Below are 57671 nucleotides of genomic sequence, written 5' to 3' on the forward strand. Positions count from 1 at the left end.
TCATCGATACCTTCTACAACGACATCACTTCCGACATTGCAGACAATGCCACCATCTCGGTCGAGCCGGATCATCCCGATACCAAAAACATCGTCGTCAAGGTAGGCAAGCGAGACAGCCTGATCTCGATCGCGAATCGCTACCAAGTCTCGATTGCGCAACTCAAGGACTGGAATAGCCTGAACCGCGACCAGCTGAAATTCGGGCAGCGTCTACGTCTGCAGGTGCCATTTGCCAGCAATACGGGTACGGGCCGCAGCAGCGCCCGCGCCAGCAGCCGCCGCGTCAAGGCCCCCAGCAAGAAACGCAACCGTTAATTCCGTCATTCCCCCGGCATCCCGGGCTACCGATGATTCCATCGGCGGCCTGATGCGCTGGATTACGATGCGTAAAATCCAATAGCCCGGTACGTCCGCGGCCGGATATTTCCACCAATCGATAATTTCCGGCAAACCATTCCAGGTTGGCCGGAAACTCCATGCTCGCGCATTCATTCATACATTTATATATCTATCATGTGGTTCAAAAATCTCCAGTTGTATCGCCTTGCCCTCCCCGTAAATCTGACTGCCGAAAGCCTCAATCTGGCTCTGGCAAAGCTGGCTTTCGGGCCGTCCACCAGCATGGACCTGCAAAATCAGGGCTGGGCCTCGCCGCGCGACAATGACTTGCTGGTGCACACAGTCAACGGCCAGTTGCTGATCATGCTCGGCACCGAGAAAAAGCTTTTGCCGGCCTCCGTCATTAACCAGGTATGCAAAGCCAAGGCCGCAGAACTCGAAGAACAGCAGGGATTCAAACCCGGCCGCAAGCAAATGCGCGATCTCAAGGAACAAGTTACCGACGAATTGCTGCCGCGCGCATTCAGCATCCGGCGCAACACCTGGGCCTGGATCGATCCGGTCAATGGCTGGCTGGTGGTGGATGCGGCCAGCCCGACAAAAGCCGATGAACTGCTCAAGCCGCTGCTGAAAGTGGTCAACGATGTACAGCTGCACAGCCTGCGAGTTGCGCAATCGCCGGTGGCGGCCATGACGTCCTGGCTGGTGGCCGACGAAGCGCCGGCGGGTTTTACCATCGATCAGGATACCGAATTGCGTTCAGCCGGCGAAGACAAGGCTGCAGTGCGCTACGTCAGCCACACCATCGATCCGGACGATGTACGGCGTCATATTGCCGCCGGCAAGCAATGCACGCGGCTGGCGCTGACCTGGGCCGACCGGATTTCATTCGTGCTGACCGAATCGCTGGCGATCAAACGCGTCACCGCGCTGGATGTTATCAAGGAAAACTCCGACAGCAAGATGCAAAACGATGAAGAACGTTTCGACTCCGACTTTGCGCTGATGACCGGCGAACTCAACCGTATGCTAGGCGACCTGGTGGCAGCAATGGGAGGGGAAACACCGCAGCAGCCGTAGCCGGGTCGCGCTCTAAATTGCCCGTAAAATCTTCATTTTGCGTCGAATATAGGCCAAGTACAGGCCTCGGCAACATAACAATATATGTCGGAGTATAGCCATTAATATGGCTATTTCCGCGTATATAGTGGGCGTATTAAAAAATACTGGCACATTTATTGATTTATGCCAATCTTTTAAAGATGCACCTGCCTCGCAAACGGATTGCGATCTGCACCATCATGCTGCTTTCCGGCTGCACGGCCACAGACTTTAGAGCCTGCCATCTACAGAAATAGGTTCCAATACCTGTCTTTCCATCTGTCGATGCGTTTGCAACCACTATGATCAATCCACACTACCCTCACCTGCTGGCACCGCTCGACCTTGGCTTCACCACTCTGCGCAATCGGGTGATGATGGGTTCGATGCATACCGGGCTGGAAGACCGTTTTTACAATTACGCCAAACTCGCCGCCTACTTCCGCGAACGGGCGCGCGGCGGGGTCGGCCTGATCGTCACCGGCGGAATTTCACCGGACCGGCGCGGCTGGTTGCTGCCGTTCGGCGGCACGCTCAATAGCGTATTCGATCTCTGGAATCATCGGCGCGTGACTACCGCCGTGCATCAGGAAGGCGGCAAAATCCTGATGCAAATCCTGCATGCGGGACGTTACGGCTATCAGCCGTTGGTGGTTTCTGCCTCGACAGTAAAATCGCCGATTTCAAAATTCCGCCCGCGTGCATTGAGCGAAAAAGGCATTGAAAGCACCATCCGCGATTACATCCGCTGTGCCCGACTGGCGCAGCGTGCCGGTTATGACGGCATCGAAATCATGGGTAGCGAAGGCTATCTGCTGAATCAATTTCTGTGCGCCCGCACCAATCTGCGCACCGATCGCTGGGGCGGCACCATCGAAAACCGAATGCGCCTGCCGGTCGACATCGTGCGCCGGGTGCGCGCTGCGGTCGGCGGCAATTTCATCATCATGTATCGCCATTCTCTGCTGGACTTGATCGATGGCGGCAACAGCTGGGATGAGGTGGTGACGGTTGCCAAAGCGCTAGAACAGGCCGGCGTGACCATCATGAATACCGGCTACGGCTGGCACGAAGCGCGGGTGCCGACCATCGTGACCTCGGTGCCGCGCGCTGCTTTTCGCAGCGTGGCAGCGCGTCTGCGACAGGAATTATCGATCCCGGTAGTGGCTTCCAACCGCATCAACATGCCGGCCGAAGCCGAAGACATCCTGCGAAACGGCGACGCCGACATGATTTCGATGGCGCGCCCATTTCTGGCCGATCCTGATTTCGTCAATAAGGCCGCCAACGGCCGCAGCGACCAGATCAATACCTGCATCGGCTGCAACCAGGCCTGCCTCGACCACACTTTCGCTAACAAGCGCGCCAGTTGCCTGGTCAATCCACGCGCCGGGCACGAGACCGAACTGGTGTATGCAAAAACTGCCAAGAAGCGCCGGGTGGCAGTAGTCGGCGCCGGTCCGGCCGGCTTGTCAGCCGCCACCGTGGCCGCCGAATGCGGCCACGATGTAACGCTGTTTGAAGCCAGCGCGGGCATCGGCGGCCAGTTCAACATGGCCATGCGGGTGCCCGGCAAGGAAGAATTCAGCGAAACGATCCGTTACTTCAGCCGCCAGATCGAACTGACTGGCGTCAAGCTGCAGCTAAACCAGCGCGCCACCCGCGAACAGTTGATGGCGCAAGGTTTCGACGACATCATCGTCGCCACCGGAATCAAGCCGCGCACGCCGCGCATCGATGGCGTCGGTCATCCGAAAGTATTGTCATACATCGATGTGTTGCGCGACCGGGCGCAAGTCGGCAAGCGGGTTGCGATCATCGGTGCCGGCGGCATCGGTTTCGATGTCGGCGAATACCTGCTGCATGATTCTGAAGTGGCGTTGCCGGTACCGCTGGCGCACTGGGCCGGCGAATGGGGTGTGAATTTGAACGCCGCATCCGATAGCGGCAATGGCGGCCTGGTTGCGCCGAAACTGGAAGCGCCGCTGCGGCAGATTTACCTGCTGCAGCGCAAAGCCAGCAAACTGGGCGCCAGCCTGGGCAAGACTTCCGGCTGGGTGCATCGCGCCACGCTTCAGCGCAGTAAGGTGGAAATGCTGGCCGGCGTCGGTTACGACAGGATCGATGATCAAGGTCTGCACATTACAGTCGATGGGAAACCCCGCTTACTGGAAGTCGACCACGTCATCCTGTGCGCCGGACAGGATGCGCTGGCCGAATTGATGCCGGCAGAAAAATCGACCGGCGGGCCAAGATTTCATCTGATCGGCGGCGCGGCACTGGCAACGGAACTGGATGCGAAACGAGCGATTCGCGAAGGTGCGGAACTGGCGGCACGGCTGTAAGCAGCAATATACAAGACGGGAGTACCACTAAAAATAGTGGCGCTCCCACATTTTTTCAGGGCGTTTTTAAAAATACTCACTAACATACAGGCAGCCCGGGCTGGCGCTCGCCCAGACTACGCAGGCTTAATCCGCCGTCGGCACCAGCAAGGCCAGCTGCGCTGCATCCAGATAACACCACTCGCCCTCCTCCAGCCCCAGCGCTTCCAGCGTCAAGCCGCCGATTGCCCCCCGGTGCAGCGCGGCGCAATGGTTGCCGGCAGCCGCCAGCATGCGCTTGACCTGATGATATTTGCCCTGCTCCAGCACGATTTCCAGCGTATGCGTATCGCGTTGGCGGCAAGTTACTGCCGCCAACGGTGCAGGTTCGTCAATCAGTTGAACGCCGGCCAGCAATTGCGCCACCAGTTCCTCGGTTACCGGCTCGGCGGTGGTGGCGACATACACCTTCGGGATATGCCGCTTCGGCGACGATTGCGCATGAATGAAAGGGCCGTCGTCCGACATCAGCAGCATGCCGGTGGTGTCGTGATCGAGCCGGCCAACCGGTTGCACGTCGCGCCAGGTGAACTGTTCCGGCAGAATGCTGAGTACGCCGGGATGATGGCTGGGCTTCCTCGAGCATTCAAAATCGGCCGGTTTGTTGAGTGCGATATACACGTGCTCGCGGTACGGCCAGACTTCGTCGAAGATGGTCAACTCCAGCCCATCGGTCTCGATCTGAGTCCGATGATCGGTCACCGCCACACCGTTAATGCTGACTTCGCTATCGGCAATCAATGTGCGGCACCATTTGCGGGTTCCGAAGCCTTGCGACTGCAGGATGCGGTCCAGGGTCAATTTGCTCATGACCTTATACAATCGCCGCCTGTTTGGCCAACTGCACCTTGTCGTAGGCCGCCAACAATTGCTGGTGCATCTCGCAACCATCCAGATTCATGCCCAGAGTTTGCAGACCGTAAAAGCGATCTTCCCTGCCCAGCAAAGCTTGGGCCTGCGCCAGCGTTTCAGCGCCATACAAACTCTGCAGTGCGGCCTCGAACGGCGCGCTGTCTTCCAGCCCGATCAGACTTTCGATGCAGCGATAGACGCGCTGCCGGCCTTCGTTCAATTGATTGAAATTGCGGATCCAGTCGCAGCCTTCGCGGATCGCTTCAGTGTCGCCAATCGCCAGCGCCAGCAAGGTTTTCAGCTCGCCGATACGCAATTCCTTCCACAGCGAAGCGGCATCGGCCGCCAAGCCGATTATGGCGGCTACCGGGCGCTGCTCGGCCAGGCCGAGGTCGTTGAGCGTACTGAGCAAGTCGGCGCATTCTTCATCGTCGAGTTCCTGCAGGTGCAGGATCGGTTCGCGGATCGCATTGCCGATGCTGCTGTTATCCCATTCCAGGTCTTCGACCGGATAGATGTCGGACATGCCGGGCACCAGGATGCGGCAGCCGTAGACGCCCAGATGGGTGAAGTCGGCAATGTAGATGTCGTGCTGCATGTCGTGGATTTTGGCAATCGACCAGGCGTAATCTTCGGCGGTGGTGGTGCCGAAATTCCAATCGTGGAAGGCGAAATCCGGCGTGTCTTTGAGGAAGTTCCAGCTGATGATGCCGCTCGAATCGACGAAGTGGATTTCCAGATTTTGTGAGTGGGCGATTTCTTCCAGATCGAAACCCGGCTCAGGAAAGCCATCCAGCGATGACAATGCGCGGCCTTGCAGCAGTTCGGTCAATGCGCGTTCGAGTGCGATCTCGAAGCGCGGATGGGCGCCGAAACTGGAGAAGCAGCCTTGATCGTTTGGATTGAGCAGGGTCACGTTCATGACCGGATATTGGCCGCCGAGCGAAGCGTCTTTGACCAGGATGCCAAAACCGACGGCGCGCAGATCGCGGATACCGGCCGCGATGCGCGGGTAGCGGTTGATCACTTCTTCCGGCACGTCCGGCAGGCAGATGCCTTCGCGGATGATGCGGAACTTGACGTCGCGTTCAAAGATCTCGGACAGCGCCTGGGTGCGCGCTTCGGCCTGGGTATTGCCGGCCGACATGCCGTTGCTGACATACAGATTGCCGATGATGTTGACCGGGAACCAGACCGTGACGCCGTCGCGCTGACGCACATACGGAATCGCGCAAATGCCGCGCTCGGCATTGCCGGAGTTGTAATCGACCAGCATCTCGGCGGCGATGCTGCCTTCCGGGTTGTAGAACTGCTGCAACTTGGGCGTCAACAGTTCCTGCGGCCAACTGTCCTCATCCTCCTCCAGCGCAAACCAGCGTTCTTGCGGGTAATGGGTAAACGCTGCGTTGGCATTTTTTTCGCCCAGATAATAATGGGTCCAGAAATAATTACAAGACAGGCGTTCGAAAAACTCACCCAGCGCGCTGGCGCGCGCAGCCTGCTCGGATGCGCCCTTGCCGTTGGTAAACATCAGCGGACAGTCGCGATCGCGGATATGCACCGACCAGACGCCTTCGATCGGGTTCAGCCAGGAGCGTTCTTCGATATGGAAACCGCGTGACAGCAGTTTTTCTTGCATGGACTGAATGGAAAATTCAAGCGAGGCATCTTTGCCTACGATAAAGTGTTCGGTTTGCATGATGGTTCTGCCTTTGGCAGCGTTAAGAAATAAGATAAAGCAGATTAAGAGCGTAAAGCGGGGCGCGAAGCACCCGGTGAATAAACGCTGCTCCTTCCGGCAGGCCCGCAGTGTAGCAGCCTGCGCAAAATCACATCGTTTAGCTCTGCTGCGACAGATTCACGCCTAGCGCCGCAAGGCCATCCAGCATTTTCGCAAATGCGGCGTCAACCTGTTGCGGCTGGCCTTTTACGCCAAGCTCGATATGGCGGCGGGTTTGGGCATCGCCCACGCTGGGCAGGCTAAATACCTTGATCAGCGTGAATTCAGCTTCGATTGCTTCCATCAGCGGCGTCAGGTTCGATTCCATTGCGTCAAATACCAGCACCGATTTCTCCAGCCGCGCTTCCCGATGGAATAAATGCGGGTACTCGGTATCGAGCACCAATTCGATCATCGGCCCGACCATCACCGGGAATCCGGGGACGAAATGATGATGTTCAAATGAAAACCCGGGAATTTTATTGAACGGATTTGGAATAATTCTGGCGCCTTGCGGAAATTCGCCCATTTTCAAGCGCTGCAAATGTTCCGGCGAAGTCAAGTCTGGCGCAGTTCCGGCTTCAACCGCCATCTCCGTAATGCGCTCCTGAATCTTCGCTTTCGCCTGCGGATGCAACACCAGCGGCAAACCCAGCGCAGCAGCGGCGCATTGACGGGTATGGTCGTCGGGCGTGGCGCCGATGCCGCCGCAACAAAAAACAATGTCGCCGCTGGCAAACGTGCGGCACAAAGTCGCTGTAATGCGCGCACGCTGGTCGCCGATATATTCGGCCCAGCCCAATTGCAATCCGCGCGCCGACAATAGCTCGACCACTTTGGGGAAATGCTTGTCAACCCGCTTGCCTGACAGAATTTCGTCACCGATGATAATGAGTCCGATAGCCATGGTTTTGAGTCTCTTAGAATGGAAGAAGCGATATCAGGTGATATCAATTGAGGTCAGTTGATGTCATTGCGCATTATTTGCGGCGACTGGCTGCCTGCAATATCGGCGGCCCTGTATTTTTGCAGCGCTGCAAGACAATAATACTGGAACCACAAACCGGTGAACACGAACACCAGCACATACAACCAGATCGAACCGGCAGCCAGCAGCGGGAAAAAAATTACGGACAATGCGCCGCCCAGCCACAGTAAGGTGGGAGCCGCACCCATCGCACCGCTCACCGCGCCGATCATTAGCAAAGGCCAGCGGTGGATGCGCAAAATCGCCTGGCGTTCCTCGGCATCGGCATAATCAGCCAGCGCATCGTAAGCCATCACGCGATAAGTCAGCCAGCCCCACAATAGCGTCAGAATAATGAAAGTCAGCGGCGGCACCAGCGACAGCGGCAAGGTAAGCAGCCACAAAAGCACGAAGATGATGAACGATGAGCCCGACATCCACAGGCTGCCCCAGAACGAGCCTCCCTTTCGTGCTTCCAGCGCAGGAAAATGGCGCTTGCCGACATGTTTGACGATCAGCGGCATGGAAACTAAGCCAATGCACAACAAGGCCGTCAAAATCATCAACGGCAGCAACAGCCACATGGCAATCAACGGCACCAGCACCGTCTTCAATGCCCCCAGGCCCAGCATCACCAGTACATTGCCGGAAATCCGGAAGCCGTCATTTTCAAGAAAATAACCTTGCAGCCAATCAATTAATGGCTGCAGTCCTTGCCACAGCACCAGGCCCCAAATTATCACTGACAGCAAAAACGGCAAGATAGTCAGCAACAACATCCGGTAGTGCATTTGCGACAGGAGCGCCCTGCCGAAAGCAATTAATACTGGGCGCATCAAAAAATCCTTTATGGGCAAATGCTGATACGAATAAGCGGTCAACTGCTTAATTTTAGATTAAACCAGCGAAAGCATATTTTACATTGGGCGACTAATGCAGCCGGACTTGCTTGCGAGTACGGCGCATAGTGCGCTGCGTACAGCAGAAGCCCAGCATTCTGATTATCGATATCGCGCAACGATAAGCGGCATCTTTCCTGCCACGACATCATGCGGTCACAAATAGCCTCTATCGTGCTGTACATAGTTGCATACCAGAATTTATTACAACTACGTCGCGCTAAAAATGATCATTTTGTCATTATCAAAACCATCAATTTCCGGAAAACCATCCAATGAATCAGATCAGTACTGAAAAATCCGTCACCGCTTTCAAGTCAGCGTGCGCGCATTCACATCGATCAACGGAAACCGAGCAAATTTTGCTGGAGCGACTACACGAGATCATCGATTCGCAACTGTTGAGCGCACTCTTTCAACCCATAATCCAGTTGCAAAACGGCGAAATCATTGGTTATGAAGGGCTCATTCGCGGACCGTCCGATAGTCCTTTGCACTCTCCCCTGAATTTATTCAAGGTGGCATGGGCCAACAATCTGACCGTCAAACTGGAACATCTGTGTCGTCAAGTTGTGCTGAAAAAATTTGCCGAACTGGATTTGCCTGGAAAATTATTCCTCAACGTCAGTCCGGAGTGTCTTTTGCAGCGCGACGCCAAATATGGCCAGACGCTGGATCTGATTCATCAAATCGGCATACATCCTGAGCGCGTCATCATCGAACTCACTGAAAACCAGCCGACCTATGACTATCAGTTACTGGGCCAGGCGGTCACGCATTATCGTCAGATGGGGTTTCAGATTGCCATTGATGATCTGGGCGAAGGTTTTTCCAGCTTGCGCCTGTGGTCCGAGTTGCGCCCCGAATATGTAAAAATCGACATGCATTTTATCCAGGGCATTGACAACGATCCGGTCAAGATGCAATTCGTCAAATCGATCCAGGAAATAGCTGAAAAATCCGGCACCAAGGTCATTGCAGAAGGCATTGAAACACAGGCGGAGATGCTGCTGGTGCGCAGTCTCGGGGTAGCGCACGGTCAGGGTTACCATATTGCGCGCCCACATGCGCAGCCAGCAATAGTGCTGTCGGCCGAAGTAGAAAATGTTCTGGGCCACAACGATGCGAATCTTTCCGCAAAAAATTGCAGCCAGCGGCAAAACAACATGAGCGCGATAAAGTTACTGCATCAATTGCCGACTGTAGCGCCAGATATGCTGAACAATCAGATTTATGAAATGTTCCTGGCTAACCCTGCATTGCAGATCATTCCGGTTGTCGACGATGGCAAACCGGTAGGCTTGATTACCCGTGAAAACCTGATTGAGCGCTTCTCCAAGTTGTATCAGCGCGAACTGTATGGCAAAAAACCCTGCAGTGGCTTCATGGATCGCAAACCGCTCATAGTTGACAGAGATACCAGCCTGCAAGAGTTGAGCAACATCATCGTCAAAGCAGATCGTCAACAGTTCACCAACGGCTTCATCATCACTGAGAAGGGGCGCTATCTGGGCATGGGTACCGGCCAGGATTTTGTACGCGAGATCACCCAGATGCAGATCAACGCGGCGCGCTATGCCAACCCGCTCACCTTGTTACCGGGCAATGTACCGATCAGCGAACGCATCGATCAACTGCTGAAAAGCGGAAGCCATTTTTACGCCTGTTACTGCGATCTGGATCACTTCAAGCCGTTCAACGATGCCTATGGATACCGGCGCGGAGACGACGTTATCCAGTCAACGAGCCAGATTCTGATCGACAAAGTCGATCCCGAGCTGGACTGGGTTGGTCATATTGGAGGAGACGATTTCATCGTCTTGCTGCAAAGCCGAGATTGGCAAGCGCGCTGCGACGCGATTCTGCAACAATTCGCCAGCATGATTCAAAGCTATTACAGCATTGAAGATCGCGAACGGGGCGGTTATCTGAGCGAAGATAGGCAAGGCGTCAAGGTGTTTTGCCCATTGATCAGCCTGTCAATCGGTATCGTCAAGGTTGAACCAGGCAAGTTTTACTCGCATCACCAGATTTCCACTGCGATAGCCGAAGCAAAAAAACAAGCCAAGAAAATATCCGGCAACAGCATTTTCGTTGACAGGCGACTCGGCCCTGCGTCTGCACCTTTGCCACGCAATATTGCCGCGCTTCTCGCTGAAACTCATTGAAAATTCGTGCCTGCATTGCTGCATCACAATAAAAAAATCCACTGAAATAATTCAGTGGATTTTTTTATGTACCGTATCAGTTATTGCACTGCATATGCCACAGCTGCCAATTTATTTTCCTTGGATTGTTTCGAACGATTCCGTGATGGCGGCAAACGGCGCAGATTTTTCAGCGCCTCCAGATCCTTGATCTCTATCGTGCGCTGATTAACAGCAATCATGCCGATTTCGTGCCGGGTCATCCTGAGGTTGAAGAACTTGCTGGAATACCCCATCAATGCAAATCTGTCCGATAACGTTACAAGAAACCGCGCGACCCGGGCTTCCGCACTGAGTGCGCCCAGCATGCCGACCATCGCTTGTTCCCGTACCAGTTCCCGGCTCAACACATCGTATATCGCGTTTTCAAGCTCAACATGTGTGCGAGCAAGCGCGGTCAGTTTTTTGAATGGCAGCAAAATCAAATCGCAATCCGATAACGCCACTGCTTCGGATGAATACAGCCGTGAATTGATACCATCAACGCCGAGAATATCTGCCTTCATCGGAAAGCTGAGGACTTGCTCATTGCCGTATTCGTCAATAAGTACGGTTTTCAGAAAACCGGAATGCACTATATACAGCGCATCGAATGGTTGCCCAATGGTATGTACTCTTTGCCCTGCCTTGAACTGCACATGCTGGAACAGCAAGTCTTCATCGTCACAAACTGTAGCAAAAGGGATATGCAGCAAGTCGCAGACATCTTTCAGGCTGGACCACAATCGTCCTTGGCATTGCCGTCCGGCAGCCAGAGACGATGACGGCAGAATTTGTGAAAACGGCTTAGTCTTTGATATCTGTGTTTGCAGCATGGTATTTCCCCTCTGAAAGCTCTAGTAATATGGAATAACTAAATCAACCGAACAGGATTTCATCGAATCTTGCCGGAATCATGACAAAAATACATGACCTACAATTTTCGAAAATTTTTAGATATTTACCCATTCCGATGATCTTGCATGTGTAAACCTCACATTTTTTATGCACTTAATTGCTTTGGCATATCTATAGCTATTTTTGTTTCGATCTGCGTATTCACATCAAAAAACACATTTTCAATGTGTATTTCAGAAAGCCTGAGTAACATTCATGCAACCCATCCAAGCCTCAATACACAGTTTTATTATTGCAATTCCAGGCAAATGTCTCAATCAGTGCTTGCTGAATGCCGGCATAGGATTAGTGTTTTAATTAGTAAGAATTTTCTTACTAATTATGTTATCAAACAAATCACACATTCAGCATGTAAAAAATTATTAAAATGCAACAATTGAACGATAACAATCAGCCGCCCAAAACCTTCGGCGTACTTGTAAAAATCCGTGTCAATTAACAGGTGTTCCCAACATGGCGTCGTACTGTTAAAATGCCCACCGGTCTCGCCAAAACAGCGGTACAGAATTAAGTAGATTTGATAAGTTTTTTTAAAATCCGCCGTTGTAGCTCAGTTGGTAGAGCAATTCACTCGTAACGAATAGGTCGCCAGTTCGATTCCGGCCAACGGCACCAAAAATTCCATGATAATCAGCAAGTTAGAGAAACCGCCGATGCGGTTTTTTCTTTTTTTGGGCTACGCCTGACACGAGCTGTGACTGTCTTCCAGCTGACCGTAACCAATTCTCCGCAGCTGCCGTCACCGCTTCAGACACGCTGTTTTCAATCCCATTCTTTCCCGTGACCCCTATTTGAAAAGGCATCAGCCTCCCGACCGAAGAATCATCTCCGTGAACGGCGCCGATAACCACCCTGACTCGTGTTAACATTAAAAAGTAGGTTCCGGTAAAAATTAGAGTTTTTTTTAACCACGGAGTAAATCATGAGCAAAAGCCAAGATTCAAAAAAGGCAGTCAAGAAAGAACCAGCCAAAACGATGAAGGAAAAAAAGGCTGACAAGAAGGTCAAGAAGGAAGAAAAGCAGCGCCAGTAATAGTGCCGCTGGCAAAAAATGCAGGGCAAGCCGCCGTCCATCGGCGTTCCTTTACGCCCACTGTAAATTTGCCAATCCTGTACAAAGCCGCGTAGAATGCACGCTTTCGCGGGTGTAGCTCAATGGTAGAGCAGAAGCTTCCCAAGCTTACGACGAGGGTCCGATTCCCTTCACCCGCTCCAGTTTTTCAAGGCACCTGACTCGGTGCCTTTTTTGTTGGCGTAGCGCAAGCCGCCATAACCTTCTTGCAGACCATTCCCAGCATGTCCGACACCCCATCTTCCGACGATAGCGGCAAAGCCCGCTTTTACGACCCTACCGAATACCGGATTCGCAGTTTTGTAACGCGTGCGGGCCGCCTGTCGGTGGCGCAAGGACGTGCGATTACCGAATTGGGACCGCAGTTTTGCTTGCCTTACGTTAAGGCACCGCTAGACCCTGCGCTGGCTTTCGGGCGCAGCGCACCGATTATTCTGGAAATCGGCTTTGGCATGGGCGAGACCAGCGCCAAAATTGCAGCCGGCATGCCGGAGATGAACTTTATCGGGGTGGAAGTGCATACGCCGGGCGTGGGCAGTTTGTTGAAGCTGATCGACGAGCAGAAACTCAGTAATTTGCGCCTGATTCAGCATGATGCGTTTGAAGTGCTGACCAATATGATCGCGCCGGCATCTTTGGCCGGCGTACATATTTTCTTCCCCGATCCGTGGCACAAGGCGCGCCATAACAAGCGCCGCATGATCCAGTCGCCGCTGGTGGAATTGCTGGCGTCACGCATTGCGCCGGGCGGGTATTTGCATTGCGCCACCGACTGGCAGGAATATGCGGATCAAATGCTGACAGTGTTGTCGGCGGAACCTGCTTTGGAAAATACCGCAGAAGGATTTGCGCCGCGCCCCGAATATCGTCCGGTGACGAAGTTTGAAAATCGCGGCTTAAAGCTGGGACACGGCGTGTGGGATCTGGTGTTTCGCAAGCGCTAATTTGCATATCCAATTTTAGTGGGAGTATGCCTAAAAACAATGCACTTACCGCATGTATATAAAGCGGGTCTTAAATATACCTAAAGCAGTATATTTAAGTGAAAGAAATGTCGCACTAATTATTCAGCCGCTATGGATTGCGCCGGCCCTCTCTCCCGGCCTCTCTCCCACAAGCGAATCGCATGGCGATTCGGGCACCAGGAAAAACCATGCCGGGCGAGAGGAGCAAAACTCCCTCGCAGGCTGAACAAAATATCTTCCGACTTAAACCAGTTCTGCGAGCAGCGCCACGATCTGCTCGCCGTAGGTTTCCAATTTCTTTTCCCCTACCCCGGCTACGCCACGCAAATCGCCGATCGAGCGCGGTTGGGCCTTGGCAATATCACGCAGGGTGGCGTCATGGAAAATGACGTAAGCCGGCACGTTGTTTTTGCGTGCGGTCTCAACCCGCCACCAGCGCAGCTTGTCGAACAGCACTTGCTCTGACGCCGATAGCGTCGATTCTTCATAGGTTTTCTGCTTGCCGCTTTCGCGCCGCGGCTTGAGCGGTTTCTGGTATTGCCTGAGTTGGGTTTTTTGCGCGCCGCGCAGCACCGGGCGCGCGGCATCGGTTAGTTTGAGCGCGCTATAGGATTCGTAATCGACCGCAAGCAAGCCGAGCGCGATGACCTGGCGCAAAATGGCGCGCCATTCGGCCTCGCTGGTTTCTGCGCCGATGCCGAAAGTCGATAGCTGGTCGTGCCGCCACTGCTTGATGCGGTCGGTTTCAATCCCGCGCAAGACTTCGATCACATGGCCGCCGGCGAAGCGCTGATCAACACGATAGACGGTGGACAGCAATTTTTGCACTGCCACCGTGCCGTCGAACGAGATGGGCGGATTCAGGCAGGTATCGCAATTGCCGCAGCGTTCGGAACTTTGCCCGAAGTAGTCCAACAAATGCACGCGGCGGCAAGCCAGCGTTTCGCACAGACCAAGCATCGCGTCGAGCTTGGCGCCCAGCACGCGCTTGAAAGTTTCATCGGCTTCCGATTCGGCGATCATGCGCCGCTGTTGCACCACATCCTGCAAGCCGTAGGTCATCCACGCATTGGCCGGCGCGCCGTCACGCCCGGCGCGGCCGGTTTCCTGATAATAGCCTTCGATGCTTTTGGGCAAATCCAGATGGGCGACAAACCTGACATCGGGTTTATCGATGCCCATGCCGAAGGCGATGGTGGCGGTCATCACGATGCCGTCTTCCCGCAGGAAGCGGGCCTGGTTTGCGGCCCGTTGTTCGTACTTCATGCCGGCGTGATAGGGCAACGATTGGATGCCGTTGTCGTTCAAAAATTCGGCGGTTTCTTCGACTTTCTTGCGCGACAGGCAATACACGATGCCGGCGTCGCCACTATGCGCGCTCTGGATGAAATCGAGCAACTGCTTGCGGCCATTGGCCTTTTCGACGATTTGGTAACAGATGTTCGGGCGGTCGAAGGACGATACGTATTTGCGCGCATCGACCAGTTGCAGCCGTTCGGCGATTTCATCGCGGGTCTGCTGGTCGGCGGTGGCGGTCAGCGCAATCCGCGGCACCTGCGGGAAACGCTCGTGCAGCACCGACAGTTTGATATATTCCGGCCGGAAATCATGGCCCCACTGCGATACGCAATGCGCCTCGTCAATCGCAAACAACGCAATCTTCGACGCTTGCAGCAATTCCAGGCAACGCGGCGTCATCAGGCGCTCGGGCGCGACATACACCAGATCGAGTTCGCCATTGCGCACCTGGCGTTCAATCCGGCTGGACTCTTCGAAAGTCTGGGTCGAATTCAGGAAGGCGGCCCGCACGCCAACCTCGGCTAACGCATCGACCTGATCCTGCATCAACGCGATCAACGGCGAAATCACCACGCCAACACCGTCGCGCAGCAGCGCAGGAATCTGGTAGCAGAGCGACTTGCCGCCGCCGGTCGGCATCAGTACCAGCGCGTCGCCGCCCTCTGCGACATGGTCGATGATCTCGGCCTGCTGACCGCGAAAGGCGGGATAACCGAATACGGTTTCCAGCACATGTAATGCTTCGGTATTGCCGGATTGTTGGGATGTCAAAGTTTATTCAACCCAGTTGACGGAGCCGCTATATGCAGTGCCCAGGATGACCAGGCCGAACGCGATCCGATACCAGGCGAATGCGGTGAAATCGTGGCTGCTGATATAGCGCAGCAACCAGCGCACGCACAGGAAAGCGGAGGCAAATGCCGCCACGGTACCGATGCTGAACAAGGGCAGATCGGCCATCGATAGCAGCGCCCGATCTTTGTAAATCGAATACACGGTAGCGCCCAGCAAGGTTGGAATCGCCAGGAAGAAAGAAAACTCGGTGGCCGCCTTGCGCGACAGGCCGAACAGCATGCCGCCGACAATCGTCGCACCGGAACGGCTAGTGCCCGGCACCAGCGCGAACGCCTGCGCGCAACCGACCTTGAAGGCATCCAGCGCGCTCATTTCATCGACCGAGACGATGCGCACCGCAATCGGATTGGCCTTATTCCTGCGTTCGACCCACAAAATGATGAAACCGCCAATGATGAATGCCAGAGCCACCGGCACCGGAGCAAACAGGACAGCCTTGATTTTTTTGGCAAACAGCAAGCCCAGCAACGCGGCCGGCAGGAAAGCGATGATGAGATTGATGACGAATTTTTGCGACTTGGCGTCCGTCAGCAAGCCGGACAGAACCGAGCCGATACGCTGCCGGTATTCCCAGCACACGGCCAACATCGCGCCAGCCTGGATCACAATCTCGAATACCTTGACTTTATCGCCGGTGAAATTGAGCAGGCTGCCTGCCAGGATCAGATGGCCGGTCGACGAGATTGGCAAAAATTCGGTAAAGCCTTCGACCAGGCCCATGATGAGTGCTTTTAGCGCAAGAGTGAGGTCCATGATTATTTTGGTAAAAGTGGGAAAAATAGGTAGGAAAATTACGTCAATAAAAAACCCGCATCCGGGCGCGCGGTGCGGGTGCCATCGCAAAATTTGACTACAGCGGGCTATTTTACAGGTTCCTATCAGAGCCATTGACGGCACCCGGTTTGCCGCTTACATTACTGACTCCAAAGTAAGTTACTCATTTTTCAGATTCTGCATGCGCACTCCAACAGAAAACAAACCGCGCTGGGAGCGCCGTAAGGACGAGCGGCCCCAGGAGCTATTGGCAGCGGCGCTGGATTTATTCGTGGACAAGGGTTTTGCCGCGACGCGGCTCACCGATGTCGCGACCCGCGCCGGCGTATCGAAAGGCACCTTGTATTTGTATTTCACCAACAAGGAAGACTTGTTCAAGGCGGTAGTGCGGGAACACTTGCTGCCGGTGCTGGGAGACGCTGAAGCGCTGGTAGGCACTTTTGACGGCCATAGCGCCGACCTGTTTCGCGACATCATGCTGGGCTGGTGGCAGCGCATCGGCAACACCAAGCTGTCTGGCATTACCAAGTTGATGATGGCGGAGTCCGGCAATTTCCCGGAACTGGCGCAGTTTTACCACCGGGAAATTATTTTGCGCGGCACCACCATGATCGCTCGCATACTTGAGCGCGGCATGGCGCGTGGCGAGTTCCGTCAAATCGATGCGCAATTGACGACGCAGGCGATTATCGCCCCGACGATCATGCTGATGATGTCTCAGCATGCCTTCTGCAATTGCCAGATCAAACCGGTCTCGCCGCTGGATTACCTGAATAATTTTGTCGATCTGTGTCTGTACGGCATGTTGCAAAAAGACACCGCAGCTACGAATGCGAATGCAAGCGCGGCCGAATCTCCACAGCCAACCCTCCCATGCTAAAACAACGCTCCTTTCGGATTGCACTGGTAATTCTGGCGCTATTGGTTGCCGGCGCGGCAATTGCACTCAAAATCCGCAGCGCGACACCCTCCCCGGCAGCAACTCCCGCAGCCGCTGTACCGGCGCTGGAATTTCTCGCCAGCGACCTGATTCAAGTCACGCCACGCGACCTGCGGCAAACCATTACCGTATCAGGCGCCTTGCGCGCGCGCAACCAGGCTGTCGTCAAAGCCAAAGTTGCCGGCGAGATACGCGAAGTGCTAGTGCGCGAAGGCGAAGCGGTTGCTGCCGGTCAAATCTTGATCAGGATAGATGGCAGCGAATATCAAGCCCGGATCGCCCAGGCTACCGGTGCGCTGCAGGCGGCGCGCGGGCAACTGGAGATTGCCGGCAAAGCGCGCGACAACAACCGCGCGTTGATGGACAAGGGTTTTATTTCCAAAAATGCATTTGACAATTCGGCCAGCCAATACGCGATCGCACAAGCCAACCTCGATTCAGCCAGAGGCGCGCTCGATATAGCGCAAAAATCCCTGGCCGACACCGTGCTGCGAGCACCGATTGCCGGCTTGATCAGCCATCGCTCGGTGCAGCCGGGCGAAAAAGTATCGGCCGACAATCTGCTGCTGGAGATCGTCGATTTGCGCCAGATGGAAATGGAAGCATCGGTGCCGGCCACCGACATCGCCCAGATCAAGCTGGGGCAGCCGGTCAGCATCCGGGTCGACGGCATGCCGCAAGCGGTCGCCGGCAGCGTGGTTCGCATCAACCCGACCACCCAGTCCGGTTCGCGCTCGATTCTGACCTATATCTTGCTGGATAACCCCGACGGCGCACTGCGCGGCGGCATGTTTGGCCAGGCCGAGCTGACCCTGTCGCAAAAAAACGGCGTACTCAGCGTGCCGCAATCCGCCATCCGGCAAATCGATGGCAGAACCGTTGTGTATGCGGTCGAAAACGGTGTGCTGACGGAAAAATCCGTCACGCTCGGGCTGGAAGGCAATGACGACAGTGGCGCGGCGGTCGAAATCAGCGCTGGTCTGACCAGCGGCGCGCAAGTCGTCAAGGCCAATCTGGGCAATCTGCGAGCCGGAACGCAGGCCCGCCTGGCCACCCACGCTGCCAGCGCTGCAACTGTAGCCCGGAAAGAATAAGCCATGTGGTTCACCCGCATCAGTATTGGCAACCCCGTGCTGGCGACGATGATGATGCTGGCCTTCGTCGTGCTGGGACTGTTTTCCTATCAGCGCTTGCGGGTCGATCAATTCCCCGATGTGACCTTTCCTGTGGTGGTGATACAAACCGATTATCCGGGCGCCTCGCCTGAGACGGTCGAATCCGACCTGACGCGCAAGATGGAAGAAGCGGTCAATACCATCAACGGCATCAACAGCCTGACCTCGCGCTCGTTTGAAGGCGCATCGATTGTCATCATCGAATTCGATCTGACTATCGACCCGGCCCAGGCCGCACAGGACGTGCGCGAAAAAGTGGCGCTAGTGAAGACTACTTTCAGAAAAGAAGTCAAGGAACCGCGCGTGACGCGCTTTGATCCGGCCGACCGGCCAATCTTTTCGGTTGCAGTGAGTAATGACGCCACGCTGCAGCAGCGCAGCTTCCGCGATCTGACCACGATCGCCGACCAAGTGGTTAAAAAACGGCTGGAAAATGTGCGCGGCGTCGGCGCGGTGACGCTGGTGGGCGGCATCAAGCGCGAGATTCAGATTTACGTCAAGCCGCTCGAAATGGAGTCGCTCGGCATCAGCGTCGAGCAAGTCATCAATGCCGTGCGCAGCGAAAATCAGGAACTGCCGACCGGCGCGATCCGCGCCTCGACCAACGAACAGGTGGTGCAGGTGCAGGGCCGCATCCAGCGCGCGCAGGATTTCGGCGACATCATCGTAGCCCAGCGCGGCGGCCAGCCGGTCAAACTGTCACAAATCGCCCGGGTCATCGATGGCCAGCAGGAACAGGAAAGTCTGGCGCTCTATAACGGCCGGCGCACGCTGGCTCTGGACGTGCTCAAGGCGCAGGGGCAAAACACGATCGAAATCGCCGACCATCTGCAAACCGCACTCAAGGAACTGGAACCGCGCCTGAAAACGCTGTACCCGGGCGTGAGAATTGAAGTCATCAAGGATGGCTCGCGCCAAATCCGGGTCGGGGTCGAGAACGTGCGCCGCACGCTGATCGAAGGCGCGTTGCTGACCATCCTGATCGTATTCCTGTTCCTCAATTCATGGCGCTCGACCGTGATTACCGGCCTGACGCTGCCGATTTCGCTGATCGGCACCTTCCTGTTCATGAACATATTCGGCTTCACCATCAACATGATCACGCTGATGGCGCTGTCGCTGTGCGTCGGCCTGCTGATCGATGATGCGATCGTGGTGCGCGAAAACATCGTGCGCCATGCCGGCATGAAAGTGAACGGAAGCGATGGTCCTTATAAGGATCACAAAACGGCGGCGCTGGAAGGCACTGCCGAGATCGGTCTGGCGGTGCTGGCGACCACGTTCTCGATCGTTGCGGTATTTTTGCCGGTGGGCTTCATGGGCGGCATCATCGGGCGTTTCTTCCACCAGTTCGGCGTTACGGTGGCCGCCGCCGTGCTGATTTCGATGTTCGTCTCGTTCACGCTGGACCCGATGCTGTCGTCGATCTGGCCCGACCCGGATGCCCATGGCATACACCGGCGCAGCGGCTGGTATGCCAACACTTTCGGGCGCGTGCTGACGCAGTTTCAACGCTTGGTGTCATGGTTCTCGCGCGCTTATCAAGTGTTATTGAAGTGGTCGCTCGGACACCGCGGGCTGACGCTGCTGATTGCGCTGGCAAGCTTCGTCGGCGGGCTGGCGCTGCCGGCCAGCGGCTTGATCGGCTCCGAATTCGTGCCGCAGGCGGATTTTTCGGAAACCGGCGTCACCTTCACCACGCCGGTCGGCTCTTCGCTGGAACTCACCGAAAGCAAGGTGCATCAGGTCGAAGCAGCGCTGCGCCAGTTTCCCGAAGTGCGCGACACCTATTCCAGCATCAATACCGGCGCTTCGCAGGGGAAAAATACCGCCACCGTATTCGTACGCCTGATTCCACGCGCCCAACGCGAGCGCAGCACCGCGGTACTCTCCGGGCCGCTGCGCACGCAACTATCACGCATTGCCGGCATCACCGTAACCCATATCGGCACGCTCGACGGCGTCGGCGGCGATTCCAAGCAAATCCGCCTGAGCCTGCAAGGCAGCGATCTGGACCAATTGGCCACACTGTCGGAACAGGCCGAGGCCAAGCTGCGCGCGATACCCGGGCTGGTCGATCTCGACTCCAGCCTGAAAGCCGCCAAGCCGACTATTTCGATCGAACCCAAGCGCAATCTGGCCGCCGACCTGGGCATCGGCGTGGCGCAAATCGGCAACACCCTGCGCCCTTTGCTGGCAGGCGAAGCGGCCAGCAGCTGGCGCGCACCGGACGACGAGAACTACGATGTCAATGTGCGTCTGGCGCCGTCGGACCGCAAACATATCGACGACCTGTCACGCCTGATGCTGACCAGCACCCAGTCCAACGCCGACGGCTCGCCCAAGATGGTGCCGCTGCGCCAGGTTGCCGACATCACCGCCACCACCGGCGCCAACCAGATCAACCGGCGCGATCTGAACCGTGAAGTCGAGCTATCGGCCAACGTAATCGGCCGCTCGGCCGGGGAAGTCAGCCGGGATGTCAAGCAAGCGCTCGATTCGATCGCGATGCAGCCGGGCTACCGTTACCAGATGGGCGGCGCGACCAAAAGCATGAATGAATCGTTCGGCTATGCGCTGGCGGCGCTGGCTTTGGCGATCGTCTTCATATACATGATTCTGGCATCGCAATTCGCCAGCTTCCTGCAACCGCTGGCGATCATGTCGTCGCTGCCGCTGACCCTGATCGGCGCCTTTCTGGCGCTGATGATGTTCCGCTCGACGCTGAACATCTTTTCCATCATCGGCCTCATCATGCTGATGGGTCTGGTCACCAAGAATGCAATTTTGCTGGTCGATTTCACCAACCAGATGCGCCATGCCGGCATGAACCGCCACGATGCGCTGCTGGAAGCCGCGCATGTGCGGCTGCGCCCGATCCTGATGACCACGCTGGCGATGGTATTCGGCATGATGCCGCTGGCCTTCGGCTTGTCGGAAGGCTCCGAGCAGCGCGCCCCGATGGGACAGGCAGTGATCGGCGGCATCATCACTTCCTCGCTGCTGACCTTGGTGGTGGTGCCGGTGATATACACCTACCTGGACGACCTGGCGCTGTGGTGCAAACGCAAGCTGGGCTCAGCGCCACCAACGGCCGATAATGATGCAGCAACAAAGTTGCCGCCATAGAAGCGCCAATCACGTTTGATAAAATGCATTTTTTCTTCCCCTCTCCCTCCATCAATAATTTTTTTTGGACACCAACATGAATATCGAGCAAACCCGCCTCAACATGATTGAACATCAAATCCGTCCCTGGGACGTGCTGAAACAGGATGTTCTGGATCTTTTGGTAGTCGTCAAACGCGAAGCTTTCGTCCCTGTCGCCTACCAGAGCCTGGCTTTTTTCGACACTGAAATCCCGTTGCCGTGCGGCGAAAACATGCTCACGCCCAAGATGGAAGCGCGCATCTTGCAAGAAATTGCAGTACAAAAACATGAAAACGTACTCGAAATCGGCACCGGTTCCGGCTACATGGCAGCATTGCTGTCCTACAAAGCACGTCACGTCACCAGCATCGAAATCGAGCCGACGCTTAAAGCGCTGGCTGACAAGAATCTGTCCGACTATGGCATCAGTAATGTCACCACCCTTCTCGGCGACGGCGCCCAAGGCTGGAGCGGCACCAGCAGCGCGGGCGGCGATACCGCATCCTATGACGTGATCGTGATTTCCGGCTCGCTGCCGGTGTTGCCGGACGCCTTCCTGAAAAAGATCAAGGTCGGCGGCCGCATCTTTGCAATCATCGGCGACGCTCCAGCCATGACCGGGCAAATCACCACCCGCATGTCGGACACCGCGTACAGCACCATCAACCTGTTTGAAACTAACGAGAAGCCGCTGCGCAACGCACTCACGCCGTCGCATTTCTCCTTTTAAGGACCTTTCGATGCAACACATGACCGCCCCAGAATTGGCGCAACTGATGCAGGACGCGTCGCAGGTGCAACCGCTGCTGCTGGATGTGCGCGAGGGGTGGGAATTCGACACCTGCCACATCGCCGGCGCGCAATTGATCCCGATGAATACGATTCCGACCCGGCATGGAGAGTTGAATAAGGATATGCCGATCGTCTGCATCTGCCATCACGGCGGGCGCAGCATGCAGGTGGCGAATTTTCTGGAAAATAACGGCTTTTCGCACATCATCAACCTGACTGGCGGCATGCATGCCTGGGCCCAGCAGGTTGATGCATCGATGCCGACTTATTGACCTTACTTACTTTTTTCTGACCGACTCCACCGAGGAACTTAATGCGGAATTCCGTTATCGCCACACTCATCGCTGGCACCTTCATCTCAATGAATGTGCAAGCGGATGATTTGCTGAAAACTTACCAGCAGGCGCTAGTCAATGATGCGCAATACGCCAGCGCCCGCGCAACCCTGCGCGCCGGCCAGGAGAAGCTGCCGCAGGGGCGTGCTGGGCTGCTGCCCAGCGTCGGCCTGTCCGGCGGCACCAGCCGCACCGAGATTGAAAATGTGCGCAATGTCAACGGCAGCAGTTACAAACTGGAACTTTCACAGCCGCTGTTTCGCTGGGCCAACTGGCAGCAATACGAACAAGGCAAACTTTCTGTCGCACTCAGCGAAGCCCAGTTTGCCCAAACCCGGCAAGACTTGATCCTGCGCGTCTCGCAAGCCTATTTCGACGTGTTGGCGGCGCAAGACACGATTGGCTTCGTGCAGGCCCAAAAGACGGCGATCAGCGAACAGCTGGAGTCGGCCAAGCAAAACTTCGAAGTCGGCACCGCCACCATCACCGACAGCTACGAAGCACAAGCACGTTACGATCTGGCCCTGGCGCAGGAATATGCGGCCCAGAGCGATCTGGAAATCAAGCGTGCAGCATTACAGCAAATCATCGGCAGCACGCCGGGCGACTTGGCCAGACTCAAAACCGGCGTCACGCTGAGTCCGCCGCAACCGGCCCAGATCGGCAACTGGGTCAGCTCGGCAGAGCAACAGAATACCAGCGTGCTCGGCTCCCAGATCGGGCTCGAAATCGCCCAGAGGGATATCTCCAAAAACCGTGCCGGCCACTACCCGAGCGTCGATCTGGTGGCCAGTCGCAGCCATACCAACCAGAGCACCAGCACCACCATAGCCGGCAATACCAATGCCATCGGAGTGCAGTGGAGCATTCCGTTGTTCTCCGGATTCGCCATCACCAGCCGGGTGCGCGAAGCCATTGCGCTGGAAGACAAGGCCCGCTTTGACCTGGAAACTGCACGCCGCGCTGCGGCGCAAGGTGCGCGGCAATCGTATCTGGGCGTCACCAGCGGCCTGGCCCAGGTCAGCGCGCTGGAAGCGGCCGAAGTGTCGAGCCTGTCGGCGCTCGACGCCAACAAGCTGGGCTATCAGGTCGGCGTGCGCATCAACATCGACGTCCTGAATGCGCAGCAGCAGCTATTCTCAACCCGCCGCGATCTGGCTAAAGCGCGCTACGACACCATTGTCAATGGACTGCGATTAAAGTCAGCCGCAGGCAACTTGCAGGAGCAGGATCTGGAACTGGTGAATGGCTTGCTGGTCCAGTAAAAAAAACCGTTAAATCTGGTGCCGGAGGGGCGGGTTCCAAACCCGCCCTTGGCTGCCGAACTGCGAGGGCAGGTTTAGAACCTGCCCGTACGGGAGAATGGTTGGCGCTGCACTTAGGAAACCCAATAAACAGTCTGAACAGTAACGATAATTAAGAATAATTCAGGAGTATGGCAAAAAACATGGCAATTACCGCATATACGTACTTCGGTAATTAAAAATACACCGACATAGTATATATTCACTCTCACGCAACGGCACACTGCCGCAGCTAAAAAACCTCCAGCGCCCTCCCCTGCAAATCGGCCACCCGCGCCGCATCGTCACCCCACTCCATATGCGATATCCGCATATGGATGCGTAAAAGGATTCGTTCTTAATCCTTTTACGCCCAGTTAATCTGCATATTCCAGCAAAAAACACTCCAAAGGAAATGCAGATGGACCTCAAGAAATTCCTCCTCTCGACGCTTGCCGCCGCACTGATTGCACCCACTGCGCAGGCGGCGGAAATCACCTTGCTCAATGTCTCCTACGATCCGACGCGTGAGTTGTATCAGGATTTCAATGCCGCGTTCGCCAAGCAATGGAAAGCCAAAACCGGCGACGACCTCAAAGTCAGGCAATCGCACGGCGGTTCCGGCAAACAGGCACGCGGCGTGATCGATGGGCTGGAAGCGGATGTAGTCACGCTGGCACTGGCGTATGACATTGACGCCATTGCCGAGCGCGGCCTGCTTGCGAAAGACTGGCAAAAGCGCTTGCCGCACCATAGTTCGCCGTACACCTCGACCATCGTGTTCCTGGTGCGCAAGGGCAATCCGAAAGGCATCAAGGACTGGAACGATCTGGTCAAACCCGGCGTCGCCGTCATCACGCCGAATCCGAAAACCTCCGGCGGCGCACGCTGGAACCATCTGGCAGCCTGGGGTTATGCACTAAAACAGCCGGGCGGCAACGAAGCCAGCGCCAAGGAATTCATCAGCAAACTGTACAAGAACGTGCCGGTACTCGATTCCGGCGCACGCGGGGCCACCACCACCTTTGTCGAACGCGGCATCGGCGATGTGTTGCTGGCCTGGGAAAACGAAGCCTTGCTAGCGATCAAGGAACTCGGTCCGGATAAGGTAGAAATCGTCGCGCCATCGGTCAGCATTCTGGCCGAACCACCAGTGGCAGTGGTCGATAAAGTGGTCGACAAGCACGGCACCCGCAAGGTAGCAGAAGCCTATCTGCACTATCTGTATACCGAAGAAGGACAGGACATCGCGGCTAAAAATTACTACCGCCCGACCGCCGGTGCCGCCGTGAAAAAATATGCAGCGCAATATCCGAAAGTGAAATTGTTCACCATAGATGACGTGGCAGGCGGCTGGACCAAAGCGCAGAAAACGCATTTTGCCGATGGCGGCTTGTTCGATCAGATTTACCAGCCGGGCAAGAAGTAAGCTCGTTATATAAGATCCCCTCTCCCACTTGTGGGAGAGGGTTAGGGAGAGGGTCTTAGCAAACATTCGAGCCGCATTATGTGGCAATGCAGTCAAGGTTTGGCCTTGTTTTGACCCACCTTGGTTACTGCGAGCACCCTCTCCCGCACGCGGGAGAGGGAGTGACTCACCGCCGGCTGATTACCTAATCTTCCACCTACAAGCCCCATTAATAAGGAAAATGATGAACATCCTCTTGCTCGCCGGTAGCCCCTCGAACCCGTCGCGCTCAACCCGCCTGCTGCACCATGTTGGCGAGAAGCTGGCATTGCTGGGGCACCGATACGTCAAGCTGCTTGTGCGCGACTTGCCGGCACAAGCCTTGCTGCATGCGGATTTTGACAATGCCGATCTGAAATTTGCGCAGAATCAGGTCAGACAAGCCGATGTGGTAGTGATTGCCACTCCGGTCTACAAGGCTGCCTACAGCGGCATCCTGAAAGCCTTTCTCGATGTGCTGCCGCAGGATGGCCTGACCGGCAAGCTGGTGTTGCCGCTGGCCACCGGCGGCAGCCAGTCGCACATGCTGGCGCTCGACTATGCGTTGCGTCCAGTGCTCTCGGCCTTGTCTGCCAGACATGTATTACCGAGCATTTATGCCACGGATGCGCAGGTGCAATGGTCGCCGGAACTCGGCTTGACGTTGGAAGACGACATCGCCCGGCGCGTGACGCAAGGCGTCGAACAATTGTCGGCCAGCCTGATGACATTGCGGAAAGCGACCAACACTTTCGTTGCAGTGCCGTTTTCCCAGGTGCGATGTAGCGTCTGACATTTAACATCTGGCGCGACGCTTGCACCATCGCGCTGCGATAAAACCTGCCGCACAGCGGCATCTCCACTGTACAAAAAAACGGCCCTTATTTGAGCCGGTGGGGACTTTTTACCCAAATTTCGGAATACCAAAGACATAAGGGCATAAAAATGACTATCTCGCATCAAAAACGCCAGGCCAAACGCCGCACCTTGGGAATCTTGTCTGCCGCAGCGGCAGGCGTGATTGCAGCAGGCATTCCGAATTTCGCCCAGGCCCGCGCCGAAAAAACGCTGCGCATCGGCTTTCAGAAATACGGCACGCTGGTAATTCTGAAAGGACGCGGCACGCTGGAAAAACGCCTTGCCAGTCACGGCATAAATGTCAAATGGACCGAATTTCCGGCTGGCCCGGTGCTGCTTGAAGGCTTGAATGTCGGCAGCATAGACTTCGGCACGGTGGGCGAAGCACCGCCGATTTTCGCGCAGGCCGCCGGCGCCGATCTGGTGTATGTCGCCAACGAACCGCCGGCGCCATTGGCCGAGGCGATCCTGGTCCCAAAGGGATCGCCGATCAAAACCGTGGCCGAACTCAAGGGCAAGAAAGTCGCGTTGAACAAGGGTTCCAACGTCCATTACCTGTTGGTCAGGGCGCTGGAAAAGGCGGGCTTGAAATACACCGATATCCAGACCATTTTTCTGGCGCCAGCCGATGCGCGCGCCGCTTTCGAGCGCGGCAGCGTCGATGCCTGGGTGATCTGGGACCCGTTCCTGGCCGCCGCAGAAAAGCAGATCGGCGCCCGTATCCTGGCCGATGGCACCGGTCTGGTCAGCAACCACCAGTTTTTCCTAGCAGCCCGCCCTTATGCGGAAAAAAATCCGGAAATCATCAAAATTCTGATTCAAGAACTCGACAAAGTCGATGCATGGAGCAGCAAGAATTTGAAAGAAGTGGTGGCTGTCTTGTCGGCCCAAACCGGGCTTGAACCGGCCGTGGTTGAACTGGCGGCAAATCGCTATGCGTGCGGCGTCAAGCCGATCACGCCGGCCGTGATCGACGCGCAGCAAAAAATCGCCGATGTGTTCGCCAGCCTGAAGCTGATTCCGAAAAAAATCAGCGTCAGAAGCGCTTTGCTGACCATCAAATAATCACGTTATATGACATCCAAACCGAAGCAACTCCTGTAGGAGCGCACCCGGGCGCGAAAGCAGTCGCCAGACTGCAGACGTTGATCGCGCCCAGGTGCGCTCCTACAAAACCACACTATTTCGCCCTACATTAAAAGCAAGGAACCATCATGAGTTTGAACGTTTTCTGGTTTTTACCTACCCACGGCGACAGCCGCTATCTCGGCACCACACAAGGCGCGCGCGTGGTCGATCACGACTATCTGAAGCAGGTGGCGGTGGCCGCCGATACGCTGGGTTATGACGGCGTATTGATTCCGACCGGGCGCTCTTGCGAAGATGCCTGGGTGGTGGCGGCTAGCCTGATCGACGCCACCAAAAAGCTGAAATTTCTGGTGGCGATTCGCCCCGGCCTGAGCACGCCAGGTCTGGCAGTGCGCATGGCCGCCACCTTCGATCGCCTGTCGGGAGGACGGTTGCTGGCCAACGTCGTCACCGGCGGCGATCAGGGTGAGATGGAAGCGGATGGTCTGCATGCAGACCATGCCGAGCGCTATGAAATTTCGGACGAGTTCCTGCGCATCTGGCGCGCATCGCTGGCCGGAGAAGGCGGAGCGGCGGGTTTCGATTTCAACGGCAAACATCTGCAAGTCAAAGGCGCGAAGACCCTATACCCTCCAGTGCAAAAACCGTATCCGCCGCTGTACTTCGGCGGCTCGTCGCCGGCAGCGCACGCACTGGCCGCCGAGCAGGTCGATGTATATCTGACCTGGGGCGAACCGCCGGCAGCAGTGGCGGAAAAAATCGCCGACATCCGCGCCCGCGCCGCCAAGCACGGCCGTACCGTGCGCTTCGGCATCCGGCTGCATGTGATCGTGCGCGAAACCAACGACGCCGCCTGGAAAGCAGCCGAAGAACTGATCAGCCACGTCGATGACGACGTGATCGCCCGCGCTCAGGCGGCTTTCGGCAACATGCAATCCGAGGGACAGCGCCGCATGAGTGCGCTGCACGGCGGCAAGCGCGACAAGCTCGAAGTGTCGCCCAATTTGTGGGCCGGCGTCGGTCTGGTGCGCGGCGGCGCCGGCACCGCGCTGGTGGGCGATCCGGAAACCATCGTGGCGCGGATGCAGGAATACCAGGACCTGGGGATCGAAACCTTCGTGCTGTCCGGCTATCCGCATCTGGAAGAAGCGTACCGCTTCGCCGAACTGGTATTCCCATTGCTGGGCAAAGGCAAGGCCAGATCAAGCGACCAAACCTTGACCGGGCCGTTTGGCGAAGTCATCGCCGTCGACATCCTGCCCAAAGCGTCGCAAAGCTGACGCAAAAGTTAAAGGAAAAAGCCATGAGTGCAGTGATTGCAACATCGCCGGACGCGATTTCCGGCAGCGCGCCGGTTATCAAAGCCAAGCTGATTTCCAGCCAAAAGCTGCTGGCGCTGTTGGCACTATTAGCACCGTGGGCAGTGCCGGCGGCATTGCTGCTGGCATGGCAAATCGCCGCGCAGCTCGGCTGGCTCTCCAGCCGCATCCTGCCGGAGCCGCTGGCGGTGGCGCAAGCGACCTGGACGCTGGCTGCATCGGGCGAATTATTCACCCATGTGAGCACCAGTTTATGGCGCGCCACCAGCAGTTTTGTGATCGGCGGCGGCCTGGGTTTGTTGCTGGGCTTGTTGACCGGAACCTTCAAGACTGCCGAAACCCTGCTCGACACCACGCTGCAGATGATCCGCAATATCCCGGCGCTGGCATTGATTCCATTAGTGATTCTGTGGTTCGGCATCGACGAAAGCGCAAAACTTTTTCTGGTGTCGATCGGGGTATTTTTTCCGATTTACCTGAATACCTTCCACGGCATCCGCTCGGTCGACAGGGGTTTGATCGAGATGGCCAAAAGTTACGGACTGTCGGGCTGGCCGCTGTATCGCGACGTGATCCTGCCGGGCGCCCTGCCGTCGATCCTGGTCGGCGTGCGCTTTTCGCTCGGGCTGGTGTGGGTGCTGTTGATCGTTGCCGAAACCATTTCGGCGCAATCCGGCATCGGTTACATGACGATGAATGCGCGCGAATTCCTGCAGACCGACATCGTGCTGGTCGGCATTCTGCTCTACGCGCTGCTGGGCAAACTGGCCGATGTGCTGTCGCGCTCGCTGGAGCGTTACTGGTTGCGCTGGCATCCCGGCTATCGTTAAATAAGGAATGACTATGCAAATCAGTCTGATAGAACAAGCCCGAGTTCGGGCAACTGTGCCAGCTCCAACCAAGCGCGGCATCCGCGTGGCGGTGCAGAGCTTGTCGAAATCCTATGGCGACCGTCAGGTGTTGAAGGCGGTCGAACTGACCATCGCAGCGGGCGAATTCGTCGCGGTGGTCGGGCGCAGCGGCTGCGGCAAAAGCACGCTGTTGCGGCTGATCGCCAAGCTGGAAACTGCCGACAGCGGCAACATCGTTTTTGCCGGGAATGACCATAGGCCCGAGACCCGCATCATGTTCCAGGACTCGCGCCTGCTGCCGTGGAAGCGCGTGCTGGACAACGTTGCGCTGGGTTTGCCGCGTGCCGGCGCTGCCGCTGCCAGGGCGTTGCAACAGGTCGGGCTGGAAGATCGCGCCGGCGAATGGCCGGCCGTGCTGTCCGGCGGCCAGCGCCAGCGCGTGGCGTTGGCCCGGGCGCTGGTGCACGACCCGGAACTGTTGCTGCTGGACGAGCCGCTCGGTGCGCTCGATGCGCTGACCCGCATCGAAATGCAGCAATTGATCGAATCACTGTGGCAGCGGCGCGGCTTCACTGCCCTGCTGGTCACGCACGATGTGCAGGAAGCGATTGCGCTGGCGGACCGCGTGGTGCTGATCGAAGACGGCCAGATTACGCTCGACCAGCGTATCGCGCTGGCGCGGCCACGGGCACGCGGCAATGCCGCCTTCGCGCAACTGGAGGAACAAATTCTGGCGCGGGTGCTGAAACATCCATCGTCCGGCCCGGATGCGGCGCTGGGCGACGTCTCGCTGCAGAGAACCGTCAGTCAGGTGATGTGGGCTATTTAGTATTACAGGCGCGGAGGCCTGTAATACCATACTAGGACAGTGTATTTAAAAAACACGCATTAATAACATGCGGTAAATGGCATAAAAAACACCATACTCCATCATTTTATATTTATAAAGCAACTACTTTAGTAGCTAATCCGTAGGTGCGAATTTATTCGCATTCTGAATTATTTCATGCGAACTAATGCGAATAAATTCGCACCTACGAAAACTGTTTCGGTTTTGGCGTCTCTGATACCGAGCTGCATAGTTACTTTAAAAAGCAGGCATTTCACCGCCCGCCATTGTTTTTTGTTTTATCCACTCACCACCATAAGGAAACACCATGAGCATCCAGGCAATCAACGTGCGCAATCAATTCAAGGGCAAAGTCAAGGCCATCATCGAAGGTTCGGTCGTCTCAGAAATCGACATCGAAACCCCGGCCGGCATCGTCACCTCCGTCATTACCACGCGCTCGGTCAAGGATCTGGGCCTGGTCATCGGCACCGAAGTCGTCGCACTGGTGAAGGCGACCGAAGTATCCATCGCCAAGTTGTTGTAATTTTCTAGCCAGAGGTATCGCCATGTCTTTTCCCGCCCTGCAAAAATATCTGGTCAGTTTGTACGACACGCCGCAGGCGGCGACCTCCGTGTGGCTGGACCAGCAAGGCCGCGCGCTGGGACGCTATTTCAACTCGACGCTGACCAGCGCGTTTCAAGCGATACGGGTGTCGGGTACACAGCAGATTGTCGGCTTTGAAGGTTTTGCACGCAGCCATTCCAGCGGCGAGCCGGGGCTCTCGCTATGGCGGCTGCTGGACCATGCGGCCAACGACGATGAATCGATTGCGCTGGATCGCCTGTGCCGCATGTTGCATGCGATTAATTTTTATCGCCAGCCGCAATCGGCCAATGTCGAACTCGATCTGTATTTGAGCGTGCATGCACGCTTGCTGGCTGGCGTGAGCACCAATCACGGCGATGCGTTTCGCCGCGTGTTTGGCGCGCTCGAACTGCCGCATCAAAAAATCGTCTTGCAGTTGCCGCTGGTAGCCAAAAGCCAGAACTGGCTGCTGGCTTACGTCACCGACAATTACCGTCGCAACGGTTTTCGCCTGGCGCTGAATGCCGCCGATGCGCGCCAGGCGCTCGAACTGCTGGATCAATTGCAGCCCGAAGTAATCAAGGTCGATGCGCGCGAAATAACGGATGCGGCCGCCACCCTGCGCTTGTTGCAGGAGACCGGCCGGCGCGGCGTGCGCCTGATTTTCAAGCGGATCGAAACCGAAACAGCGCATGCCACCCTGAAAGAACTTGCTGCGCGCGCAGGACAAATCCTGCTGACGCAAGGATTTCTGTGGGATTTGCCGGCAGCCTCGCTGGAAACATCGGCACCCGGCATTGTCGACCAACCGGTCGATGTGCCTGCTGCACCGACATTACAAGCCAGTGCCGCAGCATGACGCCACTGCGCCTGTCGGATTATCGCGTGCTGATCGTGCCGGGCCTGCACAACAGCGGTGCTGACCATTGGCAGACCCGCTGGCAGCAGCGCTATCCCGCTTTTGAGCGGGTCGAACAGGAGCATTGGGACCGGCCTGAACTGCCGCGCTGGTCCGATCGACTTGGGCAAGTCTTGCGCAAGTCATCCCGCCCGACGCTGATCGTGGCGCATAGCTTCGGCTGTCTGACCACGCTGCACACCGCCGGTCATGGCAAGTTCAAACTGGCAGGCGCGCTGCTGGTAACCCCCGCCGATCCGGAAAAATTCGGCGTCGAAAAAATTCTGAATGATGCACGGCTGAACTGCCCTGCCCTCGTCATCGGCAGCACCGATGACCCGTGGATGACAAGCACCCGCGCCGCACACTGGGCCGAGATCTGGGGCTGCGAGTTTGTGAATGCCGGCGCGTTAGGCCACATCAATGCCGAGTCCGGGCTGGGAGATTGGCCGTTCGGTTTGGCGCAGTTCCAGCGCTTGATCTGCGCGGTTCAAAATAGGCTGGGGTAGATGACCTCGTTATGACATTGCGCAAAACTGATTGATATTCTCATTTATCAGAAGAGGGCGTTAAATGCCCGTGCCGAGAGATGACATTGTAACAATGTGTGAGTTTGCAGAACCGCAGCCAAAGTCTGCCATCCAATGGGTATGGACATCTACACGAAAGGCGCAGCGAAACGCCTAACATTTTCGCTACTGGTCACATTCGCCCTTGGCGGGTGCGCGGTGTACGAACCATATAACCCGAATGGCGGCTCCTTTGCGGGCGACGCGTACTCGTATGGGCAACCAATCTATTCCAGCGCTCCGTATTACGGTGCTCCTTATTACACTCCACATTATGTGGCGCCGCCAGCGACCTTCAACTTTGGGTTCGAATCAGGTCAACATGACCATCAGGGCTTCCGTGGTAATCAAGGATTCCGTGGAGATCGTTCTGGGTTCCGGGGTAACCGTGATGGGTTCCGGCGTGATGAATTACAGGGTGGCCGCGATGAAGTCCGGCGTGATGGGTCCAGAGGTGGTCGCGATCGATTGCAGGGTGGAGAGGGCCGCCGCCCTCAGGAAGGCAGAGTTGAAGGGGGCAGCAGCGGTGGAAATCGCTTTCAAGCAACCCCGCAGCGGTCATCGAACTCCAATAGAGGCACTGCTTTGAGTGGAGGTCGAGCAAGAAACCCAGGCGATTACGGACGTTAAAAAGCCCTGCGGAGTGGCAGTGCTGGAGGGTGCGACTCGTAGCTGGAGGGTGTAAATAGTTTTGTGTAATCGGTCATTTGGCAGGAGTCTGCCGCCACTACCTCGACTTCCGATTCCGGAAGCGCGAAATCGCGCTACTCCACTGTAGGCAGCGTGGTCGATACTGCCGCTTGACCGGCAGTGCCATCTGTACACAAAAGCCACCTTCCGTACGGTAGGTGGCTTTTATACTTCCGCAGTGCGCTTGAAGCATATGCTGGGCAATCGTCAGTATCGAAGCTCAACGGCAAGTCCGCTTGCTGCCAAGATGGCGTCAGCACCCACCGTCAAAGCGCGGCCGAACAATAAAATACCTTCCTATGCTACAGATTGCGACCTATGATTAAATTCTGATTAGTAACCTTTATAGGAAACGTCATGATTGCCGAACGAAGAATATTTTCTCCTCTGCACGTTGCGCCCCCCACTAAAATGGAAAATAAGACCGCTGATGCGGAGTTGCTTGCCGCCGAAGATATGGTTACAGCACTATGCGAAACAGAAGGCGGTATTGCGGCATGGGCGACGCTGCTCGGCTACGGAAACGGCGCACCGACTACTCAGTCGCATCACTGAAGACCTTGGCGTCAAAGGGGTGGATAGATTAATCTGGTTCTTTGACCACCTCTCGCTTAACGCCACCTAATTTTCATGACCTTATCTAAGGTTGCGCCGCAGTTGTCGGCGTTTTATTAGGTTATCAAGCAAGGGCGGTTATGCCGGAAATGAAATCGCAAAATGGAATCAGTAAGCTGAAGCCAATACTTCTCGCGGCGAATCGATGAGCGGCGCCATTTCCTGCGGAACCCTCATTCTCAACAAGAGAGGGCAGATAATTCTCTGCCATGTAACCGGCACCAGTCACTGGGATATTCCCAAGGGTATGCAAGACCCCGGAGAATCCACCTTGAAAGCGGCGATCAGAGAGTTGCGCGAAGAAACCGGTCTCGATTTCGATAAAAACCTGTTTGAGGACCTCGGATGCGCTGACTATCGCCGTGACAAAAGATTGCATCTCTACAAAGTACGGGCGCCGGACGGTTTCGACAGTCTTGTTCATCTCATCTGCACTAGCCGCTTCCCGCATCATGTGACGGGGAAACCAACCCTTGAAGTCGACGGCTTCTGTTGGGCTTCCCGAACCGATATCCAGAAGCTGTGTTGGCCGCGGATGGCGCAGCGCTTGCTATCATTAAACTGGTAGTTGTCCCTATGATTCCTCAGCCACATCTCATTGGCACGGCAGTATCGGCTCACTTGACGACCAGTGTTCCTTTCATGCCTGGATGCAGCGCACAAGAGTTGGGAAAAACCCCCGCCTTTCGTGCCAAGAATGTCCAGGAACGGTTAGCCGGTATGTCGCCAGAGTTGAAACTGCGGCTGTCAGAGGCCGCCGTGGGAGGAAAAGGATTTTTGTTGTTCCATACCACCGTATCCCCGGCGCTTACTTCTACCGTTTGCGGAGAGAATTGCATCGCTTCGATAACGACGGTATGCACCTGGGACTTGGTCGCAGCGTATGTGCCGGAACTTCCGCCCCAAAATGCGACAGCCAAAAACTACGCCATCCCGCCTTGACGACGTTGCCTCTTTGCTCGAAAAAACCTCGTGCGCACGGTCGCCTCGGGAATGTTGAGTCAACCGGCAACCTCTTCCACGCTCATTTCTTCGAGCGCACTCAACACAAACACGGTCCGGAACACGTCAGGTAACGCATCTATTTGCTTCTCAAGCAGGACGCGCGCTTCTGCAAGCATTGCGGCTTATTCGGGCTCCTGAAATGTGCGGTCATTCACGTTATGCCCTCTGTCAACGACGCCCTTCAAAGCCCAGCAAAACATTGACTGCGTTGACGCCAATGCCCCCCCTATGTCAGGCTAGTTGTCGCCTCTAAAATTTATTCATAAATGTAGAGGCAGCAATGAAATCAACGTATTCCGAGGCGTTTATCGAGCAAGCGCTGGTCAAGCTATTTTCTCGTGGAAGCCGGACAGTGCGGTCGGTAGCCGAAGAGCTGAACGTCAGTTACCACACCTTAAAATATTGGATGAAAAGAAAAACGATGGTCAAAGGCAGCGTATCGACGGGCCAGGAAAAGCGCCCCCAGGATTGGCGCGCGGAGGAGCAGTTGGCGGCCTTGCAGGAAACGCACGGCTTGGCCGGCGAAGCGCTCAACGCGTGGTGTCGTGAACGCGGGTTGTTTGCCCATCATCTTACCAACTGGAAGGCCGCTTTCTGTGTGGATGGCAAAAGCGCTGCGGCTGGCGGCCGTGAACTACGGCTGTTGAAAGACGAAAATGAGAAACTCAAGCGTGAATTAGTGCGCAAAGAGAAAGCATTGGCGGAGGCGGCAGCTTTGCTGATTCTGCAAAAAAAATTCCGCGCGCTGTGGGAGGACGAGGACAAATGACCTCCCTCGCAGAGCGCGGCCAAGTCATGGCGCTATTGGCCGAGGCCATCGACAAGGGTGCACGCCAGGATCGCGCCTGTGCGGTCATCTGTCTTTCTGCACGCACGTTGCAACGCAGGCAGTGCGACCGATCGCGCGGCGATCAACGACCAATGCGGGTGCAGACACCCAAAAACAGCCTCAGCATGCTCGAACGCCAGCGCCTGCTGTCGGTGGCGAACTCGGACGAATTCGGGCATCTGCCGCCGAGCCAGATTGTTCCAAGTCTGGCCGATCGCGGGCAATACATCGCCTGCGAATCGACGTTTTACCGCGTGCGGAAAGCCGAGAATCAGCTCAAGCACCGGGGCGCGGAACGCCCGGCGCAACCGCGCAGCAAACCCCGTGCGCTATCGGCAACCGCACCCGACCAGTTATTCAGTTGGGACATCACGTATCTGCCCACGCAGGTCAAGGGCATCTATTTTTACCTGTATTTATTCATGGATATTTTTAGCCGAAAAATCGTTGGATGGCAGATCTATGACGCAGAAAGCAGCGACCTGGCAAGCGAAGTGATGCGCGATATTTGCGAACGGGAACATATCGTCCAGAATCAGGTGGTGCTGCATTCTGACAATGGCAGCCCGATGAAAGGGGCGACGATGCTGGCCACCCTGCAAGCGTTGGGCGTAATGCCCTCGTTTAGCCGTCCGGCGGTCAGCAACGACAACCCGTTCTCGGAGTCGCTCTTCAAGACAATGAAATACCGGCCCAGCTATCCGCGCAAGCCGTTTGAAAACCTGATCGCCGCCAGGCAATGGGTCAGCACGTTTGCCCACTGGTACAACCATGAACATCGTCACAGCGCGATCGGTTTCGTCACGCCAAGCCAGCGCCATGCAGGTCTTGACACCGTGCTGCTAGCCAAGCGGCGTGACGTTTATCAAGCTGCGAAAGCGCGGCATCCAGAGCGCTGGAGTGGTGCAACGCGAAACTGGCAGCCAATCCGTGTTGTTCACTTGAATCCTGATCAACAGGTGACTGAAATCAGCAGTCGGAAGGAGGACATTGTAGAGATCAAAAAGGCAGCCTAAATGGAGGCATTCAGGCGACAACTAGATTGACAATTACCGAAAGCCTGCGAAGTGCTTGTTGGTCACTTCCAGGAATTCGCGCGAGCGGTAAGCGGCTTCCAGGTCTTTCGCCCACGGCTTGCCCTTGTCTGCGGTGCGCGAATGAATCCGCATGTGCATATCTGAAATTTAAAAGCTGGAGGAGGAAAACAAGGTAAGACGTGCTGCTAACAACCCTTATGTTGCCGTGCACCCATACCCCCTCGACGCAGAGTGAGGTGTGTTCATACAGATTTCAAATATCGAAATGCATTTTTATTCGTTAGTCAAATATGTGGCTTTGTGTATTCTCACAGTCACAAATTGCAAAATTGCATATGAGCGGCCGAGCGGGTTTTTATTCGCCTCGCCGCGACATCCATAACTAAGGGAGCTTCCATGTCAGGCTGGTTTGAAGATAATTCGCTGTCAATCGGGCATACGCCGCTGGTGCGTCTGAATCGCATAACCGACGGCGCGGCAGCCACGGTGCTGGCGAAAATCGAAGGCCGCAATCCGGCGTATTCGGTCAAGTGCCGGATTGGCGCGGCCATGATCGCAGATGCTGAAAAACGCGGACTGCTCGGGCCAGAAAAGGAGCTGGTCGAACCCACCAGCGGCAACACCGGCATCGCACTCGCATTTGTCGCAGCCGCCCGCGGCATCCCGCTCACGCTGACCATGCCGGACACCATGAGCATCGAACGGCGCAAGCTGTTGCTGGCCTATGGCGCAAAGCTGGTGCTGACCGAAGGCGCGAAAGGCATGAATGGCGCAATCGCCAAAGCGGAGGAAATCGCCGCGTCCGATCCTGACAAATACGTGCTGCTGCAACAGTTCAAGAACCCGGCGAACCCGGCCATTCATGAAACGACTACCGGGCCGGAGATATGGGCCGACACCGACGGTAAGGTGGATATATTTGTGGCCGGCGTCGGCACCGGCGGCACCATTACCGGCGTGTCGCGTTTCTTTAAAAAAACCAAGGATGCTCATGTGTTGTCGGTAGCGGTTGAGCCATCTACCAGCCCCGTATTAAGTCAAACCCGTGCCGGTGAACCGTTGAAGCCCGGACCCCATAAAATTCAAGGCATTGGTGCCGGCTTCGTGCCGCAGGTGCTCGACCTGAGCCTGGTCGATGCAATCGAAACCGTCGGCAATGAAGAAGCCATCGAATTCGCCCGCCGTCTGGCGCGCGAGGAAGGCATTTTGTCCGGGATATCCAGCGGCGCGGCTGCAGCCGTGGCGGTACGCTGGGCCAAGCGCGCTGAAAATGCAGGCAAAACCATCGTGGTCATTTTGCCCGACTCGGGCGAACGCTATCTGAGTTCGGTGTTGTTCGAGGGCGTGTTCGACGCCAGCGGTTTACCGGCCTGAATGCTCGATGCCAGACTGAAGCAGTTTTTGTGGGTGCGAATTTATTCGCACTAGTTCGCATGGAATAATTAGAAATGCGAATAAATTCGCACCTACGGCTTGGCTCTTAAATGGTTGCTTTATAAATAAAATAATACGGGAGTATCGTGTTTTTAATGCCATTTTCCGCATATTATTAATACGCCTATAAAATATACTCCATAAAATATTTAAAATCCTCAGTAGTAGTGCGGATGAAACCCGCTCTTTTCGCCCGATCCAACTGCGCGGGTTTCACCCGCCCTACTTTTCTCTTTCGTACATTTCGTACATTTCATGCCTTTCATGTTTTTCGTGGACAGGGTTTTTTCCATGGCGGACATGCGCCGTGAAGTGACATGGAAAGTGAAATTGTGAAAAGTCGGAATCAAAGACTCAGCAATGATTTCGCCATAGAAAATGAGATTTTCCCGGCCTTGACTGCGAAAGGTGAGTTTTCGGAAGCGCTCTCTTTTATGGCCCCCGCTGATGAAACTCAATTAAGCGGTGGCAGATGAATTTCTGGCGATTGAAGATTATTGTCGTGGATGAAGCAACAGGAGATGCGCAATGCATGTCTCTTTATTGTCTGCAATGCAGCGATACCAGTCGTTCGGAATTTTCTGCCTGGCGACCACTATCGCCAAAAACAGTCAATACCCTTGCCGGCGTCAGCTCTAGTGACACTGAAGTTGACCTGCGGACGCATATCTAAGGTACTAACGACACTCTTCGGTAATTCTCTATATTTTGCTGCATTCGACGATCAGGATACCCATCCATAATCGCTTCATTTGCTAAAGTAGAGAAGTCGTCATCGTCACCGTATATTTGGTCGGCTGTGACCGTACTCTTAACTAGAGCAGGTTCAATCTGATAAGTAAACTTCAAAGGTTCCGGCAACTCATCACAATACACGTCCATTGATAACTCAAAAGCCTTTTCTGCACGGACAAATATTTCCGTATTCGACGACTTAATTTCCTTTGCCTGTAAGTTCCCTAATTCCCATTCAAAGAAATATACGTTCTCGTCATGCGAACTATTGATGTCATATTGGACAACAGGCCGATTAATGAATGGAGCGATCAATGAAGATGTTTTCTCCCGGCAAGGAAAATTGGGGCGTTCCTCGTTTCGATTATCCAGGTCGATACCGTCAATCTTTGAGCATCGAATCTCAACTCGAACGTTGCGTGCCAGGAGATCGCCACAGTTTTGCAAACGGAGCGCCAGCACTTCCGCGCCGCCCCATACTCTTAAAAATTTGGCTCGCTCCCGAAAGAAGCTCTTATTCGGTGATACTCCAAACGGATCGTGAAAACTTGTTGAAATTAATACACCACTTACGGCGCACTTCGCTTGCTTAGCAGCTTCACTTCGTGCAGTGAGCCGATCGTTATCAGCGATACGGCCTGCGGTAATTTCGCATATTTTCCCCCTCAATTTCACGACTTGGCCAAGCAAATGACCATCGAGATTGCTGAGACTTAAATCAAAAACAGGCGACTTAGGAATGCTCGCCTTTAATTTCTCGATTAGATCGAGACCGACAGTCACGGCACCGTTATATATAAGACTAATCGTAATTAGAAGGATGCCAAACCAAGGCGAGATGTCGGATGCAAATAATTTCCTCAAAAACTCCGAAGGGCCGAAATATTTTTCATACAATGCCACTCCAATCGCCTCAAAAATATTGAGCTGCGCCTCGGCCAAGAGGCCGATCCCGACCATAACAAGGATGTTAGTAATGGTGTTATGGAATCGCGGGCGAAGAAGCAAGACTACCTTGCTCGCCACTGACAGAAAATGCTCAAACTTTTTAAGATCCATATGTCAATTAATGTTTTTTTAAGTGAATTGAAAAATGGCAGGCCTTAGCAGCGCTGTCCTCGTGTGAAGTTAGCATCGTAGCAGTCGCGAGCGGTATGGGAGGGCACTACGCTTAGAGCAGGTCATCATTTCAACAGGGGCGCTTTAGCGGGATGTTTTGCAGCTTGATGATGACTGATGGAGTGACAACCGCTTGAGTCGCGTTCGCCTATTGGAGCCAGAAATTAGATCACGATTTTGAAATTTGAGCGCACGCCAATTAACGCGGTGCCCAAGGATACCTAGCCAACCATTTTCGAACTGAAATAGCCTATTGGAACATACCCTCGAAGGGCGCTATCGCTGTACTGCTGACGGTCATGACACACACTGGACCGCGACAACCTCACCGCCACGAACATAGGCGACACTGCAAGTCTGGATGAAATGCATTGTGGCGCGGCACCAAGAAATTGTCTTCGAAGCAAAAATGGCTGCGGAGCAATCCGCAGCCATTAGTACTATTACTAATTGTTAGATTTTTTATTCACCTATGAATTACTCATTTACATTCAGATTAGTAGTGTTTTTATGCCACATAGGATTCGTTGGATTGAACACTTCCCACTGCGCAGAAAGGCAGCTCAGGGCACGATGCAGACCCTCAGCGGAAATTCCTGAATGGCAGCTGTCAGGTCTCTACCGGGCGCTCGCGACAGGTCGTTATCGGTGCGAACCCGTGGTCATCTGAAGCGCGATTCCATAGCAGAGTCCGTGCAAAGATCACTCGCCTCTTTCTTGGTTGCCTATATGTGTATTTTTCTGAACGGCCTCCAGCTCTTTAGCTCGGGCTTCTTGCCACTGCGCCTCTGTCAGTCCATGACTGCCATCGCAATAATCGCGACGACCACAACCGCATCGACCGATATCTTCTGAATTTTTCCGAACTCGCATTTGATATCCCAATGGAAAAGCCGTTGATTGTGCCTCAACGCATGCCCTCCAGCATGGCCGTCCACGGCAGTGCGCTTTCCCGGAAGGGGATCATCAGATTGATCTCTTTGTATCCCGACATTGAACTTTCACCCTGACTGCATAGGTATCTACACATCCAGTAATCCACTGTTTTGCTCCTCTCTCCCGCTTGCGGGAGAGAGGCCGGGAGAGAGGGAGTCAGCAAACATTCCGGCCGCATCATATGGCAATGCAATCCAGGTTGCGCCTTGTTTTGACACCTTGCATATTGCGAGCACCCTCTCCCCCAGCCCCTCTCCCACAAGTGGGAGAGGGGAGCAATGCGCTCTCGCGATTTATAGTCGCAACTTGTGTAGATACCTATGCCCTGACTGGGCGGCTGACATTGGGATAGATTCCGCGAACGGCACTTCTTCGATAAACCAACCTCATCTTTCGCGTCACTTTACGTTTCCTGAGTCTTTATTCGAAAACGTTCTATCGACATGCAAAAAGATTCGTTCTCTTTATGTGATTACGATGTGATTATCGTCATCAATCAGTCAAATTTGTAATAAAGAGAACCGACATGCAGCTTGCCATTGCCACCTTAGAAAATAAAAAATCGCCCTTCCGTGTCATGCCCGGCTTCGGTCTTACGCTCGGTTTCACACTGTTTTACCTATCGCTGATTGTCCTGATTCCGCTGTCTGCGGTGTTCTTTAAGACATTCACGCTGACTTGGGATGGTTTCTGGGCGGCAGTCACTTCGGACCGGGTGGTCGCCTCGTACAAACTGACTTTCGGCGCATCGCTGCTGGCCGCCGCGCTGAATGTGGTGTTCGGCGGCATTGTGGCCTGGGTGCTGGTGCGCTACCGTTTTCCCGGCAAGAAGATCATTGATGCGCTGGTCGATTTGCCGTTTGCATTGCCCACGGCGGTGACCGGCATCGCGTTGACCGCTTTGTATGCGCCCAATGGCTGGATCGGCCGCTTTCTGGAACCGCTCGGCATCAAGGTAGCGTTCACGCCGCTTGGCGTGCTGATCGCACTGACTTTCATCGGCCTGCCGTTCGTGGTGCGCACCGTACAACCGGTGCTGGAAGACGCCGAGCGCGAGTTGGAGGAAGCCGCCGCCAGCTTGGGCGCAAATCCATTGCAGACTTTTTCACGGGTAATTTTTCCGACGATTCTGCCAGCGCTGATGACCGGCTTTGCACTGGCTTTTGCGCGTGCTACCGGTGAATACGGCTCCGTCATTTTCATCGCCGGCAATATGCCGATGGTGTCGGAAATCACGCCGCTGTTCATCATCACCAAGCTGGAACAGTACGACTACGCGGGCGCTACGGCGATTGCGGCCGTGATGTTAATTGCATCGTTCCTGATGCTGCTCATGATTAATGTTTTACAGGCCTGGTCCCGCAATCGCGGCCAATCTGAGAAAGTCTGAGATGCCAATACCTACCGCGCCGCCTTTGTCATTTCCTCTACCCTCACCTGCCATGCAAGAAAAACGTATTGCGCCGACGCATGTGCCAACCCTTGTGCCCGCAGCGACGCTGGAACCATTCTGGGTGCGTGCATTGCTGATCACCATTGCGCTGGCTTTTCTGACGCTGTTCCTGTTCGTGCCGCTGTTGTCGGTGTTTGCCGAAGCGTTCAAGAAAGGTTGGCAAGCGTATCTGGCAGCCATTACCGATCCGGATGCAGTCTCCGCCATCAAGCTGACTTTGCTGACCGCCGCGATTGCGGTGCCGTTGAACCTGGTGTTTGGCGTGGCGGCGTCCTGGTGTATCGCCAAATTCGATTTTCGTGGCAAGAGCATTTTGCTCACGCTGATCGATTTGCCGTTTTCGGTGTCGCCTGTGATTTCCGGCCTGATCTATGTGCTGCTGTTCGGCGCGCAAGGCTGGCTCGGGCCTTGGCTGTATGAACATGATATTAAAATTTTGTTTGCGGTGCCCGGCATCGTGCTGGCGACGATTTTCGTCACTTTCCCGTTTGTCGCCCGCGAACTGATCCCGCTGATGCAGTCGCAAGGCAGCGAAGAGGAAGAAGCCGCGCTAGTGCTGGGCGCATCCGGCTTCAAGACTTTCTGGTTTGTCACGTTGCCGAACATCCAATGGGGTTTGTTGTATGGCGTGATTTTATGTAATGCACGGGCGATGGGCGAGTTCGGTGCGGTGTCGGTGGTATCTGGCCATATTCGTGGTGAAACCAATACGATTCCATTGCAAGTCGAGATTCTTTATAACGAATACAACTTCTCCGCCGCTTTCGCAGTCGCGTCGTTGCTGGCCTTGCTGGCACTGGTGACGCTGGCGTTGAAGTCGCTGATCGAATGGCGCTTGGCGGATACCGGTGCCGGCACGGAACAATTTCAGGAGCAACAATCATGAGCATCGAAGTCAAAAATATCTATAAGCAGTTCGGTAATTTTGTAGCGCTGAACGATGTATCGCTGGATTTTCCGGACGGCCAGTTGACTGCGCTGCTGGGGCCGTCGGGTTGCGGCAAAACCACGCTGCTGCGCATCATCGCCGGGCTGGAACAAGCGGATCAGGGCCAGGTTTTACTGGATGGCGCAGATGCTTCGGCGCGTCACGTGCGCGAGCGTCAGGTCGGCTTCGTATTTCAGCACTATGCGCTGTTCAAGCATATGACGGTATTCGAGAATATCGCCTTCGGCCTGCGCGTCAAGCCGCGCAATGTGCGGCCCAACGAAGCGCAGATTCGCGACAAGGTCAAACAATTATTGGAGCTGGTGCAACTCGATTGGCTGGCGGATCGCTATCCGCCGCAACTGTCGGGCGGTCAACGCCAACGCATTGCATTGGCGCGCGCGCTGGCAGTCGAGCCACGCGTTTTGCTGCTGGATGAACCTTTCGGCGCGCTGGACGCCAAGGTGCGCAAGGAGTTGCGGCGCTGGCTGCGGCGCTTGCATGATGAATTGCACGTCACCAGCATCTTCGTCACGCACGATCAGGAAGAAGCGCTGGAAGTGGCTGATCAGATCGTGCTGATGCACAAGGGCCAGGTGGAGCAGGTCGGTGCGCCCAAGGATGTGTATAACCATCCGGCCTCGCCTTTCGTGTATGGATTCCTCGGCAACGTTAACCTGTTTCATGGTCGCGTGCATGAAGGCGTGCTGGATGCGGGCGGCGTCACTTTCGATGCGCCCGATCATGCACAAACGCAGGATGCCAAAGGGACAGGTTATGTGCGGCCGCATGATCTGGAAGTGGATCGTTACACGACGGGCGCGGAAGGAATTGTGGTGCAATTGAAACGCGCCCATGCAATCGGCCCGCTGGCGCAACTGGAATTGGAACGCGATGACAATGCGGAGATCATCGAGGCAGTGATTTCGAATGAACGCTTTACGCAACTGAAGTTGAAAGAGGGCGAAACCCTGATCGTGCGGCCTAAACGGCTGCATGTCTTCGTCGAAGATGCAGTCTGACTCGAATATATTTTAGGATAATTGATGAATTTCCAGCAATTGCGTTCGATCCGCGAAGCCGCCCGTCACGGCTATAACCTGACCGAAGTGGCGAACGTGCTGTGCACCTCCCAGCCGGGCGTGTCGCGCCAGATCCGCGAACTGGAAGACGAGCTCGGAGTTGAGATATTCGAACGCAACGGCAAGCGCCTGACCGGCTTGACCGATCCGGGCAAAGGCATCCTGAAGATTATCGAACGCTTGCTGATCGAGGCCGAGAACCTGCAGCGCGCCGGCCAGGAATATTCCGGTCAGACCAGCGGCACGCTGACGGTCGCCACCACCCATACCCAGGCGCGCTACGTGCTGCCGGAAGTGGTGCAGACTTTCCGCGTTGCTTTTCCGGACGTGCGCATTGCGTTGCAGCAAAGCGCACCGGAACATATCGCCGAATGGGTATTGTCGGGCAAGACCGACATCGGCATTGCTACCGAAGGCTTGAGCCAGTTTCCAGACCTGGTTTCCTTCCCTTGCTATAGCTGGAGCCACTTGATCGTGGTGCCCAACGGGCATCCGCTATTGTCGCAAGCGAACGTGGGTTTGACCGATCTTGCCGCCTATCCGTTGATCACTTACGACAGCGGCTTTACCGGCCGCAGCCATATCGACGAAGCGTTCAATAACGCTGGCGTAAGCACTAATATCGTGCTCACAGCGATGGATTCGGACGTGATCAAGCAGTATGTGTCGCTTGGCATGGGGGTTGGTCTGCTGGCAGCAATGGCATTTGACCCTGAGCGCGATCAAGGGCTGCGGGCGATCAAGGCCGCGCATCTGTTTGCGCCGAATGTGACCCGACTGGCAGTGCGGCGCGGCGCCTATTTACGCTCGTATGCGTATGATTTCATCATGGAATTCGCCCCCGACCTGAAGCGCGCCGACATCGAACGGGCGCTGAACCAGGAAGTTTAAGCGTTGTCCACGACAAGACACGAAAAACACGAAAAAATTCACAATACAATGTGTTTGTAAAAATAGGGGGTATCACTATTTTCATGGCATTTTCCGCATATTTAATATGCGGATATGAAATATACCCCATCCAATATTTGGTTTGTGTTAGCAGGGGTGTGAACAGTTACTTTTAGTTATAAATATACGGGCGTATGGCAAAAAACATGGCGCGGATTCAATAGCAAAAGAGAGCATACCGGCGCAGGCAATACGCATGGATGCCAAGAAGGCGCAACATCCTGATGATTATTTTGTTAGGCGCTTTAAATGCAAAAAGAGTGTTACAGCGAGGTTGCCGCACGCGATGCTTGATCGTACAGCCCGGATAGCATCCGCAAAAAACGCGCCAACTCAGCAAGTTCAAACGATTCGGTTCCGCTGCCGGTGAGATTCGATACCAATACCTGCTCTCTGACGTCGAAGTAGCGCTTGCAGACTTCCTGTCCTTTTTCGTTGGTCGAATAGAGGACCTCTTTGCCGTGTTTCTGAGTCTGCACGAATCCCAGATTTTGCAGTTTTTTGAGCGCGTAGTTCACCACGTGGGTGTCTTCGATGTTGAGGATGAACGCGATATCGGCCAGTTTCTTTTCGCGCGCACGGTGGTTGATGTGGTGCAGCACCAGGACCTCGGTGGTGGTCATGTCCTTGACCCCGGCCGCAGACATGCAGCGCACGACCCAGCGGTCAAACGCGTTACCGGCGATGATGAGTCCGAATTCGAACTCGCTCATCTCCGCACTTTTGCCTGCCGCCAGATGCGCCGATGAGACGATCGGCGATCTGGAAGGCTGGATTGGGCCGGCCAGGGATGCTTTGCTTTTGGTGGTTTTGGTCATACTTCGCTCCGAATTGCACCGGCCCATTTTACGCTAGGCGATTCCGAAGCCGCCGCCGCCCGGCGTGGCAATCACAAAGATATCGTCCACCCCCATTTGCACTTCGGCGGTGGACTCCAGCGATTCCATTTGCCCCGCTGCACGCAGTACGTAATTGCTGCCGACCTGCGCTGCTTGCCCACCGGCAGCACCATATGGCGGCACGATGCGATGGCCCGACAAAATGGCGGCAGTCATCGGCTGCTTGAAGCGAATCTTGCGCACTACGCCATTGCCGCCGTTGTGCTTGCCTGTGCCGCCGCTGCCTTGGCGAATGCTGAAATCTTCCACCATTACCGGGAAGCGCAATTCCAGCACTTCCGGATCGGTCAGGCGCGAGTTCGTCATATGGGTTTGGACCCCGGATGCGCCATCGAAATCAGGACCGGCGCCCGAGCCGCCGGCGATGGTTTCATAGTACTGGTACTGCGCGTCGCCGAAGGTGAAGTTGTTCATCGTTCCCTGTGCCGCGCCCATCACTTGCAACGCGCCATACAAGGCATCGGTCACGTATTGCGAGGTTTCCACATTGCCCGATACTACTGCGGCCGGATAGCGCGGATTGAGCATGCTGCCTTCCGGAATGATGATTTCCAGCGGCTTCAGGCAACCCTCATTGAGCGGAATTTCCGCGTTGACCAGGGTGCGAAATACATACAGCACCGCAGAACGACTGATGGAAGCAGGCGCGTTGAAATTGTTCGGCAATTGCGCCGAGGTGCCGGTGAAGTCGATCCTGGCGCTGCGCTGCTGACGATCGATCTTGATGCTGACCCGGATCACCGCGCCGTTATCCATCGGATAGCTGAAATCGCCATCCTTGAGGGTGAGCAGGACCCGGCGTACCGCTTCTTCTGCATTGTCCTGCACGTGTTGCATGTAGGCGATGACGACGTCCTGGCCATACTGCTGAATCATTTTCGCCAGTTCTTGCAATCCTTTGCCATTGGCCGCGATCTGAGCCCGCAGGTCTGCGATGTTCTGATCGGGATTACGGGCCGGCCACTGGCCACTGGCCAGCAATGTGCGGGTTTCCGTTTCGCGGAAACGGCCGCCATCCACCAACAGGAAGTTATCGATCAGGATGCCTTCCTCGTCCACATGGGTGCTGCGCGGTGGCATCGAGCCTGGCGTGATGCCGCCAATATCTGCATGGTGGCCACGCGCACCGAGGTAGAACAGCACGTTTTGCTGCGCTTCGTCGAATACCGGCGTAATCACCGTGATGTCCGGCAGGTGGGTGCCGCCGTTATACGGGGCATTCAGGCAATACACGTCGCCTGGATGCATCTTGCCGCTGTTGCGTGCAATGACCGATTTGATCGAGTCACTCATCGAGCCCAGGTGGACCGGGATGTGCGGTGCGTTGGCAATCAGGTTGCCGCTGGCATCAAAGATCGCGCACGAGAAATCCAGCCGCTCCTTGATATTTACCGAGTGCGAAGTATTTTCCAGTGTCGCGCCCATCTGCTCGGCGATCGACATGAACAGGTTGTTGAACACTTCCAGCAATACCGGATCGACATCGGTGCCGGCCGCCTTGCGGCTGGGCCGCGCCTCGACACGTTCCACGATCAGGTCGTTGCGCTCGGTCACGTGGGCAGCCCAACCCGGTTCGACTACCGTGGTCGAGACCGCATCGCTGATGATGGCGGGGCCTTTGATACGGTCCAGTGTGCTCAACTTTTCGCGTTGGTAGATCGGCGTCTGGTGCATCTGCTGTTGCGAGAACATCTGCGCTGTCGTTTCAGCAGCGCACTCCCGGTCGCTGTTCTGGGTGCGGAAGGCGTCATCGGCCAATACGTCATCGGTCTCGGCCACGGCCTCGACGGACACGGCTTCCACGACCAATTCGCGATCGGCCATCACGAAACCGTAGCGGGCCTGATGCTGGGCCTCGAATTGCGTGCGCATCGAGGTCACCGAATCATGGCCGACGATCATTGCCGAATCGGTGCCTTTGTAGCGCAAGTGAGCGCGACGGATGGTCTGGATTGCGCCGGCAGCGATGCCTTGCGACAGTAATTCCTGTTCGGCCTTGTCGGCCAGTGCGTTCAACGCATTCCGGATCAGCCCGACATTGTCGGCGGTCAGCGCCTGTTCTACCGAGGTTTCCCGCAGTGCACGCTGGTTTGCCAGTCCCATGCCGAAGGCTGACAGTACGCCGGCAAACGGATGCAGCAGCACGCGACTCATGCCCAGAGCATCTGCCACCTGGCACGCATGCTGGCCGCCAGCGCCGCCGAAGCAGCATAAAGTGTAGTCGGTCACATCGTAGCCGCGCTGCACCGAGACTTTCTTGATGGCGTTGGCCATGTTTTCGACTGCGATCTGCAAGAAGCCTTCCGCCACTTGTTCCGGCGAACGTCGGCCCAGGCCGGCGGCTTCAATTTCGCTCGCAAGCGCTGCAAACTTGCTACGGACAACTTCGCGGTCCAGCGCCTGGTCCGCATGTTGTCCAAATACTTTCGGGAAGAATGCCGGCTGTATTTTCCCCAACATCACGTTACAGTCGGTGACGGTCAACGGCCCGCCCTTGCGGTAGCTGGCGGGGCCGGGATGGGCCCCGGCCGAATCCGGCCCGACACGGAAGCGCGAACCGTCAAAGTGCAGGATGGAGCCGCCGCCGGCGGCCACAGTGTGGATGCTCATCATCGGCACTCGCAACCGCACGCCGGCGACGATGGTTTCAAACACGCGCTCAAACTCGCCGTTGTAATGCGACACGTCGGTCGAGGTGCCGCCCATGTCGAAGCCGATGATTTTGCCGTAACCGGCAATCTCGGCGGTGCGCACCGCGCCGACGATGCCGCCGGCCGGGCCGGACAGGATGCTGTCCTTGCCCTGGAACAGATGGGCGTCAGTCAAGCCACCGTTCGACTGCATGAACATCAGACGCGTATCGCCCAGTTCCGCGGCGACCTGATTGACATACCGACGCAGGATCGGCGACAGATAAGCATCGGCTACGGTAGTGTCGCCACGCCCGACCAGCTTGATCATCGGCGAAACCTCATGCGACACCGAAATCTGGCTGAAGCCGATGGCAGTAGCTATGGTCTTGATAATCTTTTCATGCTGCGTGTAACGGTAGCCATGCATCAACACAATCGCAATGGAACGGATGCCGCTCTCGAAAACGGTGTGCAGCGCGGCACTGATGGCGTTCTCGTCTGGTGCGCTGATGACCTCGCCTTGCGCATTGATGCGCTCGTCGACTTCAATCACGGTTTCATAGAGTTGATCCGGCAGCACGATGTTGCGGTCAAACAGGCGCGGGCGATTTTGGTAACCAATGCGCAAGGCGTCGCCGAAGCCGCGAGTGATGACTAGCGCGCAGCGTTCGCCCTTGCGTTCAAGCAAGGCATTGGTCGCCACGGTGGTGCCCATCTTGACCGCTTCGATATCTGTGGTTGGAATCGACTGGTCGCGCGGCACGCCCATCAAGTCGCGGATGCCGGCCAATGCTGCATCGCGGTAATGGGCCGGATCTTCCGACAACATCTTGCGCGTGATTAGCGAACCGTCCGGGCGTCGCGCCACGATGTCGGTGAATGTGCCGCCGCGATCGACCCAGAATTGCCATTTTTTGCGGGTCGCTTGCTTTGTTATGTTGCTGTCCATTTTGTCTCCGTTTTGTTGCAATGCACTAGATATTTTTAAAAAAAATACTAGCGTGTCGTTCACATAATGTAGATAATTTATCTGTAAATTGTCAATAAATGATTTTGTTTTTCATCAAAATATGTGGATATCCATTTTCCAAATGGCTAAAAAACCGTCGCTATCGGTGCGGTAATCAGATGCGCTGCTTGTTGACAATATTGACAATGCAAAATGCGCGGTACTGTCTTGGTAAAGCGCATAAAAAATAAAAAATGACTAGCTGAAGTAATTTCAATCATTCTGTAGGAGACACACTCATGGAAACTGCTGTAAACCTTTGGCCGCTGATCGGCGTGGCCGTCATCATCTTCGGCTTCTTGCTGCGGGTGAATCCAGTGCTGGTCGTCATCGTCGCCGGCATCGTTACCGGGTTTGCCGCGGCAATGCCGCTGGACAAAATATTGTCCACATTGGGAAGCGGATTCATCAAGACCCGTAACTTGCCGCTGATACTGCTGCTGCCCTTGGCCGTCATCGGCTTGCTGGAACGTTACGGCTTGAAAGAACGCGCACAAGTCTCGATTGCACGTATCCAATCCGCCACTGCCGGCCGCTTGCTGATCGTTTATTTGTTCGTGCGCGAGGTTTCTGCCGCTTTAGGCTTGACCAGCCTGGGCGGCCATCCGCAAATGGTCCGCCCCTTGATTGCGCCGATGGCGGAAGGTGCGACGGAAAACCGTTACGGCTCCATTCCCGACAAACTGCGTTACAAGATCCGTGCGATGTCCGCCGCGACCGATAACGTCGGGTTGTTTTTCGGCGAAGACGTGTTCGTCGCCTTTGGCGCGATCGTGCTGATGCAGACCATCCTGCGCGGCGAGGGGATTGAGGTTAATCCGCTGCACATGGCCTTGTGGGGCATACCGACGGCAATATCCGCCTTCATCATCCATGCCTGGCGATTACGGCGTCTGGATGCGCAGATTGCGCGCGAGCTGGGTTCGCATAGCGTGGCGAATCAGGACACGGCAATCAAAGGAGGGACGGCATGATTTTTACGCTCGATTATTTTTTCATTCTGCTGGGCTTGATGTTGTCGGTGATTGCGGTGATGTCGTTTCTGGATCGGGCCAATCCCAGACGATTGACCACGGGTTCGTTCTGGGCGTTATATGCAGTGGTGTATCTGGCGGGGGAGCATCTGCCACCCGCCCTGGTCGGCATCATCGTGATTGTGATGGCAATCATCGCCGGTTTCGGCGGGGTTGCCATGGGCAAATACAGTGAATTGTCGGCGCAGGAACGCCGCAGCAGCGCCCAAAAACTGGGCAATCGCCTGTTCATCCCGGCCTTGATCATTCCAGTCGCGACGATGATCGGGTCGGTCATATTCAAAAACGTGAAAATCGGCGACCTGTTTTTGCTGGATCAAAAGAACTTCACTCTGGTCAGCCTGGGGTTCGGCTGCATCCTGGCCTTGATTGCTGCGTGCTGGATCACCAGGGCGACACCGGCGCAATCGATGCGCGAATCGCGGCGCCTGATCGACTCGATGGGGTGGGCCGTGGTCTTGCCGCATATGCTGGCGGTGCTTGGCTTGCTGTTTTCCGATGCCGGCGTCGGCAAGGCGGTCGCACACCTGACGACGTCGTATATCAATATGGATTACCGTCTGGTTGCGGTGGTGGTGTATTGCCTCGGGATGGCGCTGTTTACGGTAATCATGGGGAATGGATTCGCCGCTTTTCCGGTGATGACCGGCGGTGTCGGAATTCCGATTCTGGTCGGCGTCTACCATGGAAATCCGGCAGTAATGGCGTCTATCGGCATGTTTTGCGGCTATTGCGGTACGTTGATGACGCCGATGGCAGCCAACTTCAACATCGTTCCTGCTGCCTTGCTCAACCTGCCAGACAAGAACGCCGTGATTAAAGCGCAAATTCCGACTGCGATGACATTGTTGGTCGTTAATATCTTCCTGCTGTATTTCCTGATGATGCAGTAATACTGGTTTGTATTGCACTTGCCAAGAATGTAAAAACTTACTGATTGCGTATGAAATTATGAACCAAGCCAACCAAAAACTGACGCCGGCACTAGCATCTCACTTTGCCAATCTGGTCGTCAGTCATCTGACACAGGAATATCCGAACAAACTCACGCATACGCTCAATAGTGCCGCAGATGTACAAGGCCCCCGTGCCTTGTATCCGATTTTTTATGGTTGTTACGATTGGCATTCTTGCGTACACGGCTATTGGCTGCTGACGCGATTACTAGCGCGTTACCCGGAATTGCCCGAAGCGCCAGCGATACGGGCTGTGTTTGACAAGCAATTGACAGCGGAAAATGTCAGAGGTGAGTTGGCCTATTTGGCAGCGCCATCGCGAGATACCTTTGAGCGCCCATATGGCTGGGGTTGGTTGTTGGCGCTACAGACTGCGTTGAACCAACTGGACAGCGACCAAGGTCGGCATTGGGCGAAAACCCTTCAACCGTTGGCAGATGCTTTCGCCGCACTATTCGTCAACTTCTTGCCGAAAGCTACCTATCCGGTGCGTGTGGGGACGCATTTCAACACCGCATTTGGAATGGCGCTGGGGCTGGATTATGCCCGCAATGTCGGCCATTTAGAGTTAGAAAAACAGATCTGCGCTCGTGCACGCAACTGGCATATGGAAGATGCCGGATGTCAGGCTTGGGAGCCCAGCGGGGATGAATTTTTGTCGCCGGCGTTGATGGAGTCCGAACTGATGCGTCGGGTTCTACCCGCCGTAGAATTTAATGCATGGTTCACGCAATTCTTGCCGAACCTGGAACAGCGTCAGCCAGCAACATTATTTATACCCGCTACGGTTACCGATCGCAGCGATGGAAAAATTGCCCATCTGGATGGATTGAATCTCAGCCGCGCCTGGTGTCAGCGTTCGCTCGCACGCGCATTGCCGGCAGGTGATGCCCGTGCGGCAGTGTTATTCGCCACCGCCGATCTCCACTTCAACAGTGCTATCGCTCATGTCACCGGTGACTATATGGGTGAACACTGGCTGGGGACGTTCGCTTTGCTGGCGTTGGAGGCTTGACGCTTAAAGAGACCGCTGCAATATAGAAATTAGAAATTAGAAATTAGAAATTGGAAATTGGAAATGCCCCGATCATACGAGGCATGAAAATTAACAGCTAAAGAGTTAGGACACTACGATATGCCAGCATCAGGCGCGTAAAGACTGAATAGTTACGCGTGTTGCAACTATTCAGCCCGCACCAAGAAACTTCCAAACCGAAGTGGTTTTTTGTAGGAGCGCACCCGGGCGCGAAAGCAGTCGCCAGACTGCTGCCGTTGATCGCGCCCGGGTGCGCTCCTACAACATCGTACTATTCCGCTCTTAATTACCTTGCCAGCTAAATAGTTACCGCGCGTTTGTAAAAACATGGAGTATCACTATTTTTATGGATTTATACGCATATTTTATATGCGTATATGAAATATACTCAAACCAGTACTAACAGGCATGACGGGTGCAGCCTGCGCGCATTCGGTAACACATTTCTCCGCTTCGACGCGGGTTGCACCCGCCCTACTTTGTCTCGCGTGGACAAATACGCCACTTCAGTTTTTGACTATTTCAGCAACCGTGCCAACTCCACTGCGGTCTTGACATGCATCTTGTCGAAAATATGGGCGCGATGCACTTCGACTGTGCGCATGCTGATGCCGAGATCGTCCGCGATGACCTTGTTCATTTTTCCTTCCAGAATCAGATCCAGCACTTCGCGTTCGCGCGCCGACAGAGTTTCGAGACGGCGATGGATCAGCGCCATGCTGCCGGCCTCCATGGAGATCAGCAAGGCTTCCTGCGCCCGGTCCATCAACTTGTTGTCATTCAGCGGCTTTTCGAAAAAATCGAACGCGCCGCGCTTTAAGGTATCGACCGCCATCGGCACATCGCCGTGACCGGTCAGAAAAATTACCGGTAACTGTCGCGTCAAGTCGCGCCCGGCCAGCACGTCAAACAGCGCAATGCCATTCATGTCGGGCATGCGGACGTCGAGCAGCAGGCATTCGCCTTGCGCATCGAAGGCAGTCTTGCTATCGAGCGCAGCCAGAAATTCGGCGGCGCTGGCGTAGGCTGTGGCAGCGATGGCGCGCGACTTGGCCAGCCATAGCAGTGAGTCGCGGATCACTTCTTCGTCATCGACTATGTGAAGCATGCAGGTTCCTCGGTTATTGGGACAACTGCGGTGGATTTGGCAAATGCGGTGGCAGATGCGGTGGCAAATGCGATGGCAAATGTGGCGGCAATGAGAAGCGGAAAATTGTACCGCCGAGCGGATTATTCACATAGTTCAGGGTGCCGCCATGAAACTCCAGCGTGGTGCGGCAGATTTTCAGACCGATCCCCATGCCTTCAGCCTTGGTCGAGAAAAAAGGTGAAAACAGGTGTTCGGCAACTTCCGGCGCGATCCCGTGCCCCTGGTCGATCACTGACACCACCACGTTTGGAAGCGCTGATGCAGCATTGAACGGCACGCTGTCGGCGGTGACGGTGATGCGCAGGATACGACGCTCGGAGGGAATCAGGTGCATAGCCTCGATGGCGTTGCGCGTCAGGTTCAGCAACACCTGCTCCAGCATCACGCGGTCGGCCAGCACTTTGGGTAGCCTGGGGGTGATGCTGAACTGGATCGCGACGAAACTCTGTTGCGCCTGCAGTTCGATCAGCGGCATCACACTGTTGATCAGGTTTTGCATCGACACCGGTTCGCGGGTCGGTTCGCGCCGCTTGACGAACTCATGCACGCTGTGAATGATCAAGCCGGCGCGCTGCACTTGCGCGTTGGCTTTTTCCAGCGCCGGCCGCAACAACGCGGGGTCAACCACGCCTGACTGCATCAGATTGATGACGCCGACGGTATAACTGGAAATGGCGGCCAGCGGTTGATTGAGTTCATGCGCCAGGGTCGATGCCAGTTCGCCCATGGTTGCCAGACGCGCACTGGATTGCAGTTTTTCCTGCTGCTGTTGATTTAATTCCTCGACTTTTTTACGATCCGAAATATCCAGGATCGATCCCATCCAGCCGGTTTGCTTGCCGCTGTCGTCCAGCAGAGGCGACTCGAAAATCAGTACCGGAAAACGCTCGCCGTTGGCGCGCTGGAATATGATCTCGAAACCATGTCGCTGGACGGTGCCGGCCAGAACCTGGGCAAAGCGCCCTTCATGATCCTCGATCGCCTCGGGCGCCCAGTACGGCATTGGCGGCACCTTGTTGAGCAACTGATCAGCAGTTAAGCCCACCATCTGGCAGAACGCCGGGTTGACATAGCTAATCCGTCCTTCCAGGTCGCGTGCCCGCAGCCCGGTCACCAGCGAGTTTTCCATCGCAATGCGGAAGGCAACCTGCTCGCGCAGCGCGCCTTCCGCCGCCAGCCGGCGATTGATATCCCACCACAACGCCCATAAGCTCCAGATCAGACCCAGCGCAAGCAAAATAATCGCGCCAACCAGCAGATTCGGCAGCAGCGTCGGCGCACTTTTGACGCTATTGGTGCGCAGATAAACTACGGCCCCCGGCAACTCAAGCGTGTGGCGATGAGTGTACACACCGCGCCCCATGCCGCCGGCCGCCCGCCTGGCGAAGACGGTGTCGTCATTGTCGGTCAAGACGATCTCGTTATCCTGGGCAAACCACCACGGCGCCATTTCATCGAGGATATTCTGCAACGCATATCGAATCACAAGGCTGCCGCTGTATTGGCCGTGCCTGAAGATCGGCAAGTGGCCATCCATCAACGTCAACCCCGGCGCGCCGTCAACACTAACGGCTTTGAGCGGCTGACTATATTGGGTTGATTTCAGCTTGCGTGCGTTGGCCGATGCTTGCGCCGATGCGTCTGATAGCTGGGAGGGGACGATCGCTTGCTCATCGCTGGACGCAACTATTCTGCCTGTCGCATCGAGCCACATGACGCTGCGGATTTCAATGCTATTTTTTAACAGCAGCGCGGTGCGTTCGCGCAGTTTGTCAGGCATCAGGTATCCGTTCCCAATTTCGGTTCCAACCTGGCGGAAATTTTCTTCATTGCGTTTCAGTTGAAAGCGAATCGCCTGCTCTACCCAGAGCGTATCGGCAATCATCTGTTGCTGACGTTCGCTGACCTCCAACTGCCGTACTTGCCATGGCAGCCATATCAGGATCGACAGCACCAGCAGCACCAGCAGCACCGGCAGCAACCAGCGCCATGCCTGCTTGGGTTGCAACGGAGCGGTGCCAAAACCTTTAAATCCAGCAGTTGTCATGGGCGTAAGGCATCTTTCTAGCTTATTAAGCGATTGTTTCTCAAACCGGAATTCTACCGAATATTCTATGCCTGTTTTTTTGGATTCAAGCTGGAGCAGTTTTCCGGATTGTGGTTATCCACAATTGTGTTGCCATGAAACACTGGACAGAATGCTTAAGCAATTTAAAAAAAACGTTTTTCCATATCCATCGGAGACAAGCATGAAACTCAAAACACTATTCCTGGCGCTGGCGTGCGCCACCGTCATTAGCCCAGTTGCTTTTGCGCAAGCCCCAATCGTCATCAAGTTCAGCCACGTGGTCGCAAAGGACACGCCAAAAGGCAAAGCTGCCGATCGTTTCAAGGAACTGGCAGAAAAAAATACCAAAGGCCGCGTCAAGGTTGAGGTATACCCTAACAGCACCTTGTACAAGGACAAGGAAGAATTGGAAGCATTGCAACTCGGTGCAGTCCAGATGCTGGCGCCATCGCTGGCAAAATTCGGCCCATTGGGCGTGCGTGAATTTGAAGTCTTCGACCTGCCGTATATTTTCCCTTCCAAAGACGTGCTGTATCGGGTAACCGAAGGTCCGATCGGCAAGGGTCTGCTGAAAAAACTCGAACCAAAGGGCATCACCGGTCTGGCTTACTGGGATAACGGCTTCAAGATCATGTCGGCCAACACGCCGCTGCATTCACCGGCAGACATGAAAGGCTTGAAAATGCGCATCCAGTCATCCAAGGTACTGGATGCACAGATGCGCACGCTGGGTGCGAACCCGCAGGTAATGGCCTTCTCCGAGGTGTATCAAGCATTGCAAACTGGCGTGGTGGACGGCACCGAAAACCCGCCATCGAATTTGTACACGCAAAAAATGCATGAAGTGCAAAAGCACGTCACCATGACCAAACATGGCTATCTGGGCTATGCAGTGATCGTCAACAAGAAATTCTGGGATGGCTTGCCAGCCGATATTCGCACCCAACTGGATGCGGCGATGAAAGAATCGACCCGCTACGCCAATGCGATCGCCCAGCAAGAAAACGACAAGGCGATGGCCGCCGTCAAGGCTTCCGGCAAAACCACTGTGTATGAGTTAAACGGCAAAGAGCAGGTCGAATGGCGCAAAGCCTTGGTACCGGTCCAGAAACAAATGGAAAGCCGCATCGGCAAGGAGTTGATTTCTTCCATCAACAAGGAATCGGCAGCGCTGCTCCTGAAGTGATTCTCCAGTCAGCACGGTAAATATGCGGCTTGCAAGCATTCTTGACTTGTAAGCCGCATGTTTTTTGCGTGGAATATACCGGCAATAGTATTTTTAATACCGCACAAAATACATGCGGTAAAGCCGCATAAATCCAGCATACCCCCGTCATTGTCCTTAACTCCCACGCCTATCGGGAAACCCATGAAAATTCTTGATCATCTTGAAGAATGGCTGATCGCCTTCTTGATGGCAGCGGCCACCGTTGTCACATTTGTCGCTGTCCTGCACCGCTACGCGTCCGGCATTACCCTGTTTGGCATCCAGGATGTACTGATCCACATCAATACCAGCTGGGCCCAGGAATTGACCATTTATATGTTCGTCTGGATGGCAAAGTTCGGCGCCGCGTATGGCGTGCGCACTGGCATCCACGTCGGCGTTGACGTC

At 55.5% G+C, this 57671-nt stretch carries 48 protein-coding genes, 2 tRNA genes and 1 pseudogene (2 of these 51 only partly in view); 37 read left to right on the forward strand and 14 right to left on the reverse strand.

Translation table 11 applies throughout. The features are described 5' to 3' along the window. The 3 genes from KGFNPO_RS10460 to KGFNPO_RS10470 form a co-directional block, all read left to right on the forward strand. Nucleotides 1-317, forward strand: the 3' portion of a protein-coding gene (locus tag KGFNPO_RS10460) for a transglycosylase SLT domain-containing protein (protein WP_472631228.1). Its footprint begins 1150 nt before the window's first position; 317 of the gene's 1467 nt are visible here — the last part of the coding sequence; the start codon falls outside the window, past its left edge; it ends in the stop codon at nucleotides 315-317. 198 nt (nucleotides 318-515) lie between these two features. Continuing rightward, entirely contained in the window at nucleotides 516-1421 is a 906-nt protein-coding gene (locus KGFNPO_RS10465) for a recombination-associated protein RdgC (protein ID WP_472631229.1), read from the forward strand. A 323-nt stretch (nucleotides 1422-1744) separates the two neighbouring features. Next, the gene (locus KGFNPO_RS10470; protein ID WP_472631230.1) at nucleotides 1745-3787 is read left to right on the forward strand and encodes an oxidoreductase; all 2043 of its coding nucleotides are present in this window, start codon (nucleotides 1745-1747) and stop codon (nucleotides 3785-3787) included. A 126-nt stretch (nucleotides 3788-3913) separates the two neighbouring features. Here the strand turns inward: KGFNPO_RS10470 and KGFNPO_RS10475 are convergent, their stop codons facing one another. From KGFNPO_RS10475 to KGFNPO_RS10490, 4 genes are all read right to left on the reverse strand, one after another. Next, the gene (locus KGFNPO_RS10475; RefSeq protein WP_472631231.1) at nucleotides 3914-4636 is read right to left on the reverse strand and encodes a pseudouridine synthase; all 723 of its coding nucleotides are present in this window, start codon (nucleotides 4634-4636) and stop codon (nucleotides 3914-3916) included. Between the two features lie 4 nt (nucleotides 4637-4640). Beyond that, complete coding sequence (gene ycaO, locus KGFNPO_RS10480) at nucleotides 4641-6377, reverse strand: 30S ribosomal protein S12 methylthiotransferase accessory factor YcaO (RefSeq protein ID WP_472631232.1); 1737 nt, start codon at nucleotides 6375-6377, stop codon at nucleotides 4641-4643. 139 nt (nucleotides 6378-6516) lie between these two features. Further along, on the reverse strand, nucleotides 6517-7305 hold the full coding sequence (locus KGFNPO_RS10485) for a competence/damage-inducible protein A (protein ID WP_472631233.1): 789 nt from the start codon (nucleotides 7303-7305) through the stop codon (nucleotides 6517-6519). Nucleotides 7306-7358: 53 nt separating this feature from the next. Further along, on the reverse strand, nucleotides 7359-8201 hold the full coding sequence (locus KGFNPO_RS10490; RefSeq protein WP_472631234.1) for an EI24 domain-containing protein: 843 nt from the start codon (nucleotides 8199-8201) through the stop codon (nucleotides 7359-7361). Between the two features lie 338 nt (nucleotides 8202-8539). Between KGFNPO_RS10490 and KGFNPO_RS10495 the strand changes: the two genes are divergently transcribed. Beyond that, on the forward strand, nucleotides 8540-10432 hold the full coding sequence (locus tag KGFNPO_RS10495; RefSeq protein ID WP_472631235.1) for an EAL domain-containing protein: 1893 nt from the start codon (nucleotides 8540-8542) through the stop codon (nucleotides 10430-10432). A gap of 80 nt (nucleotides 10433-10512) precedes the next feature. Here the strand turns inward: KGFNPO_RS10495 and KGFNPO_RS10500 are convergent, their stop codons facing one another. Further along, a complete protein-coding gene (locus KGFNPO_RS10500) occupies nucleotides 10513-11286 on the reverse strand; it encodes a Crp/Fnr family transcriptional regulator (RefSeq protein WP_472631236.1) in 774 nt (257 codons plus the stop codon). A 621-nt stretch (nucleotides 11287-11907) separates the two neighbouring features. Here KGFNPO_RS10500 and KGFNPO_RS10505 point away from each other — a divergent pair. The 3 genes from KGFNPO_RS10505 to trmB all read left to right on the forward strand — a co-directional run bounded on the left by KGFNPO_RS10505 (nucleotide 11908) and on the right by trmB (nucleotide 13384). After that, nucleotides 11908-11983: transfer RNA gene (locus KGFNPO_RS10505), tRNA-Thr, on the forward strand. 526 nt (nucleotides 11984-12509) lie between these two features. Further along, a tRNA-Gly gene (locus KGFNPO_RS10510) sits at nucleotides 12510-12583 on the forward strand. An 81-nt stretch (nucleotides 12584-12664) separates the two neighbouring features. Beyond that, on the forward strand, nucleotides 12665-13384 hold the full coding sequence (gene trmB / locus KGFNPO_RS10515; RefSeq protein WP_472631237.1) for a tRNA (guanosine(46)-N7)-methyltransferase TrmB: 720 nt from the start codon (nucleotides 12665-12667) through the stop codon (nucleotides 13382-13384). A gap of 264 nt (nucleotides 13385-13648) precedes the next feature. Here the strand turns inward: trmB and recQ are convergent, their stop codons facing one another. After that, nucleotides 13649-15475 (reverse strand): DNA helicase RecQ, encoded by a 1827-nt coding sequence (gene recQ / locus KGFNPO_RS10520; RefSeq protein ID WP_472631238.1) that lies wholly within the window; start codon nucleotides 15473-15475, stop codon nucleotides 13649-13651. A 3-nt stretch (nucleotides 15476-15478) separates the two neighbouring features. Further along, a complete protein-coding gene (locus KGFNPO_RS10525; RefSeq protein WP_472631239.1) occupies nucleotides 15479-16312 on the reverse strand; it encodes an undecaprenyl-diphosphate phosphatase in 834 nt (277 codons plus the stop codon). 202 nt (nucleotides 16313-16514) lie between these two features. Here KGFNPO_RS10525 and KGFNPO_RS10530 point away from each other — a divergent pair, with 202 nt between their 5' ends. From KGFNPO_RS10530 to KGFNPO_RS10615, 18 genes are all read left to right on the forward strand, one after another. Continuing rightward, complete coding sequence (locus KGFNPO_RS10530; RefSeq protein WP_472631240.1) at nucleotides 16515-17213, forward strand: TetR/AcrR family transcriptional regulator; 699 nt, start codon at nucleotides 16515-16517, stop codon at nucleotides 17211-17213. Continuing rightward, entirely contained in the window at nucleotides 17207-18367 is a 1161-nt protein-coding gene (locus tag KGFNPO_RS10535) for an efflux RND transporter periplasmic adaptor subunit (RefSeq protein ID WP_472631241.1), read from the forward strand. Before KGFNPO_RS10530 ends, KGFNPO_RS10535 begins: the two co-directional genes overlap by 7 nt. A gap of 3 nt (nucleotides 18368-18370) precedes the next feature. Next, nucleotides 18371-21577 (forward strand): efflux RND transporter permease subunit, encoded by a 3207-nt coding sequence (locus tag KGFNPO_RS10540; RefSeq protein WP_472631242.1) that lies wholly within the window; start codon nucleotides 18371-18373, stop codon nucleotides 21575-21577. Between the two features lie 76 nt (nucleotides 21578-21653). Further along, the gene (locus tag KGFNPO_RS10545; protein WP_472631243.1) at nucleotides 21654-22328 is read left to right on the forward strand and encodes a protein-L-isoaspartate O-methyltransferase family protein; all 675 of its coding nucleotides are present in this window, start codon (nucleotides 21654-21656) and stop codon (nucleotides 22326-22328) included. 10 nt (nucleotides 22329-22338) lie between these two features. Then, nucleotides 22339-22662, forward strand: a complete 324-nt coding sequence (locus tag KGFNPO_RS10550) for a rhodanese-like domain-containing protein (protein ID WP_472631244.1) — start codon at nucleotides 22339-22341, stop codon at nucleotides 22660-22662. A 41-nt stretch (nucleotides 22663-22703) separates the two neighbouring features. Further along, nucleotides 22704-23990, forward strand: a complete 1287-nt coding sequence (locus KGFNPO_RS10555; protein ID WP_472631245.1) for a TolC family outer membrane protein — start codon at nucleotides 22704-22706, stop codon at nucleotides 23988-23990. 439 nt (nucleotides 23991-24429) lie between these two features. Next, entirely contained in the window at nucleotides 24430-25437 is a 1008-nt protein-coding gene (locus KGFNPO_RS10560; protein WP_472631246.1) for a sulfate ABC transporter substrate-binding protein, read from the forward strand. A gap of 223 nt (nucleotides 25438-25660) precedes the next feature. Further along, the gene (gene ssuE / locus KGFNPO_RS10565) at nucleotides 25661-26248 is read left to right on the forward strand and encodes an NADPH-dependent FMN reductase (protein ID WP_472631247.1); all 588 of its coding nucleotides are present in this window, start codon (nucleotides 25661-25663) and stop codon (nucleotides 26246-26248) included. A gap of 152 nt (nucleotides 26249-26400) precedes the next feature. Continuing rightward, nucleotides 26401-27378, forward strand: a complete 978-nt coding sequence (locus tag KGFNPO_RS10570; protein WP_472631248.1) for a sulfonate ABC transporter substrate-binding protein — start codon at nucleotides 26401-26403, stop codon at nucleotides 27376-27378. A gap of 155 nt (nucleotides 27379-27533) precedes the next feature. Continuing rightward, a complete protein-coding gene (ssuD, locus tag KGFNPO_RS10575; RefSeq protein WP_472634452.1) occupies nucleotides 27534-28682 on the forward strand; it encodes an FMNH2-dependent alkanesulfonate monooxygenase in 1149 nt (382 codons plus the stop codon). A 23-nt stretch (nucleotides 28683-28705) separates the two neighbouring features. Continuing rightward, nucleotides 28706-29551, forward strand: a complete 846-nt coding sequence (ssuC, locus tag KGFNPO_RS10580; RefSeq protein WP_472631249.1) for an aliphatic sulfonate ABC transporter permease SsuC — start codon at nucleotides 28706-28708, stop codon at nucleotides 29549-29551. 13 nt (nucleotides 29552-29564) lie between these two features. Continuing rightward, the gene (locus KGFNPO_RS10585; protein ID WP_472631250.1) at nucleotides 29565-30401 is read left to right on the forward strand and encodes an ATP-binding cassette domain-containing protein; all 837 of its coding nucleotides are present in this window, start codon (nucleotides 29565-29567) and stop codon (nucleotides 30399-30401) included. Between the two features lie 328 nt (nucleotides 30402-30729). After that, on the forward strand, nucleotides 30730-30948 hold the full coding sequence (locus tag KGFNPO_RS10590) for a TOBE domain-containing protein (RefSeq protein ID WP_472612999.1): 219 nt from the start codon (nucleotides 30730-30732) through the stop codon (nucleotides 30946-30948). A 22-nt stretch (nucleotides 30949-30970) separates the two neighbouring features. Beyond that, on the forward strand, nucleotides 30971-31849 hold the full coding sequence (locus tag KGFNPO_RS10595) for an EAL domain-containing protein (RefSeq protein WP_472631251.1): 879 nt from the start codon (nucleotides 30971-30973) through the stop codon (nucleotides 31847-31849). Beyond that, nucleotides 31846-32397: an RBBP9/YdeN family alpha/beta hydrolase gene (locus KGFNPO_RS10600; RefSeq protein ID WP_472631252.1), complete on the forward strand. Its 552-nt coding sequence runs from the start codon at nucleotides 31846-31848 to the stop codon at nucleotides 32395-32397. Before KGFNPO_RS10595 ends, KGFNPO_RS10600 begins: the two co-directional genes overlap by 4 nt. A 274-nt stretch (nucleotides 32398-32671) precedes the next feature. Next, a complete protein-coding gene (locus tag KGFNPO_RS10605) occupies nucleotides 32672-33046 on the forward strand; it encodes a hypothetical protein (protein WP_472631253.1) in 375 nt (124 codons plus the stop codon). Nucleotides 33047-33504: 458 nt separating this feature from the next. Next, nucleotides 33505-33702 carry a hypothetical protein gene (locus KGFNPO_RS10610; protein WP_472631254.1) on the forward strand — a complete coding sequence of 66 codons (198 nt, stop codon included), beginning with the start codon at nucleotides 33505-33507 and terminating at the stop codon, nucleotides 33700-33702. A gap of 205 nt (nucleotides 33703-33907) precedes the next feature. Continuing rightward, nucleotides 33908-34330, forward strand: coding sequence for an NUDIX hydrolase (locus KGFNPO_RS10615; protein WP_472631255.1), 423 nt, complete (start codon nucleotides 33908-33910; stop codon nucleotides 34328-34330). Between the two features lie 49 nt (nucleotides 34331-34379). On the opposite strand, the gene KGFNPO_RS10620 is transcribed toward KGFNPO_RS10615, so the two are convergent. Together KGFNPO_RS10620 and KGFNPO_RS10625 are read right to left on the reverse strand one after the other, a co-directional pair. After that, nucleotides 34380-34682 (reverse strand): cupredoxin domain-containing protein, encoded by a 303-nt coding sequence (locus KGFNPO_RS10620; protein WP_472631256.1) that lies wholly within the window; start codon nucleotides 34680-34682, stop codon nucleotides 34380-34382. A gap of 15 nt (nucleotides 34683-34697) precedes the next feature. Continuing rightward, nucleotides 34698-34886, reverse strand: a pseudogene (locus KGFNPO_RS10625) (sigma factor-like helix-turn-helix DNA-binding protein); the annotation flags it as partial. A gap of 161 nt (nucleotides 34887-35047) precedes the next feature. Between KGFNPO_RS10625 and KGFNPO_RS10630 the strand changes: the two are divergent. From KGFNPO_RS10630 to KGFNPO_RS10640, 3 genes are all read left to right on the forward strand, one after another. Next, a protein-coding gene (locus KGFNPO_RS10630) for an IS3 family transposase (RefSeq protein ID WP_472631257.1) occupies nucleotides 35048-36612 on the forward strand; the annotation gives its coding sequence in 2 pieces (ribosomal slippage) (nucleotides 35048-35504 and nucleotides 35504-36612; 1566 coding nt in all). A 417-nt stretch (nucleotides 36613-37029) separates the two neighbouring features. Then, entirely contained in the window at nucleotides 37030-38007 is a 978-nt protein-coding gene (gene cysK / locus KGFNPO_RS10635) for a cysteine synthase A (RefSeq protein WP_472631258.1), read from the forward strand. A gap of 377 nt (nucleotides 38008-38384) precedes the next feature. Further along, a complete protein-coding gene (locus tag KGFNPO_RS10640) occupies nucleotides 38385-38543 on the forward strand; it encodes a hypothetical protein (protein WP_472631259.1) in 159 nt (52 codons plus the stop codon). Nucleotides 38544-38736: 193 nt separating this feature from the next. Here KGFNPO_RS10640 and KGFNPO_RS10645 read toward each other — a convergent pair whose 3' ends face one another. Next, nucleotides 38737-39861 (reverse strand): hypothetical protein, encoded by a 1125-nt coding sequence (locus KGFNPO_RS10645; RefSeq protein WP_472631260.1) that lies wholly within the window; start codon nucleotides 39859-39861, stop codon nucleotides 38737-38739. A 1522-nt stretch (nucleotides 39862-41383) separates the two neighbouring features. Here KGFNPO_RS10645 and cysT point away from each other — a divergent pair. Genes cysT through KGFNPO_RS10665 form a run of 4 tightly spaced genes read left to right on the forward strand, consistent with a single transcriptional unit; the run spans nucleotide 41384 to nucleotide 45211 of the window. Then, complete coding sequence (gene cysT / locus KGFNPO_RS10650) at nucleotides 41384-42247, forward strand: sulfate ABC transporter permease subunit CysT (protein WP_472631261.1); 864 nt, start codon at nucleotides 41384-41386, stop codon at nucleotides 42245-42247. A 52-nt stretch (nucleotides 42248-42299) separates the two neighbouring features. Continuing rightward, nucleotides 42300-43196, forward strand: coding sequence for a sulfate ABC transporter permease subunit CysW (gene cysW / locus KGFNPO_RS10655; protein WP_472631262.1), 897 nt, complete (start codon nucleotides 42300-42302; stop codon nucleotides 43194-43196). Further along, complete coding sequence (locus KGFNPO_RS10660) at nucleotides 43193-44260, forward strand: sulfate/molybdate ABC transporter ATP-binding protein (RefSeq protein ID WP_472631263.1); 1068 nt, start codon at nucleotides 43193-43195, stop codon at nucleotides 44258-44260. The genes cysW and KGFNPO_RS10660 overlap by 4 nt, the downstream gene beginning before the upstream one ends. A gap of 24 nt (nucleotides 44261-44284) precedes the next feature. Then, entirely contained in the window at nucleotides 44285-45211 is a 927-nt protein-coding gene (locus tag KGFNPO_RS10665) for a CysB family HTH-type transcriptional regulator (protein WP_472631264.1), read from the forward strand. Between the two features lie 323 nt (nucleotides 45212-45534). Here KGFNPO_RS10665 and KGFNPO_RS10670 read toward each other — a convergent pair whose 3' ends face one another. Both KGFNPO_RS10670 and KGFNPO_RS10675 read right to left on the reverse strand, forming a co-directional pair. Further along, nucleotides 45535-46089: a winged helix DNA-binding protein gene (locus KGFNPO_RS10670; protein WP_472631265.1), complete on the reverse strand. Its 555-nt coding sequence runs from the start codon at nucleotides 46087-46089 to the stop codon at nucleotides 45535-45537. Between the two features lie 33 nt (nucleotides 46090-46122). After that, nucleotides 46123-49752: a hydantoinase B/oxoprolinase family protein gene (locus tag KGFNPO_RS10675; protein WP_472631266.1), complete on the reverse strand. Its 3630-nt coding sequence runs from the start codon at nucleotides 49750-49752 to the stop codon at nucleotides 46123-46125. Between the two features lie 299 nt (nucleotides 49753-50051). Between KGFNPO_RS10675 and KGFNPO_RS10680 the strand changes: the two genes are divergently transcribed. Genes KGFNPO_RS10680 through KGFNPO_RS10690 form a run of 3 tightly spaced genes read left to right on the forward strand, consistent with a single transcriptional unit; the run spans nucleotide 50052 to nucleotide 52817 of the window. Beyond that, nucleotides 50052-50786, forward strand: coding sequence for a DUF969 domain-containing protein (locus tag KGFNPO_RS10680; RefSeq protein ID WP_472631267.1), 735 nt, complete (start codon nucleotides 50052-50054; stop codon nucleotides 50784-50786). After that, complete coding sequence (locus KGFNPO_RS10685; protein WP_472631268.1) at nucleotides 50783-51739, forward strand: DUF979 domain-containing protein; 957 nt, start codon at nucleotides 50783-50785, stop codon at nucleotides 51737-51739. The genes KGFNPO_RS10680 and KGFNPO_RS10685 overlap by 4 nt, the downstream gene beginning before the upstream one ends. A gap of 58 nt (nucleotides 51740-51797) precedes the next feature. Beyond that, nucleotides 51798-52817, forward strand: a complete 1020-nt coding sequence (locus KGFNPO_RS10690) for a DUF2891 domain-containing protein (RefSeq protein ID WP_472631269.1) — start codon at nucleotides 51798-51800, stop codon at nucleotides 52815-52817. Nucleotides 52818-53355: 538 nt separating this feature from the next. Here KGFNPO_RS10690 and KGFNPO_RS10695 read toward each other — a convergent pair. Beyond that, nucleotides 53356-53946 carry a response regulator transcription factor gene (locus tag KGFNPO_RS10695; RefSeq protein WP_472631270.1) on the reverse strand — a complete coding sequence of 197 codons (591 nt, stop codon included), beginning with the start codon at nucleotides 53944-53946 and terminating at the stop codon, nucleotides 53356-53358. A gap of 13 nt (nucleotides 53947-53959) precedes the next feature. Then, nucleotides 53960-56035, reverse strand: coding sequence for a sensor histidine kinase (locus KGFNPO_RS10700; protein WP_472631271.1), 2076 nt, complete (start codon nucleotides 56033-56035; stop codon nucleotides 53960-53962). 202 nt (nucleotides 56036-56237) lie between these two features. Here KGFNPO_RS10700 and KGFNPO_RS10705 point away from each other — a divergent pair, with 202 nt between their 5' ends. Continuing rightward, nucleotides 56238-57242 carry a TRAP transporter substrate-binding protein gene (locus KGFNPO_RS10705; RefSeq protein WP_472631272.1) on the forward strand — a complete coding sequence of 335 codons (1005 nt, stop codon included), beginning with the start codon at nucleotides 56238-56240 and terminating at the stop codon, nucleotides 57240-57242. 183 nt (nucleotides 57243-57425) lie between these two features. Beyond that, nucleotides 57426-57671, forward strand: partial view of a TRAP transporter small permease gene (locus tag KGFNPO_RS10710; RefSeq protein ID WP_472631273.1) — the 5' end (the start) only. Its footprint extends 315 nt past the window's final position; only the first 246 of its 561 coding nucleotides appear in the window; it begins with the start codon at nucleotides 57426-57428; the stop codon falls past the right edge of the window.

It is taken from the genome of Gelidimonas diazotrophica, assembly GCF_055694025.1.

Bases quoted from the DNA above. Each gene is read 5' to 3' on its own strand.
- KGFNPO_RS10465 (WP_472631229.1), top strand. From the start codon at position 516: ATGTGGTTCAAAAATCTCCAGTTGTATCGCCTTGCCCTCCCCGTAAAT.
- KGFNPO_RS10470 (WP_472631230.1), top strand. From the start codon at position 1,745: ATGATCAATCCACACTACCCTCACCTGCTGGCACCGCTCGACCTTGGC.
- KGFNPO_RS10475 (WP_472631231.1), bottom strand. From the start codon at position 4,636: ATGAGCAAATTGACCCTGGACCGCATCCTGCAGTCGCAAGGCTTCGGA.
- ycaO (WP_472631232.1), bottom strand. From the start codon at position 6,377: ATGCAAACCGAACACTTTATCGTAGGCAAAGATGCCTCGCTTGAATTT.
- KGFNPO_RS10485 (WP_472631233.1), bottom strand. From the start codon at position 7,305: ATGGCTATCGGACTCATTATCATCGGTGACGAAATTCTGTCAGGCAAG.
- KGFNPO_RS10490 (WP_472631234.1), bottom strand. From the start codon at position 8,201: ATGCGCCCAGTATTAATTGCTTTCGGCAGGGCGCTCCTGTCGCAAATG.
- KGFNPO_RS10495 (WP_472631235.1), top strand. From the start codon at position 8,540: ATGAATCAGATCAGTACTGAAAAATCCGTCACCGCTTTCAAGTCAGCG.
- KGFNPO_RS10500 (WP_472631236.1), bottom strand. From the start codon at position 11,286: ATGCTGCAAACACAGATATCAAAGACTAAGCCGTTTTCACAAATTCTG.
- trmB (WP_472631237.1), top strand. From the start codon at position 12,665: ATGTCCGACACCCCATCTTCCGACGATAGCGGCAAAGCCCGCTTTTAC.
- KGFNPO_RS10525 (WP_472631239.1), bottom strand. From the start codon at position 16,312: ATGGACCTCACTCTTGCGCTAAAAGCACTCATCATGGGCCTGGTCGAA.
- KGFNPO_RS10530 (WP_472631240.1), top strand. From the start codon at position 16,515: ATGCGCACTCCAACAGAAAACAAACCGCGCTGGGAGCGCCGTAAGGAC.
- KGFNPO_RS10535 (WP_472631241.1), top strand. From the start codon at position 17,207: ATGCTAAAACAACGCTCCTTTCGGATTGCACTGGTAATTCTGGCGCTA.
- KGFNPO_RS10540 (WP_472631242.1), top strand. From the start codon at position 18,371: ATGTGGTTCACCCGCATCAGTATTGGCAACCCCGTGCTGGCGACGATG.
- KGFNPO_RS10545 (WP_472631243.1), top strand. From the start codon at position 21,654: ATGAATATCGAGCAAACCCGCCTCAACATGATTGAACATCAAATCCGT.
- KGFNPO_RS10550 (WP_472631244.1), top strand. From the start codon at position 22,339: ATGCAACACATGACCGCCCCAGAATTGGCGCAACTGATGCAGGACGCG.
- KGFNPO_RS10555 (WP_472631245.1), top strand. From the start codon at position 22,704: ATGCGGAATTCCGTTATCGCCACACTCATCGCTGGCACCTTCATCTCA.
- KGFNPO_RS10560 (WP_472631246.1), top strand. From the start codon at position 24,430: ATGGACCTCAAGAAATTCCTCCTCTCGACGCTTGCCGCCGCACTGATT.
- ssuE (WP_472631247.1), top strand. From the start codon at position 25,661: ATGAACATCCTCTTGCTCGCCGGTAGCCCCTCGAACCCGTCGCGCTCA.
- KGFNPO_RS10570 (WP_472631248.1), top strand. From the start codon at position 26,401: ATGACTATCTCGCATCAAAAACGCCAGGCCAAACGCCGCACCTTGGGA.
- ssuC (WP_472631249.1), top strand. From the start codon at position 28,706: ATGAGTGCAGTGATTGCAACATCGCCGGACGCGATTTCCGGCAGCGCG.
- KGFNPO_RS10585 (WP_472631250.1), top strand. From the start codon at position 29,565: ATGCAAATCAGTCTGATAGAACAAGCCCGAGTTCGGGCAACTGTGCCA.
- KGFNPO_RS10590 (WP_472612999.1), top strand. From the start codon at position 30,730: ATGAGCATCCAGGCAATCAACGTGCGCAATCAATTCAAGGGCAAAGTC.
- KGFNPO_RS10595 (WP_472631251.1), top strand. From the start codon at position 30,971: ATGTCTTTTCCCGCCCTGCAAAAATATCTGGTCAGTTTGTACGACACG.
- KGFNPO_RS10600 (WP_472631252.1), top strand. From the start codon at position 31,846: ATGACGCCACTGCGCCTGTCGGATTATCGCGTGCTGATCGTGCCGGGC.
- KGFNPO_RS10605 (WP_472631253.1), top strand. From the start codon at position 32,672: ATGGGCAACCAATCTATTCCAGCGCTCCGTATTACGGTGCTCCTTATT.
- KGFNPO_RS10610 (WP_472631254.1), top strand. From the start codon at position 33,505: ATGATTGCCGAACGAAGAATATTTTCTCCTCTGCACGTTGCGCCCCCC.
- KGFNPO_RS10615 (WP_472631255.1), top strand. From the start codon at position 33,908: ATGAGCGGCGCCATTTCCTGCGGAACCCTCATTCTCAACAAGAGAGGG.
- cysK (WP_472631258.1), top strand. From the start codon at position 37,030: ATGTCAGGCTGGTTTGAAGATAATTCGCTGTCAATCGGGCATACGCCG.
- KGFNPO_RS10640 (WP_472631259.1), top strand. From the start codon at position 38,385: ATGGAAAGTGAAATTGTGAAAAGTCGGAATCAAAGACTCAGCAATGAT.
- KGFNPO_RS10645 (WP_472631260.1), bottom strand. From the start codon at position 39,861: ATGGATCTTAAAAAGTTTGAGCATTTTCTGTCAGTGGCGAGCAAGGTA.
- cysT (WP_472631261.1), top strand. From the start codon at position 41,384: ATGCAGCTTGCCATTGCCACCTTAGAAAATAAAAAATCGCCCTTCCGT.
- cysW (WP_472631262.1), top strand. From the start codon at position 42,300: ATGCAAGAAAAACGTATTGCGCCGACGCATGTGCCAACCCTTGTGCCC.
- KGFNPO_RS10660 (WP_472631263.1), top strand. From the start codon at position 43,193: ATGAGCATCGAAGTCAAAAATATCTATAAGCAGTTCGGTAATTTTGTA.
- KGFNPO_RS10665 (WP_472631264.1), top strand. From the start codon at position 44,285: ATGAATTTCCAGCAATTGCGTTCGATCCGCGAAGCCGCCCGTCACGGC.
- KGFNPO_RS10670 (WP_472631265.1), bottom strand. From the start codon at position 46,089: ATGACCAAAACCACCAAAAGCAAAGCATCCCTGGCCGGCCCAATCCAG.
- KGFNPO_RS10675 (WP_472631266.1), bottom strand. From the start codon at position 49,752: ATGGACAGCAACATAACAAAGCAAGCGACCCGCAAAAAATGGCAATTC.
- KGFNPO_RS10680 (WP_472631267.1), top strand. From the start codon at position 50,052: ATGGAAACTGCTGTAAACCTTTGGCCGCTGATCGGCGTGGCCGTCATC.
- KGFNPO_RS10685 (WP_472631268.1), top strand. From the start codon at position 50,783: ATGATTTTTACGCTCGATTATTTTTTCATTCTGCTGGGCTTGATGTTG.
- KGFNPO_RS10690 (WP_472631269.1), top strand. From the start codon at position 51,798: ATGAACCAAGCCAACCAAAAACTGACGCCGGCACTAGCATCTCACTTT.
- KGFNPO_RS10695 (WP_472631270.1), bottom strand. From the start codon at position 53,946: ATGCTTCACATAGTCGATGACGAAGAAGTGATCCGCGACTCACTGCTA.
- KGFNPO_RS10700 (WP_472631271.1), bottom strand. From the start codon at position 56,035: ATGACAACTGCTGGATTTAAAGGTTTTGGCACCGCTCCGTTGCAACCC.
- KGFNPO_RS10705 (WP_472631272.1), top strand. From the start codon at position 56,238: ATGAAACTCAAAACACTATTCCTGGCGCTGGCGTGCGCCACCGTCATT.